Source organism: Streptomyces sp. YS-3 (genome assembly GCF_045257485.1).
Lineage (GTDB): Bacteria > Actinomycetota > Actinomycetes > Streptomycetales > Streptomycetaceae > Streptomyces.
This window is the reverse complement of record NZ_JBJHPC010000003.1, coordinates 1-54,790: the sequence shown is the minus strand read 5'-3', so window position 1 is coordinate 54,790 and position 54,790 is coordinate 1. Positions and strand designations below refer to the sequence as shown.

Sequence of the window (54,790 nt, the reverse complement as noted above, 5' to 3'; positions counted from 1 at the left end):
GGAGCCGGGGCGGGTGGTGGAGCTGGGGTGCCGGCCGCCACGGCCCTCGCCCAGGACCTGCCAGCCGCCGCGTGTCAGCGTGATGTACGCGCCGCAGCGCAGCCCGTGCAGGGTGCAGGCGTCCCGCAGGCCCCACATCCAGGCGCCGTCCTCCTCGGTCCAACGCTCGTCGCCGTCACGGCAGTAGAGCAGCACGGCCGTGCGCACCGGGGTCCGGCGGCGCAGGTCGTGCGGGATCACCCGGCGCAGATGCGCGAGGAGCGCGTTGCGGAACTCCCAGCCGTCCGCGGGGCCCGGGCGGCGCACGAACGAGGCGCTGGCCGCCAGCCGTTCCTCGTGGTCCAGGACCGCGATCACGGCCGTCGACGGGGTCGGGTCGTGCCGGGTGTGCAGGCCGACGACCACCTCGCGGGGGTTGCCCAGCAGCGGGATGCCCGCCGCGGCCCACTCGGCGGGCTCCAGCATCCTGGCGAGGCGGTTCCCGGAGGCCGCCGACGTGAGGGACGACGCACCTGCCGAGGCTGTGGACGGAGCGAATCCGAAGGTCACGGTCCTCCCTTCCGGATACGCGCCCACGCTGCGGGCAGGGTCGGGTGAGGGCGCGGCACGGCACGGCCCGAGCCGCCGGGTCCACCGATGAGGCGCGGCTCCAATTCTCGCTGGCTCACGGGCACGCGGCAACGAGCAAATGGAGCCGCTGACTGGAATCGGAGGGTATGACGCTCATATCCCTGCCCCGTCATCCCACCGGTCACTCCCCAAGACCTCCGCTGGTCATCCCTGAACGGCGAGGACCAGCGGAAACACCCCCTGCGCACCTGCCCGGCGCAGCAGCCTGGCCGCCACCGCCAGCGTCCAGCCGGTGTCCGCGCGGTCGTCGACGAGCAGCACCGGGCCGCCCGCCTCCCGCACCGCCGCGGCCACCTCGTCCGGCACCGTGAACGCGTGGTGCAGGGCGCGCACCCGCTGGGCGCTGTTGGACGCGGGGACCCGGGACCCGGCGGCCCCCTCCCCGTACTCCACGCGCCCCAGGAGCGGCATCCGGCCGATCTCCGCGATCCGGGCGCCCAGCGACTCGACGAGCCGGGGCCGGGTCAGCGAGGCGACCGTGACCACGCCGGCGGGCCGGGGCGGTGCGTCGGGGCCGCCGGAGGCCCAGCCGCCGGGGCCCTTGGCCCAGTCCGTCAGGACCGTCACCACCGCGTCGACCACATCGTCGGGGACCGGTCCGTCGGGGCTCTGGGGGGCGAGCATGGGGCGCAGCCGGTTGCCCCAGCCGATGTCGGAGAGGCGGCCCAGCGCCCGGCCCGGGAAGGCCTGTTCGCCCGCGGGGATGCGGCCCTTGAGGTCCACGCCGACCGCCGCGAGGCCGGTGGGCCACATCTTGCGGGGCTCGATCTCGACGCCCGGCCGGGTGAGCTCGCCCCTTGCCGCTTCCAGTGCCGTACCGGAGACGCCGGCCGTGAAGCGGGCGCCCGCGCAGTTGTCGCAGCGCCCGCACGGGGCCGCCTCCTCGTCGTCGAGCTGGCGGCGCAGGAACTCCATCCGGCAGCCCGTCGCCGAGGCGTAGTCCCGCATCGCCTGCTGTTCGGCCTCCCGCTGGCGGGCCACCCATGCGTACCGCTCCGCGTCGTACACCCATGGCTCGCCCGTGGAGGTCCAGCCGCCCTTGACGCGGTGGACCGCGCCGTCCACGTCGAGGACCTTGAGCATCGTCTCCAGACGGGTGCGCCGCAGCTCGACCAGCGGCTCCAGGGCGGGCAGCGACAGGGGGCGGTCCGCCCGCGCCAGCACGTCCAGGGTGCGGCGGACCTGCTCCTCGGGCGGGAAGGCGACCGAGGCGAAGTACTTCCAGATCGCCTCGTCCTCCTTGCCGGGCAGCAGCAGTACCTCCGCGTGCTCCACACCGCGGCCCGCGCGGCCCACCTGCTGGTAGTAGGCGATGGGGGAGGAGGGCGAGCCCAGGTGGACCACGAAGCCGAGGTCCGGCTTGTCGAAGCCCATCCCGAGCGCGGAGGTGGCGACCAGCGCCTTGACCCGGTTGGCCAGCAGATCGTCCTCGGCCTGCTGGCGGTCCGCGTTCTCCGTGCGGCCCGTGTAGGAGGTGACCGTATGGCCGCACTGGCGCAGATACGCGGTGACCTCCTCGGCGGCGGCCACCGTCAGCGTGTAGATGATCCCGGAGCCCGGCAGCTCGTCCAGGTGGTCGGCGAGCCAGGCCAGCCGGTGCGCCGCGTCCGGCAGCGCCAGCACGTTCAGACTCAGGCTCTCGCGGTCCAGGGGGCCGCGCAGCACCAGCGCGTCGGTGTCCGCGCCCGTCCCCAGCTGCTCCGCCACGTCGGCCGTCACGCGCGCGTTGGCCGTCGCCGTCGTCGCCAGGACCGGGACGCCCGGGGGCAGCTCCGCGAGCATGGTGCGCAGCCTGCGGTAGTCCGGGCGGAAGTCGTGGCCCCAGTCCGAGATGCAGTGCGCCTCGTCGACCACGAGAAGGCCGGTCGCGGCCGAGAGCTTGGGCAGCACCTCGTCGCGGAAGTCCGGGTTGTTGAGGCGCTCCGGGCTCACCAGCAGGACGTCGACCTCGCCGGCGGCCACCTCGGCCTGGACGGTCTCCCACTCCTCGGTGTTCGAGGAGTTGATCGTGCGGGCGCGGATGCCCGCGCGGGCGGCGGCCTCCACCTGGTTGCGCATCAGCGCCAGCAGCGGGGAGACGATCACGGTGGGGCCGCTGCCGCGCTCGCGCAGCAGCGAGGTCGCCACGAAGTACACCGCGGACTTGCCCCAGCCGGTGCGCTGGACGACCAGCGCCCGGCGCCCCTCGGCGACGAGCGCCTCGATGGCGCGCCACTGGTCCTCGCGCAGCCGGGCCGCTCCCGTGGGGTCGCCGACGAGGCGGGCCAGGACGGCGTCGGCCCGGGTGCGCAGATCCGTGGTGCTCGTGTCGTTCATGCCCCCATACAACAGGACACCTCTGACATCCGGCCCGCCCCGGGGGCGCGCGCGGACTCGCGCCGCGCCCCGGGAGGAGGCCGCTACGGCATGGTGTGGTCCGAGCGCAGCCCGTCGAGCACGATGTCGATGTAGCGCCGCCAGTCGCCGCTGCGGCGGTGCACGATCGAGGTGAGGCCGCAGGTCAGGGCGAGGATGTCGGCGCCCGCGATGTCGGTGCGGATGGAGCCGGCCGCCTGGCCCTTGCCGACCAGGTCCACGAGCTCGGCCTCCAGATCGGCGCGCATGGTGCTGGGCGGCCCCTCGGAGCCGAGCGTGCCGCCGATGACGCTGGCGAAACCCCGGTCGCGCGCCTCCACCTCGCCGACCCGGGTGAGCAGCATCTGGAGCGCCTCAAGAGGCTCGGCCGACTCGCGGCACACCGTGCGGTAGTACGTGAGGATCTCGCCGAAGCGCTGCTGGGAGGCCGCCACGACCATGGCTTCCTTGGTGGGGAAGTGGCGGTAGAGCGTGCCCACGCCGACCTCGGCATGCCGGGCCACCTCGTCCATGGACACGTTGGCGCCGCGTTCCGCAAAGAGCTCGCGCGCCGCGTTCAGGACCCGGGCCCGGTTGCGCTCCGCGTCAGCCCGGAGCCGGCGGCCACCGCTCTCACTGACCGGCGTTGACGTTGGCATACGGAACCTCCCTCCGTTTGACTCTACTATGCACTGCCTCCACCCACTGAACCAGCCCCGACTTCACGCCAGTTGGGGTATGCGGTTCGCAGTTGCCCAGTCGGTTCCGCAGGGCGCCCCCGGGTGTTGACAATGGCCTGGTAGCTGCCGTGAGACGGAAGGACGAACACGATGTCGTTGCCCCTGGGGCGTACGAGTGCGCCGGAGGTGTCGGCGTCGGTGGAGGCATTCCTGACGGAGCCGCACATCGGCGTACTGACCACCATCCGGCCCGACGGGTCCCCGCACGTGGCACCCGTGCGGTTCACCTGGGACGCGGAGGCGGGGCTCGCCCGGGTGATGACGGTGTCCACCTCCCGCAAGGCCCGCAACCTGATCGCCGCCCCGGGCTCGCGGGTCGCCATCTGCCAGGTCGCCGGGTTCAGTTGGGTCACGCTGGAGGGCACGGCCGAGGTCCGCGACGAGCCCGCGCGGGTCACCGAGGGCGCGCGCCGCTACACCCGGCGCTACCGCTCGGGCCCGCCCAACCCGCCGGGCCGGGTGGTGGTCGAGATCCGCGTCGACCGGGTGATGAGCCTGAACGTCTAGAGAACGCGGGAGAGCGCGGCGGTACGGGGAGTGTCCTCCCCGTACCGCCGCGCTCTCGTTCGGCGGGGCTCAGCCCTTGCGGGGCGGGGTGCCGGTCACCCAGATCATGCGCAGCGACAGCAGGCTCAGCCGCCAGCCGTCCGGAGTGCGCCGGGCCTCGGCGCTCACCAGGCTTCCGTTGGCGAATATCGGGTCGCGCTCGGCGTCCTCCGGATGGTCGGAGGGGTGGTGCACATGGGTGGAGACGATGTTGGCGCGCAGGGAGGCCCGGTCGCCGTCGATCTCGACCACGGCGGGCGAGTTGATGTGCTGGGTGCGGGCGAAGGCCGCCAGAGCGGTGCTGTGGTACTCGGCGAGGCCGGCGATCCCCTCGTGCCGGCTCATCGGGAACTCGACGACGGCGTCCTCGGTGAACAGCCCCCGGGCCCAGGCGTCGTCGAGCTTGTCGTCGTCCAGATTGATCAGGTAGCGGTCGAGCAGTCCCGCGACATCGGCGGTGGATTGGCTTGAGGTCATGGTTGAGGATGACGCCGGAACAGGCCTCTGACCAAGACTCCTTGTAGCGGAGTTGACGTACTTGTCAAAGGCCTGTACTAGCAGCTATTTACGCTCACCGGGGCCCTCGGGATACTGGAGAAACGCCAGTCGGAAGAGGGTAGATGGATAACTTTGACGCGGACGTAATTATCGCGGGAGCCGGCCCCACAGGACTCATGCTCGCAGGCGAACTGCGCCTGAACGGCGTGTCCGTGATTGTCGTCGATCGCCTTGCCGAGCCGATACAGCAGTCGCGTGCGCTGGGATTCTCCGCCCGGACCATCGAGGAATTCGGCCAGCGCGGACTGCTGGAGCGATTCGGTGGTGTGGACGTCATTCCGGTCGGTCATTTCGGCGGAGTGTCCATCGATTACCGGTTGGTCGAGGGCGGCTCCTACGGGGCCCGGGGCATCCCCCAGTCGCGTACCGAGGGCGTGCTGGCCGGCTGGGCCGGGCAGCTGGGCGCCGAGGTCCGCCGCGGGGTCGAGGTCACCGGCCTGAAGGACGGCGCCGACGGGGTCACCGTCGAGGTCAGCACGCCCGGCGGCCCGGCCACGCTGCGCGGCCGTTACCTGGTGGGCGCGGACGGCGCCCGCAGCGCGGTGCGCAAGCTCGCGGGCATCGACTTCCCCGGCACCGACCCGGCCATCGAGCTCCGGTTCGCCGACATCAGCGGGGTGCCGCTGCGCCCGCGCTTCAGCGGCGAGCGGGTGCCCGGCGGCATGGTCATGGTGCTGCCGCTCGGCCCGGAGCGCTGCCGGATCGTCTACTTCGACCGGAGCGAGCCGCTCCGCAAGAGCCCGGACCCGATCACCTTCGACGAGGTGGCCGAGGCGTTCAAGCGCCTGTCCGGCGAGGACATCAGCGGCGCCACGGTGCACTGGGTCTCCACCACCACCGATGTGAGCCGCCAGGCCGCCGAGTACCGCAAGGGCCGGGTCTTCCTGGCCGGCGACGCCGCGCACATCCATCTGCCGATCGGCGCCCAGGGAATGAGCGCCGGCGTGCAGGACGCGGTGAACCTCGGCTGGAAGCTCGCCCTGGACATCAAGGGCCAGGCTCCCGAGGGCCTGCTCGACACGTACCACTCCGAGCGCCACCCGGTCGGCGCCCGGGTGCTCACCAACACCCTCGCCCAGCGGATCCTGTACCTGGGCGGCGACGAGATCACCCCGCTGCTCGACGTCTTCACCGAGCTCACCGAGTTCGAGGACGTCCAGAAGACGCTGATCGGGATGGTCACCGGACTCGACATCCGCCACGACGTGGGCGAGGGCGACCATCCGCTCCTCGGCCGCCGTCTCAAGGACGAGGAACTGGTGGTCAACGGCGAGAAGACCACCAACTTCGAGCTGCTGGCGGCCGGCCGGGCCGTTCTGTTCGACCTCACCGACGACTCCCACCTGCGGTCGCTCGCCGCGGGCTGGGCCGACCGTGTCACCACGGTCACCGCCGAGCAGCACGACTGCGACGCCGGTCTGGACGCCTTCCTGGTGCGCCCCGACGGTTACGTCGCCTGGGTCTCCCCCTCCGCTTCGCGCACGGAGGGGCTCGTCGAAGCCCTCAACCGATGGTTCGGCCGGCCCAACTGAGCAGGGTCCGAAGCCCCGTTCTCTCATACCCGTACCTCGAAGGAAGCGAAGAACATGCCCAAGATCTCCAGCGATGACAAGAACCTCACCGTCCTCAACCTCTTCTCCACGGACGCCCCGGAGAAGCAGGAGGGTCTGCTCGGCGCGATGCGCGAGATCGTCGACTCGGCGGCCTACCCGGGCTGGATGTCCTCCACCGTGCACGCCGGTGTGGACAAGCCGGGCACGGCCAACTTCATCCAGTGGCGCAGCCGCGCCGACCTGGAGGACCGCTACGACGGCGAGGAGTTCAAGCACCGCACGCTCCCGCTCTTCGGCGAGCTGACCACCTCGATCCGGCTGCTCCAGAACGAGATCGCGTACTCCCAGACCAAGTCGGGCGGGGACGTCGAGATCTCCCCGGAGCGCTCCGACTACACCGTGATCGCGGTCTTCGGTGTCGAGGAGAAGAACCAGGACGCCCTGGTGGACGCGCTCGGCCCGTCGATGAAGTTCCTCGGTGAGGTTCCCGGCTACGTCTCCCACACGGTCCTCAAGGGCATCGCCGCCCGCGGTCTCGAGGGCTCCTTCGTGGTCTCCTACTCGCAGTGGGAGAGCAAGGAGGCGTTCGACGCCTACCAGGCCGTCGCGCAGGACGACAAGCCCGCCGCCCGTCTGGACGCCGAGAAGCGCACCGGTTCGCTCCTGACGTCGGTGGACTCCAACACCTACCGGGTCGTCCACACCCGCGCCGCCGGCCAGTAACACCGGGCGCGAAAACGCACCACCGCACCTCACGAAACGCCCGGCTCCCTTTCTGGAGCCGGGCGTTCCGGCATTTCCGGCCCCGTTGTCCGGACAAGACGCTCCGGTCCGCGACCTGACGGCACCTGACGCCGACGTGACAATTACGCACCGCACCGCTGCTCTTCGTTGCGTGTTCTCTGACATGGCTGCGGTGTATTTGCGGAACCTGACCGAACCGGACGTAGACCTGAACCGGGGCGCCTTGAACGGCGAGCGGGATCAGAAGACCCTTGAATACATGATCCGGGGCGTGGTTCGCCACCGCTGATCCTCTCGCTCAACTCCCGTTCATGGCCCTTCGATCCGGGCGCGTCCGACGTCGTACGCGCAGGGAGCCGGGCCAGTGCCGGATCAACCGCAACCGCTGAGGAGCGAAAACGTATGCACAGCACGCTGATCGTCGCCCGCATGGAACCCGGTTCGAGCACCGACGTCGCCAAGCTGTTCGCCGAGTTCGACGCGACGGACATGCCGCACCGGATGGGAACGCGGCGCCGCCAGCTGTTCTCCTACCGGGGCCTCTACTTCCACCTCCAGGACTTCGACGCGGACAACGGCGGTCAGCTGATCGAGGCCGCGAAGAACGACCCGCGGTTCGTCGGGATCAGCGAGGACCTCAAGCCGTTCATCCAGGCGTACGACCCGGCCACCTGGCGCTCGCCCGCCGACGCCATGGCCGCGCGCTTCTACAACTGGGAGGCGGGCGCGTGACAACGCCTCGCAGGGTCGTCATCACGGGGATGGAGGTGCTCGCCCCGGGTGGAATCGGCACCAAGAACTTCTGGAGCCTCCTCAGCGAGGGCCGCACGGCGACGCGTGGGATCACCTTCTTCGACCCCACGCCGTTCCGCTCCCGGGTGGCGGCCGAGATCGACTTCGATCCGTACGAGCACGGTCTGAGCCCGCAGGAGGTCCGGCGCATGGACCGCGCCGGGCAGTTCGCCGTGGTCGCCTCGCGCGGCGCGGTCGCCGACAGCGGTCTGGAGCTGGCCGGCCTCGACCCGTACCGGATCGGTGTCACCGTCGGCAGCGCGGTCGGCGCGACCATGGGCCTCGACGAGGAGTACCGGGTCGTCAGCGACGGCGGCCGGCTCGACCTGGTGGACCACGAGTACGCCGTACCGCACCTCTACAACCACCTGGTGCCGAGCTCCTTCGCGGCCGAGGTGGCCTGGGCGGTCGGCGCCGAGGGCCCCAGCACCGTGGTCTCCACCGGGTGCACCTCCGGCATCGACTCGGTCGGCTACGCCGTCGAGCTGATCCGCGAGGGCTCCGCCGACGTCATGATCGCCGGTTCCTCGGACGCGCCGATCTCGCCGATCACCATGGCGTGCTTCGACGCGATCAAGGCGACGACCAACCGCCACGACGAGCCGGAGACGGCCTCGCGCCCCTTCGACAACTCGCGCAACGGCTTCGTCCTCGGCGAGGGCACCGCCTTCTTCGTCCTGGAGGAGCTGGAGAGCGCCCAGCGGCGCGGCGCCCACATCTACGCGGAGATCGCCGGCTACGCCACGCGCTCCAACGCGTACCACATGACCGGACTGCGCCCCGACGGCGCGGAGATGGCCGAGGCGATCCGCGTGGCGCTCGACGAGGCGCGGATGAACGGCGACCAGATCGACTACGTCAACGCCCACGGCTCCGGCACCAAGCAGAACGACCGCCACGAGACGGCGGCCGTCAAGCGCAGCCTCGGGGACCACGCGTACCGGATCCCGATGAGCTCCATCAAGTCGATGGTGGGCCACTCGCTGGGCGCGATCGGCTCGATCGAGATCGCCGCCTCGGCGCTCGCCATGGAGTACAACGTCGTACCGCCCACGGCGAACCTGCACACGCCCGACCCGGAGTGCGACCTGGACTACGTCCCGCTCACGGCCCGCGACCAGCGGACCGACGCGGTGCTCTCGGTCGGCAGCGGCTTCGGTGGATTCCAGAGCGCCGTGGTGCTCGCCCGTCCCGAGAGGAACCTCGCATGACGTCGTCCGTGGTGGTCACCGGCCTGGGGGTGGCGTCCCCCAACGGGCTCGGCATCCAGGACTACTGGGCGGCGACCGTCGGTGGCAAGAGCGGCATCGGCCGCATCACCCGCTTCGACCCGTCGTCCTACCCGGCCAAGCTGGCCGGCGAGGTCCCCGGTTTCGTCGCCGAGGACCTGCTGCCGAGCCGGCTGCTGCCGCAGACCGACCGGGTGACCCGGCTCGCGCTGGTCGCGACCGACTGGGCGCTCGCCGACGCGGGCATCACCCCCTCCGAACTGCCCGAGTTCGACATGGGCGTGGTGACCGCGAGCGCGGCCGGCGGCTTCGAGTTCGGCCAGGGCGAACTCCAGGCCCTGTGGTCCAAGGGCAGCCAGTACGTCTCGGCGTACCAGTCCTTCGCCTGGTTCTACGCGGTCAACAGCGGCCAGATCTCCATCCGCAACGGGATGAAGGGCCCCAGCGGCGTGGTCGTCAGCGACCAGGCCGGCGGCCTCGACGCCGTGGCCCAGGCCCGCCGCCAGATCCGCAAGGGCACCGCGCTGATCGTCTCGGGCGCCGTCGACGCCTCGGTCTGCCCGTGGGGCTGGGTGGCGCAGCTGGCCAGCGACCGGCTCTCCACCAGCGAGGAGCCGAACCGCGCCTATCTGCCCTTCGACCGTGAGGCCGCCGGGTTCGTGGCCGGTGAGGGCGGCGCGATCCTGATCATGGAGGACGCCGAGGCGGCCCGCGCCCGCGGTGCCCGGATCTACGGCGAGGTCGCGGGCTACGGCTCGACCATCGACCCCAAGGCCGGCTCCGGCCGTCCGCCGGGGCTGCGCAAGGCCATCGAACTCGCCCTGGCCGACGCGGGGGTCGCCCCGGGGGACGTGGACGTGGTCTTCGCCGACGCCGCCGCCGTCCCCGAGCTCGACCGCCAGGAGGCCGAGGCGATCAACGCGGTCTTCGGCAGCCGGGGGGTCCCGGTCACCGCGCCCAAGACGATGACCGGACGGCTCTACTCGGGCGCGGCACCGCTGGACCTGGCCGCCGCGTTCCTCGCCATCCAGGACGGTCTGATCCCGCCGACCGTGCACATCGACCCGGCCGCCGAGTACGACCTGGACCTGGTGCTGGGGGAGCCGCGCACCGCCGAGGTGCGCACCGCGCTCGTCCTGGCCCGTGGTTACGGGGGCTTCAACTCCGCCGTGGTCGTCCGCGCGTAGCGCCCCGCGGGAAGCGTGGTCATCCGACTGCGGACCGTCTGTGGCTGGTCGCGCAGTGCCCCGCGCCCCAGGGGGGCGCGGTACCGCCACAGACACCTGGCAACGCCGTACACCTAAGAAAGGGAAAAACCCATGGCCACCACGTTCACCCTCGACGACCTCAAGCGCATCCTCCTTGAGGCAGCGGGCGCCGACGAGGGCGTCGACCTGGACGGCGACATCCTGGACACCGAGTTCGAGGTCCTGGGCTACGAGTCGCTCGCCCTGCTGGAGACGGGCGGCCGGATCGAGCGTGAGTACGGCATATCGCTGGACGACGACGCGCTGACCGACGCCACCACCCCGCGCGCCCTCATCGAGGTCGTCAACACCCAGCTCTCCTCCGCGTCCGCCGCCTGAGCCACTGACAAGGAAGAACGACATGACCGAGAACACCGCACGGGTCGCACTGGTGTCGGGTGCCACGAGCGGCATCGGGCTCTCCGTGGCCCGGCTGCTCGCCTCCCAGGGGCACCGCGTCTTCATCGGCGCGCGCAACGCCGACAACGTGGCCGAGACCGTCAAGCAGCTCCAGGGCGAGGGCTTCGAGGCCGACGGCTCGGCGCTGGACGTCACCGACGCCGAGAGCGTCAAGGCCTTCGTGCAGTCGGCCGTCGACCGCTTCGGCACCGTCGACGTGCTGGTCAACAACGCCGGCCGCTCGGGTGGCGGGGTGACCGCCGACATCGAGGACGAGCTGTGGGACGCCGTCATCGACACCAACCTGAACAGCGTCTTCCGGATGACCCGGGAGGTTCTGAACACCGGCGGCATGCGCCACAAGGACCGCGGCCGGATCATCAACATCGCCTCCACGGCCGGCAAGCAGGGCGTCGTGCTCGGCGCCCCGTACTCCGCCTCCAAGCACGGCGTGGTCGGCTTCACCAAGGCGCTCGGCAACGAGCTCGCGCCCACCGGCATCACGGTCAACGCCGTCTGCCCGGGTTACGTCGAGACGCCCATGGCCCAGCGCGTGCGCCAGGGCTACGCCGCCGCCTACTCCACCTCCGAGGACGCGATCCTGGAGAAGTTCCAGGCCAAGATCCCGCTCGGCCGCTACTCCACCCCGGACGAGGTCGCGGGCCTGGTCGGCTACCTCGCCTCCGACACCGCCGCCTCCATCACCGCGCAGGCGCTCAACGTCTGCGGCGGTCTCGGCAACTTCTGATCCGGCCAAGCACCCGAACGAGGAGCGGTTATGACGACCCGTGAGGTCGAGCACGAGATCACCATCGACGCCCCCGCAGCCGCGGTGTACCGGCTGCTGGCGGAGGTGACGAACTGGCCGCGGATCTTCCCGCCCACGATCTACGTGGACCAGGTCGGCGAGAACGGCAACCACGAGCGCATCCGGATCTGGGCCACCGCCAACGGCGAGGCCAAGAACTGGACCTCGCACCGCGAGCTGGACCCCGAGGCCCTGCGGATCACCTTCCGCCAGGAGGTCACCACGCCTCCGGTCGCGGCGATGGGCGGCACCTGGATCATCGAGACCCTGGGGGAGAACTCCTCGCGGGTCCGGCTGCTCCACGACTACCGGGCCATCGACGACGACCCCGAGGGCCTGGCCTGGATCGACGAGGCCGTCGACAAGAACAGCCGCTCGGAGCTGGCCGCGCTCAAGCAGAACGTCGAACTGGCCCACGCGACCGAGGAGGTGACGTTCTCGTTCACCGACACCGTCATCGTCCAGGGCTCGCCCAAGGACCTGTTCGACTTCATCAACGAGGCCGACCTGTGGTCCGAGCGGCTGCCGCACGTGGCCGTGGTCCGGCTGACCGAGGACACCCCCGGGCTCCAGACCCTGGAGATGGACACCCGCGCCAAGGACGGCTCGGTGCACACCACCAAGTCGTACCGGGTGACCTTCCCGAACTACAAGATCGCGTACAAGCAGGTCACGCTGCCCGCGCTGATGACCCTGCACACCGGGATCTGGACGTTCGAGGAGACCCCCGAGGGCACGGCCGCCTCCTCGCAGCACACCGTCACGCTCAACACGGACAACATCGCGAAGATCCTCGGACCCGAGGCCACCGTCGCGGACGCCCGTGAGTACGTGCACACCGCGCTGTCCACCAACAGCACGGCCACGCTCAACCACGCCAAGACGTACGCCGAGTCGAAGGGCTGAACCGGAGATGACCACCACGGACCGCCTCGACACCCAGGTCATCGTCGTCGGCGCCGGCCCCGTCGGGCTGCTGCTCGCCGGCGAGCTGCGCCTCGGCGGCGCCGAGGTGGTCGTCCTGGAACAGCGGGCCGCTCCCACCACGGAGTCGAGGGCCTCCACGCTGCACGCCCGCACCATGGAGCTCCTCGACAGCCGCGGCCTGCTCGACGTCTTCGGGACGCCGCCGAACGAGCCGCGCGGCCACTTCGGCGGCATCCCGATGGACCTCACCCTGCCCAGCCCCTTCCCCGGGCAGTGGAAGATGCCCCAGACCCGGAGCGAGGCCCTGCTCCAGGAGTGGGCGCTCTCGCTGGGCGTGGACCTGCGGCGCGGCCACGAGCTGCGCGAGGTCCACGACCGGGGCGGGTTCGTGGAGGCGACCGCGGCCGGGCCCGAGGGCACGGTCGTGGTGCGCGGTGGCTTCCTCGTCGGGTGCGACGGCGAGGACTCCACCGTGCGCCGCCTCACCGGGGCCGAGTTCCCCGGCAACGACGCCGGCCGCGAGCTGCTGCGCGCGGACGTCGCCGGGATCGCCATCCCCAACCGCCGCTTCGAGCGGCTCCCCGCCGGACTCGCCATCGCGGCGACCCGGGACGGGGTGACCCGGGTGATGGTGCACGAGTTCGGCTCCCACGCCGAACCGCGCACCGCGGACCCGGAGTTCGGCGAGATCGCGGCCGTCTGGAAGCGTGTCACCGGCGAGGACATCAGCGGCGGAACCCCGCTGTGGGCGAACTCGTTCGGCGACGCCAACCGCCAGCTCACCCGCTACCGCCACGGCAGGATCCTGTTCGCCGGGGACGCGGCCCACCGCCAGATGCCCATCGGCGGCCAGGCCCTCAACCTGGGCCTCCAGGACGCCTTCAACCTGGGCTGGAAGCTGGCGCTGCACCTGGGCGGCGGTGCCCCCGAGGACCTGCTCGACACGTACCACACCGAACGCCACGAGGTCGGCCGGCGCGTCCTGTCCAACATCAGGGCGCAGGCGATGCTGCTGCTCGGCGGCCCCGAGGTCGAGCCCCTGCGCTCGGTGCTCACCGAACTCCTCACCCACGACGACGTCCGGGCGCACCTCGCCGGGATGATCAGCGGCCTCGACATCCGCTACGACGTCGGCGGCCCCGGGCACCCGCTGCTCGGCGCCCGGCTGCCGGACACGGGCCTGACCACCGGCGAGGGCCCGGTGAACACGGCCCAGTTGCTGCGCACCGCACGCGGTGTGCTCCTCGATCTGTCCGGCGGCGGTGCGGCGCTGCCGGACACCTCCGGCTGGGCCGACCGGGTCACCGTGCTGCCGGCCGCGCCGGAGAAGGACGGCGCCCTCCAGGGCGTGGGCGCCGTCCTGGTGCGCCCCGACGGCCATGTGGCCTGGGCGGGCGGGCCGGACACCGACGGCGCCGGGCTGAGGGAGGCCCTGGAGCGCTGGTTCGGCCCCTCGCGCTGACTCTCCCCGTACCACCCCCGCCCCCGCGTACGACCGCACGACCGCAGGACAGGGAACCACCGGGCACGTCCAGGAAAGGGAACACTATGGAGGGGACAGCCGTGGACACCGATGTCATCATCGTCGGCGCGGGTCCGACCGGTCTCATGCTCGCCGGCGAGCTGCGCCTGGGCGGGGCCCGGGTCGTCGTCGTCGAACGGCTGGCGAAGCCGACCGGGCAGTCCCGTGGCCTCGGCTTCACGGCCCGCGCCATGGAGATCTTCGACCAGCGCGGGCTGCTGCCCCGGTTCGGCCAGGGCGAGACGCTGGAGATCAGCCCCATGGGGCACTTCGGCGGTGTGCAGTTCGACTACACCGTCCTGGAGGGCGGGCACTTCGGGGCGCGCGGCATCCCGCAGTACCGGACCGAGGCGGTCCTGGAGGAGTGGGCGCGGGAGCTGGGCGTCGACATCCGGCGGGGCTGGGAGTTCCTGGAGCTGACCGACGGCTTCCTGGACGGCGACGACGTCGAGATCACCGTCCAGACGCCGAACGCGGTACGCAAGCTGCGCGCCTCCTACCTGGTGGGCGCCGACGGCGGCAAGAGCGTGGTGCGCGAGGCCGCGGGCTTCGACTTCCCGGGCACCTCCGCGACCCGGGCGATGTTCCTCGCCGACGTCACCGGCTGCGAGCTGCGCCCGCGCTTCCTGGGGGAGCGGCTCAACAACGGCATGGTGATGGCGGCCCCGCTCGCCCCGGGCGTGGACCGGATCATCGTCTGCCCCGACAACGCGCCCGCCCGCGCCAGCGGCGAGTCGGTCTCCTTCGAGGAGGTCGCCGCCGCCTGGCAGTCGATCACCGGTGAGGACATCTCGCACGGCGGCGCCGAGTGGGTCAGCTTCTTCAGCGACGCCACCCGCCAGGCCTCCGAGTACCGGCGCGGCCGGGTCCTGCTGGTCGGCGACGCCGCCCACATCCACCTCCCGGCCGGCGGCCAGGGACTGAGCACCGGCGTCCAGGACGCGGCCAACCTCGGCTGGAAGCTCGCGGCGGAGATCGCCGGGACCGCGCCGGAGGGGCTGCTCGACACCTACCACGGCGAGCGCCACCCCGTGGGGGCGCGGCTGCTGATGAACACCCGCGCGCAGGGGATGGTCTTCCTCGGCGGCCCCGAGGCGGACCCGCTGCGGCAGCTGTTCGGCGAGCTGATCCAGTACGACGACGTCAAGCGGCACCTGGCGGGCATCGTCAGCGGTCTGGACATCCGGTACGAGCTGGGCGACGGGCACCCGCTGATGGGGCGGCGCATCCCGCCGCGCACGCTGGTCCTGGCGGACGGCGAGACCAGCACCGCGGCGCTGCTGCACCGGGCGCACGGGGTGCTGCTCGACCTGGGCGACTCCTCGGCCGTACGGGGCGCCGCCGCCGCGTGGCAGGGGCGGGTCGATGTCGTCACGGCCTCGGCCAAGCCGGTGGACGGCGGTACGGACCCGCTCGCGGGCGCGGGTGCCGTGCTCGTACGGCCCGATGGATATGTCGCCTGGGCCGGGGACGACGTTCCGGCCCTGGAGGCCGCCCTCGGGCAGTGGTTCGGTCCGGCGGGTTCGTGACGCGGGAGAGCTCGGTTCTGAAGGCGGTCCCGCGTCCGCGGGCCGTCGGCGGCTGGTCGCGCAGTTCCCCGCGCCCCTTCGGGGGCGCGGGGCCGCGGCGAAAAGAACCTCAACGCAAACGGGGGCATTGATGGAAAGCACGCTCGCACCGGCGGCCGTCTCCCAGGGCGTTCGCAGGATCACCCTGGACGCGGGCGGTGTCACCCTGTCCGCGTTGCTGTGCGAGCCGGAAGGCCCTCCCCGCGCCACCGTCGTCGCCGTCCACGGCGGCGGCATGAACGCCGGGTACTTCGACGGCCAGGCCCACCCCGAGCTGTCGCTGCTCACCCTCGGCGCCCGGCTCGGCTACACGGTCCTGGCCGTCGACCGGCCCGGCTACGGGCACTCCGCCGCGCAACTGCCCGACGGCCTCACCGTCGCCGAACAGACCGACGTACTGCGCGCCGGGATCGACCACTTCACCGCCGAGTACCCGACCGGCGCGGGCATCCTGCTCGTCGCCCACTCCTTCGGCGGCAAGCTGGCGCTCTCGGCCGCCGCCCACTGCACCGGCGACGGCCTCCTCGGCCTCGACATCTCCGGCTGCGGCCACCGCTACGCCGTCACCCCGGGCGTGATCCGCAAGGGCCTCAAGCACATCGCCCGGCACTGGGGGCCGCTGCGGCTGTACCCGCCGAACACCTTCCGCAGCAGCGGCGCCCTGGTGGCGCCGATGCCGGAGCGCGAGGCGGGCGAACTGCCGCGCTGGCCCGAGCGGTTCGCGGCCCTGGCGCCGCGCGTCCGCATCCCCGTCCGGCTCACCTTCGCCGAGCACGAGGGCTGGTGGCTCCACGGCGAGCAGGACCTCGCCGACCTCGCCGCCCAGCTCACCTCCGCACCCCGCATCGTCGTCGACCGCCAGCCGGACGCCGGCCACAACATCAGCCTCGGCTGGGCGGCCCGCTCCTACCACCTGCGCACGCTTGCGTTCCTGGAGGACTGCATCACCAGGGCGGGACGCGATGCCTGAGCATCCGAGCCTATGACCAGCACCTTCGCCCATCCCTTCCGCTCCCTGGCGGTACGTAACTTCCGGCTCTTCGCGGCCGGGCAGGTCGTCTCCGTCGCCGGCACCTGGATGATGGTCGTGGCCCAGGACTGGATCGTCCTGGGCCTGGCCGACAACTCCGGCACCGCCCTCGGCGTCGTCACCGCGCTCCAGTTCACTCCGCTGCTGCTGCTCACCCTGTACGGCGGGCGCCTCGCCGACCGCTACGACAAGCGGCTGCTGCTCACCTGCGCCAATCTGGCGTCCGGTGTGCTGGCGCTGGTCCTGGCGCTGCTGGCGTTCGCGGACGCCGTGCAGCTGTGGCACATCTGGCTGTGCGCGCTGGGCCTGGGCGTCGTCAACGCCGTCGAGGTGCCGACCCGGATGGCGTTCGTCAGCGAACTGGTCGGGCCCGAACTGCTGCCCAACGCCTCGGCGTTGAGCGCCGCGTACTTCAACACCGCACGGGTGGTCGGACCCGCCCTCGCGGGGCTGCTCATCACCGGCTTCGGCACGGGCTGGGTGATGCTGTTCAACTCCGTCAGCTATCTGGCGACCGTCGTCGGGCTGCGGATGATGCGGCCCGGCGAGCTCCTGCTCGGCACCCGGCCGGACACCCGGCCCCGGGTGGTCGACGGGCTCCGTTACGTCGCCGGGCGCCCGGACCTGAAGCTGCCGCTCCTCCTCGTCGGGGTGATCTCGCTCTTCGGGCTCAACTTCCAGCTCACCCTGCCGCTGTACGCCAAGACCGTCTTCCACGCCGACGCGGCCTCCTTCGGGCTGCTCACCACCGGGTTCGCGGCGGGCTCGCTGATCGCCGCCTTCGCCACCACCGCGCGCCGCAGCCGCCCCTCCAGCCGCCTGGTGGTGGGCGCGGCACTGGTCTTCGCGGTCCTGGAGACGGTGGCGGGCTGGGCGCCGGACTTCGCCGCGGCGATCGTGCTGCTGTCGCTCACCGGCGGCGCCACCATCTTCTTCGTCCAGGCCGTCAACCACCGCGTCCAGCTCGGCAGCGACCCGCGCTACCGGGGCCGGGTGATGGCGCTCTACACCCTGATCCTCCAGGGCTCCACCCCCCTCGGTTCGCTGCTCATCGGCTGGCTCGCCGAGCACCTGGGAGCCCGCTCCGGCTTCTACGTGGGCGGCCTGGTCTCGCTCGCGGCGGCGCTCACCGCGCTGGTGTACGACCGCCGCGCCGCCCGCGTCGGGCCCGTCGCCCCCCTGGAGGCGCCCGGGGGCGACGGACACGGCGGCCCCGTCCACGAGGCGGTGGGCCGGTGAACGCGACCCGTACGCCGCTGCGGGCGGCCCCCTCGGCGGGACGGCTGCACCTGCTGGTCTTCCGGCCGCCCGCCGAGGAGGTGGCGTCGCTGTGCCCGCTGATGAAGGCGCTGGACGCGATGGAGGAGGCACGCGCCGCGTCCTATGTGTCGGTGCGCGACCGGATCCAGTACGTCACCGCGCACGCCACCCTGCGCGGCCTGCTCGCCGCGTACACCGGTCTGGAGCCCGGCCGGATCGTGCTGGGCCGGGGCGAGGACCCGTACGGCAAGCCGCGGCTGATCGATCCGCCCGTGCCGCTCCACTTCAACCTCTCGCACAGCCACGGCCTGATCGCCATCGGGGTCGCGGCGGCCCCGGTGGGCGTGGACGTCCAGCGCGTCCCGTCGCCCGAGGCCGTCGAGATGGTGCTGCCCCGGCTGCACCCGCAGGAGCGCGAGGAGCTGCGCGCGCTCCCCGCGGCCGAGCGAACCGTGGCGTTCGCCCGGCTGTGGACCCGTAAGGAGGCCTATCTCAAGGGCCTGGGCACCGGACTCACCCGCTCACCCGCGGCGGACTACCTGGGCGACCGCAACGCCCCGGACCGCCCGCACGGCTGGACGGTGCGCAATGTGCCCGTACAGCCCGGATACGCCGCCGCGGCGGCACTGCGCCACCACCCGACGTGACCGTGAAGGCAGTCGATTCCGCACCAAGGATCCGCAACCTAACAGGGGGAACACCACATTATGTCGACCACGCCGACCACACCGTCCTCTGCCGAGGTCACCGACCGGCTGGACGAGCTCAGCGAGCGCAAGGAGCAGGCCGTCCGCGGCCCCAGCGACAGGGCGACCGAGGCGCAGCACGCCAAGGGCAAGCTGACCGCGCGCGAGCGGATCGAACTCCTCCTGGACAAGGGCAGCTTCACCGAGGTCGAGCAGTTGCGCAGGCACCGGGCCACCGGCTTCGGCCTGGAGGCCAAGAAGCCGTACACGGACGGTGTCATCACCGGCTGGGGCACGGTCGAGGGCCGTACCGTCTTCGTCTACGCCCACGACTTCCGTATCTTCGGCGGAGCGCTGGGCGAGGCCCACGCCTCCAAGATCCACAAGCTGATGGACATGGCCATCGCCGCCGGGGCGCCGCTGGTGTCCCTGAACGACGGCGCCGGCGCCCGTATCCAGGAGGGCGTCTCGGCGCTGGCCGGGTACGGCGGCATCTTCCAGCGCAACACCCGCGCCAGCGGCGTGATCCCGCAGATCTCCGTGATGCTGGGCCCGTGCGCGGGCGGCGCCGCGTACTCGCCCGCCCTGACGGACTTCGTCTTCATGGTCCGTGAGACCTCGCAGATGTTCATCACCGGCCCGGACGTGGTGCAGGCGGTGACCGGCGAGGAGATCAGCCAGAACGGGCTCGGCGGCGCCGATGTGCACGCCGGGGTCTCGGGCGTGGCCCACTTCGCCTACGACGACGAGGAGACCTGCCTCGCCGAGGTCCGCTATCTGCTGTCGCTGCTGCCGTCCAACAACCGGGAGATGCCGCCGCCGGCCCAGACCTCGGACCCGGCGGACCGCGAGGCCACGGCCCTGCTCGACCTGGTACCGGCCGACGGCAACCGCTCCTACGACGTGCGCTCGGTGATCGAGGAGCTCGTCGACGAGGGCGAGTACATGGAGATCCACGCCAACTGGGCGCCGAACCTGGTCGTCGCGCTGGCCCGGCTCGACGGCCATGTCGTCGGTATCGTCGCCAACCAGCCCTCCGCGATGGCGGGCGTCCTGGACATCAAGGCGAGCGAGAAGGGCGCGCGGTTCGTCCAGTTCTGCGACTCCTTCAGCATCCCGCTGATCACCCTGGTCGACGTCCCCGGCTTCCTGCCGGGCGTGGACCAGGAGCACGACGGCATCATCCGGCGCGGCGCGAAGCTGCTCTACGCGTACTGCAACGCGACCGTGCCCCGGATCTCGGTGGTGCTGCGCAAGGCGTACGGCGGTGCCTACATCGTGATGGACTCGCGCTCGATCGGCGCGGACCTGGCGTTCGCCTGGCCGACCAACGAGATCGCGGTGATGGGCGCCGAGGGCGCGGCGAACGTGGTCTTCCGCCGGGAGATCGCCGCGGCCGAGGACCCCGACGCGATGCGCGCGCAGAAGATCGAGGAGTACAAGAGCGAGCTGGTGCACCCCTACTTCGCGGCGGAGCGCGGTCTGGTCGACGACGTCATCGACCCGCGCGAGACCCGCTCGGTGCTGTGCCGTTCGGTCGCGATGCTGATCGCCAAGGACGCCGAACTGCCCCGCCGCAAGCACGGCAACCCGCCCCAGTAGGCCCGACTTCCGTAGACAAGGGACCGACATGAGCGAGATGACCCAGATCACCGAGCCCGCCGAGAACACCGAGACCGCCGGGAGCGCCGCCGGGACCGCGGGGATGACCCTGGAGCACTGCCGTGAGCTGCTGAGAGTGGAGCGCGGTAATCCGGATCCGGAGGAACTCGCGGCGCTGGCCGCGCTGTTCTTCGCGCACTTCTCCGCGATGGAGGCGCGGGCCGAGGCGGCCCGGGTGATGATCCCCAGGCAGCGCCGCTCGGCGAGCTGGCGCCGCACCGACCGGGCGACGGGCTTCGACGGCCCGCGCACCTGGCGGGCCGGCGGCCCGGTGCTCGCCTGACCACATGACTGACGGGCCGTCAAATACGGTCCGGAGACGCGCATTCCGCGTAGCGAGCGGTACCCAGCGCCCCGGGTGGGGCCGTCCGGACCAGGGCGGCCCCACCCGGGGCGCGCCGCTGTTCGGGCCGTCGGACTTTACTTGACACACACTCTCCCCGACGACCATTCTGTGCGGTGAATGGGGGTCTTCGTCATGCAGGTGTTGGCGTACTGCAAGCTACAGCCCGATCACAGGGAGCGCTGGGAGGCGCGGGGCGCGCCCGGCTGAGGCGCAGTACCGGCCTATTCAAGCCACCGGCGGTCGTGACGCCACTTGGACACCTGTTAGTTAACTTCTTGTCAGCAGACCCACCCCAATTCCGTAAACCTCCAGGCCGTTGTGGCAAACATCATGTCATGACTGCGTCAACGATAGAGGTGCGCCAAGATGGCCGGATTATGCGAGTCGCGGCGCGTTACCCTTGGTTGAATCAACGGACCTACCAGTGTTCCGCTCCCGCATGGCGAGGACTGGTTGACGAGGGCTCCCCGTCGTGATCACGTAGAGAAACGAAGAGGGCGCCCTGTCCGGTCTCGCTCAATAACCGACACAGTTTATTTGTTATTTGCTCGAACCTCTTTGAATTCCGTAGCAGCGGTCTGTAGGTTCGTCGTTGTTCGTCGGTGAGATCCGGATCGGATCTCAAAGTGGACTCACTCAGATGGGGGAGGGACATGACTCGCGGGGGAGGCATGACTCAGAGTTCGGCAGAGGCAGTGCTGGAGCCTCATATACCTGTCCAGCGTGGTCCAGGGGGACCACACCTGATCGAAGAGGGCGTGTCGGAAGCGGTACGCAGGGTGGCGGGCCTCTCCCGGGGCCGGCGGATCCTCGTGGTCGACAGCGACGTCGACGGCGCGGAGTCCCTGGTGTGCAGGCTGCGCAGGCACGGCCACGAAGCCATCGGCGTGAAGAGCGGAAGCACCGCCCTGCAGGCGTACGAGGACGTCGACCTCGTCCTGCTGGACCTGGAGCTCCCGGACCTCGACGGCCTGGAGGTCTGCCGGGCCATCCGCTCGGTCAGCGGCATCCCGGTCATCATCGTGACGGCCCGCGGCTCCGAGCTCGACTGCGTCCTCGGCCTCCAGGCCGGCGCGGACGACTATGTGGTCAAGCCCTACGGCTTCCGGGAATTAATGGCACGGATCGAAGCCGTCATGCGCCGAGCGAGGTTCCAGCCGCCCGTTGCCAGAGAGATCTTGCACGGGCGGTTGCGCATTGACGTGAGCTCCCGCGAGGTGAGCCTGGACGGCCGTGAGGTGGGTCTGACCCGCAAGGAATTCGATCTGCTCTGCCTGCTCGCCTCGCATCCGGACACGGTCATTCCGCGCAAGCGCCTGCTTCAGCAGGTATGGGGTGATTCATGGTCGCGTCGCACTGTCGACACTCATGTCAGCAGTCTACGCGGGAAGCTCGGCGACAGTGGTTGGATCATTACCGTGCGCGGGGTCGGTTTCAAGCTGGGCAACGGGTAATTTCCGCCTTTCGCTCCGCCCGCACCACAGGAAAAACAAGTTGAACAACCGTCATATATCCGGGGAATTGTTTCGGACGGTGACCGTGAAAGGCCACCGCGGGTGAGACGGGTTTACGGCCGGGGCCTCCGGGGCGATGTGATTGCCCCCGAGGCCCCGTTTCATTACCACTGATCCGCCGGAATATCCATGGTGTGCAACATCGCCCTCGCACACCCGAGTGCACCCGGCACACACGAAAGGCCCCCGCGGTCCGGCTCGGCCGGTGCGGGGGCCTTTCGTCTGTACTGCCGCCTGTTTCCTACGGGTTGAGGACCCAGGCGGAGTTGTGCTGCGTGAACCCGATGTGCGGGTAGTACTCCACGGCCGCCGGCGCCGACAGCAGGATCACCTTCGCCCGCGGGGCCTCCTGCCGGGTGGCGTCGATCAGCGCCCGGCCGATGCCCGAGCGCTGGTAGTCGCCGCTCACCGCGATGTCCGAGAGGTAGGTCGCGTAGCTGAAGTCGGAGATGCTGCGCGCGATGCCGATGAGCCTGCCCTCCGCGCGCGCCACGACCACGAGATTGGCGTTGCGCACCATGGCGGCGAACCGCTCCACGTCCTCGATCGGACGGCGCTCACCGAGCCCGGAGGAGCGGTAGACCTCCAGGACCTCCTCCAGGTCCAGGTCCGCACCCTCCACACGCTCAATCTTCCAGGTCACGAAGTTGCTCCAATCGATCGAGAATCACGCCGTGGTTGACGAGGAAACGCTCCGGGCGGAGCTGGCCGATGTCCATGCCCTCCTGGCGCAGCGTGTCCCCGAAGTGCTCGCCGGTGGCGATCGTACGGTTCGCGGCTGCCTGGACGGCGCGGTAGGCCTTCTCCCGCTCGACCCCGTCGGCCAGCAGGTCGGCGAGGACCGCCGAGCTGTAGACGAGGCCGTCGGTGCGGTCGATGCCCTCGCGCATCCGCTCCGGGAACACCTTGAGGTCGCGGACCAGCCGGGTCGCCATGGTGGCCTGGAAGTGCCCGACCGACAGCGCGTCGGGCAGGATCACCCGCTCCACCGACTGGTGCGCCAGATCGCGCTCGTGCCACAGCGCCACGTTCTCCAGCGCGGTGGCCGCGTATCCGCGCAGCAGCCGCGCCAGACCGTTCAGCCGCTCGCTGGTGGTCGGGTTCCGCTTGTGCGGCATGGCGCTGGAGCCCTGGTACGCGGAGGTGCGCTGCTCCTCCACCTCCCGGACCTCGGTGCGCTGGAGCAGCCGCAGCTCCAGGGCGATCTGCTCGATGCTCGCGCCCAGCAGGGCGACGGCCTGGAGCAGCTGGGCGTGCCGGTCGCGGGCGACGACCTGGCTCGGCGCCGGCTCGACCCCCAGCCCGAGCTCCTCGCAGACGTACGCCTCCACCGAGGGGTCGATCAGCGCGTACGTGCCGACCGAGCCGGAGATGGTGCCCACCGCCACGGCCTTGCGGGCCGCCTTGAGGCGGGTGAGCGAGCGGTCCACGGAGAACGCGAACTGCGCCAGCTTGTGGCCGAAGGAGGTCGGCTCGGCGTGCACACCGTGGGTGCGGCCGACGATGACCGTCTCCCAGTGCTCCAGGGCCCGTTCGACCAGGACCTTGCGCAGCTCCACACCGGCCGCGAGGACCAGGTCGGTGGCGCGGGCGAGGTTGTGTCCGAGGGAGGTGTCGACGAGGTCGTAGCTCGTCATGCCGAGGTGGACCCAGCGGGCCGACTCGTCGGGGATGCCCTCGCAGTAGGCGGCGAGGAACGAGAGCACTTCGTGGTCCCGTTCCCGCTCGATCTCCTGCACCCGCTCGGGCGTCGGGACCGCGGCCCGCCGCATGTCCTCGACGGCGTCCTCGGGCACCCGGCCCAGGCGCACCTGGGCCTCGGAGGCGAGGATCTCCACCCGGACCCAGGTCGCGTAACGCGCCCGGTCCGAGAAGATGTCCGCCATCGCGGGCAGGGTATAGCGGGGAATCATGTGGGCCAGCACCCCCAGGGTGAGCTTGTCGACAGGTGGTTCGCAGGGGCCATCAGTAGGCCTCGAAGTATTCGCGCTGTTCCCACTCGGTGACCTGGCCCTCGGCGGGCCGCTCCTGGGCGCGCCAGGCCTCGAAGCGGGAGACCTCGCTCGCCTTGAGCTTGGCCAGGGTGGCGGCGAGCGGCTTGCCCAGCAGCTCGGCGCCCTGACCCGCCCGGAAGGCCTCCAGGGCCTCGTCGAGGGACTGCGGCAGCGTCTCGTGCGCACCCTCGGCGCCGGCCGGGCGCGGGGCCGTGCCCGGGGTGGCGGTGAGCCCGTCGAAGCCCGCGGAGAGCTGGGCCGCGATGGCGAGGTAGGGGTTGGCGGTGGGTTCGCCGGTCCGGTTCTCGACGTGGGTCGCGGAGCCGCCGCCGACCACGCGGAGCATCACGCTGCGGTCCTCGTAGCTCCAGCCGATCCGGGTCGGCGAGAGCGAGAACTCCGAGCTGAGGCGGCGGTAGCCGTTGACGGTGGGCACCGAGAGCAGACACAGGTCGCGGGCGCGGGCCAGCAGGCCGTCGATGTACGCCCTGCCCCGGTCCGAGATGCCGCCGCCCTCGGCCGCGAAGATGTTGCGGCCGGCCGCGTCCATCACCGACTGGTGCAGGTGCCAGCCGCTCGGGTCGAAGCTGTCGACGCGCGGCAGCGACATGAAGGTGGCGTGGTAGCCCTGGCGCGCCGCGGTCTGCTTGACCATGGTGCGGAACAGCAGCATCGCGTCGGCGGTGTCCATCGCGTGCATCGGGTTGAACGTCGTCTCGATCTGACCCGGACCCGACTCGTGCTCGATCGACCGCAGCGGCAGGCCGAGTTCGAGGAGCTTGAGGGCTAGCGGGCTGGTGAAGTGGGCGACCGAGTCGTAGTGGGAGTCCAGGTTGAACTGGTAGCCCGAGTTCACCGCCTCGACCTGGGGGGCCGCGCCCTGGAGGCCGAAGCCGTTGCCCGCGTTCCCGGGAGGGCCGGGCAGCCGCTTGGTGAGGTACCACTCGACCTCCAGGCCCAGCACCGGGGTGAGGTCGCGGGCCGCGTAGCGGGCGACGACCTGGCGCAGCACGTTGCGTGCGGAGAGCGGGTGCGGGGAGCCGTCGCGCAGGTACTCGTCGCCGAGCACCCAGGCGGTGCGCGGCCCCTCGTGCGGCAGGATCTGGAAGGTCAGCGGGTCCGGCACCAGCACGAAGCTGCCCGCGCCGGCGATCTCGTCGACGCCCACGCCCGGGTCGGAGAGGTAGTCGAGCGCCGCCGCGTGACCGGTGTCGAAGATGAAGGGCCCGGAGCTGAAGTCCATGCCGTTGCGCAGGACCGAGCGGAACGCGTCGACCGTCAGCGTCTTGGAGCGGGCCAGACCGTGCGGGTCGCCGAAGGCCAGGCGGACGAGGTCGACCTCGTTCAGGGAGGCCTCGATCTGCTCGGCGGCGGCGGCCTGTTCGTCGGTCCAGAGGCCGAACTCGGTGACGAACGCGGGGCGACCGACGCCGCCCGACTCGGAGAAGGGGCTGGACCACGACCGGGAGAACATGGGTTACAGGATCCTTTCGGTTACTCGGTCCGGTGCGGCCGGCAGGGGACCGAGGTCCGCCTCTAGACGGCGTGCCGCTGACAGGACCAGATCGTCCGCCCCGAACGGGCCCACGAGTTGGAGTCCCACCGGGAGTCCGGCGCGGGTGAGCCCGGCCGGGAGGGAAACGGCCGGCTGGCCAGTCATATTGAAGGGATACGTGGCGGGTGTCCACGCCAGCCAGAGCAGGTCCTCTGGACGGCTCGCCCACTGGGGGCCGATCGCGTACGGATCGAACGGCTCGATGGGCACGGTGGCCATGGCGAGCAGGTCGTACCGGCCGAAGATCTCGTGCAGGGTGGTGCGCAGCGCCAGGCGCACCTCCTCGGCCCGCATCACGGTCGCGCCGCTGAGCGTGCGCCCGTGCCGGACGATCGCGAGGCGGCCCGGGTCGCACCACTCCTCGTCGGCGGGTGAGGTGGCGGCGGCGTCGCTGGCGGCGAGGATGTCGACGAGCGCCGGATACGGGTCGCGGAAGGGCACCTCGATCCGCTCGACGCGGTGGCCCTGGGCCTGAAGCGCGGGCAGGGCCTGCTCGGTGACCCGGCGGACCTCCGCGGAGGTGCCCGGGAACTCGATCCAGCCGATCCGCAGCGAGCGGCGCTGGCCCGGCAGGTCGACCGTGCCGATCAGCGAGTCCGGGTCGCCCGGATGCCCGCCGGTGATCACCGAGGCGAGCTCGACGACGTCCGGCACGGTCCGCGCGATCGGCCCCTGGTGGGAGAGCCGGTCGGCGCAGGCGGGCACATAGGGCACCTTGGCGAACGAGGGCTTGTAGCCGACGACCCCGCAGAACGCGGCGGGAATCCGGATGGAGCCCGCGCCGTCGGTGCCCAGCGCCCCCGAGCCCAGGCCCGCGGCCACCGCGGCGGCGGCCCCGCCGCTGGAGCCGCCGGCGGTCAGTTCGGGGTCCCAGGGGTTGCGGGTGGGCGGCGCCACCCGGCTCACCGTGGAGGCGCTCCAGCCGTACTCCGACGTCGTGGTCTTGCCCACGACGATCGCCCCGGCGGCCCGCAGCCGCGCCACCGAGGGCGCGTCGGCCCGGGGCCGCCGGTTCGCCAGGAGGGAGCCGCGGGCGGTGGGCAGGTCCCCGGTCTGGATGAGGTCCTTCACCGAGACGGTGATCCCGAGCAGCGGCTGCCGCTCGAAGGCCGCCCGGCCGAGCTCCCGGATCCGGGCGTCGGCCAGCTCGGCCTCCCGTACGGCCTCGTCGCCCGCGACCGAGACGAACGCCCCGAGCTCGATGTCGGTCTTCTGGATCGCGGTGAGGACCGACTGGACGTGCTCGGCCGCGGTGAGCTCGCCCCGGGCGAGCAGCTCGCGTATGTCACCGATGGAGGTCAACGGATCTCCCTGTAGGGGCAGGTGGGACGCCGGTCACGACACCGGGTGCGGCTGCCTGGCGTTCGCCGCCGCGGCCTGGACCGACGAGAGGTGCCATGCGGAGTCGAAGGCGGTGACCTCGATGTCCTCGCCCGCGGCCACCAGCGCGGCGGCGGCGCTCATGGCGCTGGCGATGAAGGCGGAGGTCCGGTGGGCGGCGAGCAGATCGCTCTCGTCGAACGGCCGGCCCTCGCAGCGCAGCAGGCGCAGGTCCATGAAGCCGTTGAACTTCCGGCCCAGCACCTCGACCGCCTGCGGGCTGCGGATGCTGAAGCGCACCTTCGCCGCGACATGGCCGTGGTGGTGCTGGTCGGAGTAGAAGGCGACGTCCGGGATGGTCGGCGGGATGAAGTGGTCGCGCTCCACCACGGCCGGCACCTTGGGCAGGTTGCCCGCGATGAAGTGCCAGGAGTTGTACTGCATCCGCGACGACATCGCCCAGGCGGTGTCGGCGAGCTGGGGCACCGAGTCCTCGAAGTAGCGCTTGGCCGCGGGGGCCGGCACCACACAGCAGAAGAAGTCGGTGATGTCCCACTTGGTGATCTCGGCGTAGCTCTGCTCGCGCAGGGCGCGCATCAGCTCGGGCAGCGAGCGCATGCCGCGGCTCATCGCGAAGTCGGCCTCGAAGACGTCGGTGGCACCGGCCACCGTCTCGTACACCAGGGCTTCGAGTCCGGTGCCGAAGTCGCCGTGCGGCCGGGCCAGCCAGCCGGGGGAGGCGGTCAGGCTCGCGCTCAGCTCCTCGAAGGTGGCGCCGGTGACCGGGAGCCGCTCGCGCAGCCGCTCGGCGAGCTCCGCCTCGCGCTGCCGCGACGCCTCGCCGTACGGACCCGCCAGGCGCTCGATCTTGTGCATCAGCGCGCCGTGGATCTCGCGGTAGAGCTGGGCGTTGGGCAGGACGTGCCCGACGCGCCGCTCGCGCAGCGCCATGGCCAGCTTGTTGAGCGCCTCGACCCGGTGCGTGGGGGCGGCCGGGACCGGCTCGCCGCCGGGCACCGCGTTGTAGTTGCGGCGGGTGCGCTCCAGCAGATACGCGAGGTGGTCCAGGGAGAGCTGGGTGCCGTTGGCCTCCTCGATACGGCCGGCGCCCGCCGACCGTACGAGCAGGGTGAGGCAGACGACCAGCATCGCGTCGTGGTCGGACCAGCGCTCCATCTCGACGCCGAGCAGACTGCTGAACGTCTCGCTGGGGTGGCCCGCCCACAGGGTCTTGCCGATGAGGTTGTTGCCCTCGCGGAAGTTGGTGTAGAGCTTCCCCTCCTGGTGGAGGACGAAGGGGGCGGTGCGCAGCGCCGACTCCCGTACGGTCTCCAGGAGTTCGTCGCGGGCCGGGGTGCCGAGCGCGGCCAGCCACTGGCGGCAGTCGACGACCTGGTCGGCGTAGCGGGCGGCGGCGCGGTTGACCTCGCTCTCGTAGTCGAGCAGGTCCTGCGCCGACCACGGCACGCTCATCACGCCGTCGACCAGGTTCTCCTCGTCGGCCAGCGAGCCCTGGGAGGGGACGCGCACGACGATGCGGCCGGTCGTGGTCAGGCCCAGCTCGCCCAGGAACGCGGTGCGCTCCTTGGAGTCGCGGACCGGGGCGGGCAGGTCCTCCTCGCGCCAGGAGATGCCGCAGAGCACCTTGAGCGCCGCCTCGTCCGCGGTGCGCAGCGCGCGCAGCTGGACGTCGGCGGGGACATGCCCGTCCAGGGTGAGCAGCGTGTTCACCGAGGTCCGCAGGTCACCGGCCTCGACGGCCTTCTCCCAGGCGTTCTTCAGCAGGGTGGGGAAGCCGGCCTCCTCGTCCTTGACGCGGTCCGGCTTCGGCGTGGCACCGGCCACCGCGCCCAGTCGGCTGGGCCGGCGGCTCTGGCGCTTCTTGGCGTTGATGGCCCGGCGCGACGTGCCGTTGCGTTCGGCGAAACTTGTCATGACACACCCTCAGCGGTAAGCCCGATGTGATTCCACATCTCGTCGGACGTCGGGGTCCAGTCCTCGTCCACGTAGATGCAGTCGACGGGGCACTCCAGGACGCACTTGGGGCAGCCCGAGCAGAGTTCGGGGATGATGACGACATCGAGCCCGTTGTCGAAGATGGCGTTGAACTCGGGCGGGCAGGCACGCAGGCAGGTGTCGCAGGTGATGCACTCGGCCCGCTCGATGCGGCGCGGCGGCTTCTTCCAGGTCTCGCTGCGCTTGCGCTCGGCGATCACCTTGTTGCGCCCGGATACCGAGCCTTCCACCTCGTCGAGTGAGTCGTCCGACGTATTCGTGGGCATGTGGCCCCCCTCTTGTCCTGTTTCGCTCGTGACCACGTAAGAGAGCATCAATAGCGCGCCGCACCTCGGCGACGTCGGCCAGAATTACACGGAGGCCCGCTCCATGGGAACGGCGGGCGAGCGGTGTGCAGGCGCGGATCAAAACGTGTGGTGGATTCCTGCTGGAGGGAATCTTGAATCGCGCGGACTCTTGATAATCCCCGGTGGCGCGGAGGGATGCAATATGCTCGACCCGGCACCCCGCAGGCGCGGGTGGGACGGCCCGAAGACTCCCGGACCAACCCCGCTGACCTGCGGAGACCGGGGGGTTGAGGCTAGGGCGGCGGTCCGTGGACCGGAGCCGCGGTGGGCGCGTCGTACGAAGGTATACGCGAAGCGCGCCCGTGCAACCGCGGAACTTTCGCAGTCGAACACCTTGCGCGCACACCCTCGCTGCGCAACTGGGCGGGCCACCGCTTACTGGTGTCACCGCACCGTTTTGCGGGCGCGGTGTCCGCTATCCATTCGCGTGCGTATTTCCGCCTCGACGGTCCGGCGGCGAGGAAAGGGAAATCCTTGATCGATAGGCCGCATAAAGTGATCGACGCCACCCGGTAAGAGGTGCTCCAGTATCCGGTCGGAAAACGGGGGAGGATTTCCCCGAGACGTCAATTGTTCAACGAGGGGCTGTGCGGGCCGCGCCCCGCCCGAGCGGCTCCGGGCGCACGCGGACGGCGCGCCACCGGGTCCTTCACCCGGTGACGCGCCGTGGTCGTGCCTGACGCCGTCTCAAAGGCCGCTGGGGTACGCCGGGTCGGCGCCGCCTCACCCGTCCAGGATGGTCAGATCCGTCCGGCTCAGCCGGTCGGGGGCGGCCCGCATGTCGATCCCGGTGATCCGCTCGTCCACGATCGTGAAGCCGAAGACCACCCGGGGCAGACCGCGCGGCGCCCACACCGCGCCCACGGCCCCGTCCACCAGCGCCAGCCGGGCGTAACGGGCCCGGCCCGAGAACGTCCTGGCCACCGAGGCCGCGCCCCGCACCTCCGCGCCCGGCGCGCCCGCCGCCACCGCCTCCGCGTCGGCGTGCAGCACCACGTCCGGGTCGAGCATCGCGATCAGCGTGTCGAAGTCACCGCCGCGCGAGGCGGCGAGGAAGGAGTCCACGATCCGCCGCAGCCGGTCCGAGCCGTCCTCGGGCAGCGGGTCGACGCTCTGCACCCGCACCCGCGCCCGGCCCGCGAGTTCGCGGGCGGCCTCGGCCCCGCGGGCGCCGACGATGGGCGCGATCTCCTCGTAGGGCAGACCGAACAGGTCGTGCAGGACGAACGCCATCCGCTCGGCCGGATCCAGCGTCTCCAGGACCACCAGCAGCGCCAGGCCCACCGAGTCCGCCAGCAACTCCTGGTGGACCGGACCCATCCGGGCCAGATCCGCCACCAGCGCGTCCGGCACCGGGGCCGTCAGATCGTCCGGCGCCCGGCGCGCGGCCGGCACCCGGGGCAGCAGCACGTTCGGACAGAGCGTCCTGCGCGAGCGCAGCCGGTCGAGGGAGACGTTGGCGACCACCGTCATCAGCCAGGCGGGCAGACCCCGGACCCCCTCGTCCGTGGCGTCGTCGCCGCTGTCGATGATCTGTAACCACGCTTCCTCGACGGCTTCGTCGGCCTCGTTCAGCGAGCCCAGCATCCGGTACGCCACGGCTCGCAGATGCGGGCGGCTCTCCTCGAAACGCCGCGCCAGCCATTCGCCGTCGTCCATCGGTCACATTCCTTCGTCGCGCTCCGTCAGTGAGTGACGAACGCGTCACGGTCACACCCTCTGGCCACGTTCCGTCATAGCAGTGACGAACAAAACCCAGCTCATGTGACAGGAAGAGGTACCCCGATCGAGTCGAGGCGATCGGGTCGTACAGGGGAGGCCCCTCGAACAGACCGAGTTCGACCGAGCCCTGAGCGCCCCACGGCCGCGCGGGACTCCCGACCCTTAGCGAGCAGTCATGACGACGCATCCTCCATCACCGAGGCAGTCCATCGAGGAGCCGCCGCCCCCGTCCACGTCTTCGTTCGCCCACAAGTACGCGAGGGCCGTCGCCGGCCGCCGCTCCAAGTGGGCCGTCCTCGTGCTGTGGGTGCTGCTCATCGTCGTGGGCGGGTCCCTCGCGGCCAAGCTCGGTGACGTCCAGAACAACGAGGCCCAGACCTGGTTGCCGAAGAACGCGCAGGCGACGAAGGCGGTGAAGATCGCCGAGGACTACTTCCAGGACAAGGGCCGTCTCGGCGCGGTCGTCGTCTACGCGCGCGAAGACGGCCTGACCGGCGCCGACTTGGCCAAGGTCAACGCCGACCGCGCCCGGTTCGTCACGGACAGGATCGCCGCTGCGGAGATCCCGCCGGTCACGGTCGCCTCCGACAACAAGGCCGCGTTCCTCAGCGTCCCCATCAAGTCGGACAAGGCCGACAACAGCGTCCTCGGCGACGGCGTGAAGGATCTGCGCAAGGCGGCGCAGAAGAGCGCGCCGGACGGCCTCGACGTGCGGATCACGGGCCCGGCCGGCAGCATCGCCGACTTCATCGATGTCTACTCCGGTATGGACGGCGCCCTGATGGGTGCCACGCTCGGACTCGTCGCGATCTTCCTGCTGTTCACGTACCGCAGCCCCGTCCTCTGGCTGATCCCGCTGCTCTCGGTGGGCCTGGCCAGCCAGGTCGCCAGCGCCGTCGTCTACCTCCTCGCCAAGCACGCGGGGCTCACGGTCAACGGCCAGAGCGCCTATGTGCTGATCGTCCTGGTCCTGGGCGTCGGCACCGACTACGCGCTGCTGCTGATCGCCCGGTACCGCGAGGAGCTGCACCGCCACGAGGACCGGCACGAGGCGATGGTGTACGCGCTGCGCCGCTGCCTGCCCGCGATCACCGCCTCCGCGGCGACCGTCGGCATCGCCACCCTCTGCCTGGTGTTCGGCTCCATGAACTCCACCCGGGGCCTCGGCCCGGTCGTCGCCCTCGGCGTGGTCATCGTCTACTTCGCGATGACCACGCTGCTGCCCGCGTTCCTGGTGATCCTGGGCCGCTGGGTGTTCTGGCCGTTCACCCCGCGCTACTCGGCGCAGTACGTGGACGCGAGCGTCGAGAAGGAGCACGGCTTCTGGGGGCGGATCTCCGGCTTCGTCGGCCGCCGGCCGCGCCCGATCTGGATCGGTACGGTCCTGGTCCTCGGTGCGCTGGCGTTCGGCGCGATGTCGCTTTCCACCGGCCAGACCCAGGCCGAGCAGTTCACCAAGAAGGTCGACTCGGTGGCCGGCCAGGAGCTGCTGTCCGAGCACTTCCCGGCCGGCTCCTCGGCCCCCGCCGACGTGTACGTCAAGGACGCGGGCGCGGCCACCGCGCTCTCCACGGTCCAGGGCGTGCCCGGCGTCACCAAGGCGACCACCGTGGCGTCCAGGAACGGCTGGACGCACATCGAGTCCGTCCTGAAGAACGCGCCGGACACCGAGGCCGCCCGCCAGACCGTCGACCGGATGCGCACCGCGCTGGACCACGCCTCCGGCGAGGCGCGGGACGCGGTGGTCGGCGGGCAGACGGCGATCGCGCTGGACACCTCCGACGCCCAGGGCAAGGAGGAGAAGGTACTGATCCCGCTCATCCTCGCGGTGGTCCTGATCATGCTGATCGTCCTGCTGCGGGCCCTGGTGGCACCGCTGATGCTGCTGCTGTCGGTGGTGCTCTCGTACACCGCGGCCGTGGGCTCGGCGGCGCTGCTGTTCCACGCCGTGGGGTATCCGCGGATCGACCGGGGGCTGCTGCTGTTCGGCTTCCTGTTCCTGGTCGCTCTCGGTGTCGACTACACCATCTTCCTGATGACCCGGGCCCGTGAGGAGGTCGGCAAGCGCGGCCACCGCGAAGGCGTCCTCACCAGCCTCACCGTCACCGGTGGTGTGATCACCTCGGCGGGCCTCGTCCTCGCCGCCACCTTCAGCGTCCTGGCGGCCATCCCGACGGTGGCCTCGCTCCAGCAGGGCCTGCTCGTGGCGGTCGGCATCCTGCTGGACACGTTCATCGTCCGCAGCCTGCTGATCCCGGCGCTCGCGCTGGAGCTCGGGCCGAAGTTCTGGCGCCCGGGCCACCCCGAGCGCGACGAGGCGGACCTTCCGGTCGGGCCGCGCGCCGAATCGGCGCGGCTGGGCTGACCTCCGTACGGACGGGAGCGCACCGGCTCGTCCCCACGGTCCTCGATCGCGGGCGCACCTCTTCCCACCCGGGAGGCGGTGCGCCCGTGGTGTGTCCGGGACCGGTCCGGGCCGGTCCGGAACCGGGACGTCACACTTTCGCGGGCCGGATCGTCAGTGTGGCGACACTTCAACGAAGGAGGAGCCATGACGTCGCCCATCCTGGTGACCGGCGGCACGGGCACGCTGGGACGACTGGTCGTCTCGCGGCTGCGGGACGCCGGCGCCGACGTCCGGGTGCTCAGCAGGAAGAGCCGCCCGGCCGAGACCGGTGTCACCCACGTGACCGGCGATCTCGCCAAGGACCAGGGCATCGGTCCCGCCGTCGAGGGCGTGGGCACGCTCGTGCACTGCGCCAGTGACAAGAAGGGCGACGCCGAGGCCACCCGCAACCTGGTCCGCGCGGCCGAGGCGGCCGGGGTCGCGCACCTCGTCTACATCTCCATCGTCGGCGTCGAGGACGTCTCCTTCGGCTACTTCAAGTCGAAGCTGGAGTCGGAGCGGGTGGTGACCGGCTCCAAGGTGCCGTGGACGCTGCTGCGCGTCACCCAGTTCTACGACTTCATCCTCAACGGAGCCCAGAAGGCGAAGAAGCTGCCCCTGGTCCCGGTCCCCGCGGGCTTCAAGGTACAGCCGATCGACCCCGAGGAGGTGGCGTCCCGGCTCGCCGAGCTGGCCGTGGACAAGGCGGCCGGGCGGGTGCCCGATCTGGTGGGGCCGCAGGCCACCGACGCGGTCGCGATGATCCGCGCGTATCTCAAGGCCGTCCACCGCGGCTCTCCGGTGGTCCCGGTGTGGATGCCGGGCCTGGGCAGGATCCGGGCCGGCGGGCTGCTGCCGAAGGGCCCGCGGGAGGGGTACGACACGGCCCGGGTGACCTGGGAGGAGTTCCTGGCCGCCAGGCTCGGCTGACCGGGCCCGGCGGGGAGCAGGGGGCCGGCCGCCCCCGGGGACGGACAATTTCATAGGGAATGACCGAACTGGATACCGAACATCCAAGATATGAACTTGATGTGACTTGTCCCATAGGCTGGGCCTCGCAGTGCGTGACGACGGGCCCGGTGGAGGAATGTGACCCATGGACGAGACCGAACGGCTGGCGGAGCGCTTCGAGGCGCACCGCCCCCATCTGCGGGCGGTCGCCTACCGGATGCTGGGCTCGCTGAACGAGGCCGAGGACGCCGTGCAGGAGTCCTGGTTCCGGCTCAGCCGCTCGGATGTGAGCACGGTGGAGAACCTGGGCGGCTGGCTGACCACGGTCGTCGCGCGCGTCTGCCTGGACATGCTGCGCTCGCGCGAGTCGCGGCGCGAGGACCTGCTGGGCGAGCGGCCACCGCCCGTCCACCACGGCGCGCACGAGAGCGCGGACCCCGAACAGGCAGCGGTCCTGGTCGACTCGGTCGGCCCGGCGCTGCTGGTGGTGCTCGACACGCTCTCCCCGGCCGAGCGGCTCGCCTTCGTCCTGCACGACATGTTCGCCGTCCCCTTCGACGACATCGCCCCCGTGGTGGGACGCTCCACCATCGCCACCCGGCAGCTCGCCAGCCGGGCACGCCGCCGGGTGCAGAACGCCGAGGCCGCGCCCACCGCCGACCGGGGCCGCCAGCGGCAGATCGTCGACGCCTTCCTCGCCGCCTCGCGCGGCGGCCGGTTCGACGAACTGCTCGCCCTGCTCGACCCGGAGGTCGTCGTCCGGGTCGACGGCGCCGCCCTGGCGATGGGCGCGAGCGGTGCCCTGGGTGCCCAGGCGGTCGCCAAGACGTTCTCCGGCCGGGCCCAGGTCGCCCAGCTCGCGCTGGTGGACGGGGCCCCGGGCATGGTCTGGGCGCCGAACGGCAGTGTGAAGGTGGTGTTCGACTTCATCGTCGTGGACGGCCGGATCGCCGCGATCGACATGCTCGCGGACCCCGGACACCTGGACGAAATGGACGTCAAGATCCTGGCGGAGTAGCCGGCGGCCACCCGGACGCGGGCGCGGAACGGGCCCCGAAACCGGGAACGCTCCCCGTTTCCCCTCGGGAAATCCCCGGTTCTCATGGGAAGCACCCCCCGAAACCCCGCTCCACCCGGCACGCTCCATGCAACACCAAGAGGCGCAGCCCGGCCATCCGGCCGTGCTGCGCCTCTGTCATTCCTTGAGCGGACTCCGAGCGCGGGCGGATCAGCCGCGCCGGACCGCCATCCGCTGCCGCGCCGCCTCGGCGAGCGCCGTGAACGGGCTGTCGTCGTCGGACTCCTCGGCGTGCCACTGCACACCGACCGCGAACGGGTGGCCGTCGACCTCGATCGCCTCCACCGTCCCGTCCTCGGACCAGGCGGTCACCGTCAGACCCTCTCCCACCCGGTCGATGACCTGGTGGTGGTGGCAGGGCACGACGTCCTTCTTCAGGAACTCGGCGAGGTGGCTGCCGGGTTCGAGCCGCACCTTCTGCTGCCCGTACTCCTTCCCCCCGGGGGAGTGGTTGTCGTGGCCGACGATCTCCGGAAGGTGCTGGTGGAGGGTGCCGCCGCGCAGGATGTTGATGAGCTGCTCACCGCGGCAGATGCCGAGGGTGGGCAGGTCGTCCGCCAACGCGGCCTCGATCAGGGCGAGTTCGGCCCGGTCCCGGGTGGTGTCGTTCCAGCCGGTCTTCTCGTGCTTGTCCTGCCCGTACAGCGCCGGGTCCGCGTCGGGACCCGCGAGCAGCAGCAGACCGTCGAGGCCGCCGATGGTCTGCTCCACACCCGGCTGCGGAGCCAGCAGCACCGGTATGCAGCCGGCGTCGGCGACCTTCTGGACGAACGTCTGCGGAACGAACGTCGCGTCCATCTCGAAGATCGCGAACTTGATCTGGGTCACGACGGCCGTGATGCCGATGACGGGCCGGCGTGTGCGGTCCAGCGAGTTCAGGGTCTCGTTGACGGCGGAATGCACAGTGCACCTCACAAAGGGTCAGATCTTGAGTACGGGGCGGAACTCCGCCTCGTGGTGGGTGATCCACTCGGCGTACGTGTAGGCGGGGCGGCCGGTGACGAGTTCGACGGTGGGCAGGACCTCCGCCTCCTTGCCCAGCAACTCCACACGCCGGTCGAGGATCTGATCGGCCACGTACCCGGAGAGGTAGTTGACCATCGCCGCGCGGACGCGTTCGCGCGGCACCTCCTGGAAGCGGGTGGGGATGCCGAGCGCGGCGCCGAGCAGGCGCACCCGTTCCTCCTGGCTGAGCGACTGGGGCCCGGTGATCGAGTGGATCGTGCCGGATTCCGCCGCGAGCAGGGACTTCACCGCGACCGCCGCGATGTCGCGCTCATGGATCGGCGCCATCGCGGAACTTCCGTACACACCGTGCACCACTCCGTCTTTGGCGATCTGGGGTATCCAGAGGAGATCGTTGGACATGAACGCGCTCGGCCGCAGGAACGTCCATGACATTCCCGACTCGACGACTGCCTTCTCGCACGCGATGTGCGGCTCTTCGGCAGCATAGGTGACCGCCTCGGAAGACAGCATGACCACATGTTGCACCCCAGCAGCCGCGATGGCGTCGACCGCTCCCTGGAGCTCGCCGAACACCGGCCACAGATAGAGGCGTTCAACTCCCCGCAGCGCCTTGCCCAGCGTCTCGGGCCGGCCCAGATCGGCCGCCAGTACCTCCACGTCGCCCGGCAGGGCGCACTTGGCGGGATCGCGGGCGATGGCCCGTACCTGCTCCCCCGATTTCAGCAGCTCGTCGACGATGTTTCTGCCGACGTTCCCGGTCGCGCCGGTTACCAAGATCATGTCTTCTCCCGTGGTCAAGGGGGGACGTCCGATGGATGTCTTGCATCTTGCGAAGGCAACTCATACGGGCACGGATAATCCGGCCACAGGTGATCCGGCACGGGTAATGCGGACACACGTATTCCGGGCAGGGGAAAGCGCGCGGCCGGGCGGTGGGTGGGGCGCTGCGGTGTGCCGCGCGGCGGAGACTCGTGAATAAGTGACCGACCGGTAAGTAGGCCGGTTTTGGAAAAACGTTTCTGCAGGGCAGCGTCGGCCATGAGGCGGCAGTGCCTCATGGCCGACGGTGGAGCGGGGAGGTGTGGTTACCCGGTCTTGCTCTCGGAGAGGTTGATCCGCCAGGAGACCCCGAACCGGTCGTTGACCCAGGCGAACTTGGCGCTGAACCCATAGGTGCCGACCGGCATGATCACCTCACCCTTCTCGGAGAGGCCCTCGAAGACCCGGTCGAACTCCTCGTCCGAGTCGCACTGCACGTACACCGCCATCGCGGGTGAGAACGAGTAACTGTCCCAAGGGGCGTGGTCGGAGCCCCGGGCGCCGTCCGGCGGAATGTTGATGCACATGAACTGCTGCCCGGCCAGGGTGAAGACCGCGTGCTGCAGGGTTCCCTCCACCCAGCCCGGCTCACCGGCCCGGGCGCGAATGGTGTTGATCACCTCTGAGCCGTCGAAGAGGGACGTGTAGAACGTCACCGCCTCCTCGGCATCCTGCGGGAACGCCAGAAAAACCGTGAGCTTCTGCGTGACTGCGGAGGACATCGCTCTCCTTATTAAGTCTGGTGTTCTGCGTGGAGCACCCTTGCAACATCCAATTCTTCGAGTCAAGAGGGCAACCGCGGAAAGTCGATGTCGAGCGGCCTTTTTGATCTTGATCGCGTACCGGCTATCCGGAACAAGGCACTTCGGTCTGTTGAATACCTCATTCCTATTCCGCTTTTCCGTTCTCTTCCGATGGGCGGAAAAGGATCACCGGGGGTTCTGGGGCATATTTCAATAAGGATTGCCCAAGTGGCGGAAGTGGTGCCCGCGGAGATCATGGAAAACAGCAGGACCCATTCCCCTTGACGCCCCTGATCGTCGAGTTGCAGACTTCTTCGGCGGCCCGAAAGGTCTTTTGTGGGAGCCGCTGAGCATGATCACATTCAACGCTCCGTTTTCGATCTCGACAGGCCGATTGAGCGGCGTCGTGGGGCGTTGCGAGTGGATTCCCGAGCCGCTGAATTCGATCTCGCATATCTCATCCAGGAGGACGAAAAATGGGAACTGGCGTGATCATTGCCGGTGCCGGACCCGTCGGGCTGATGCTGGCCGGCGAACTGCGGCTGAACGGCGTCGACGTCGTCGTCTACGAGCAGAGAGCCACTCCGAGCGGGGAGTCGCGCGGAGTCGGGTTCACCCGGCGTGCCGCGGAGGTCTTCCACCAGCGCGGACTGCTGGCCCGCTTCGGTGACATCGAGATCGGCAACGAGGGCCACTTCGGCGGTGTGCGCATCGACTTCACCGCCCTGGAGGACAACCACTTCGGCATCCGCGGAGTGCCCCAGTACCGCATCGAGGAGATCCTGGAGGCGTGGGCCATCGACCTCGGCGCGGAGGTGCGCCGCGGATACGAGGTGGTCGACTACCGGGAAGGGCCGGACGACATCACGGTGGTGGTGGACGGGCCGGACGGCCGCGCCGAGCACACCGCCCGGTACCTGGTGGGCTGCGACGGCGGGCGCTCCCGTATCCGCAAGCTGGCCGGCATCGACTTCCCCGGGCGCGAGGCCACCCGCGGGATGTACGTGGCGGATGTCGTGGACCGTCCCGACATCAAGCCGCGGGTGATCGGCGAGCGGGTCGACGGCGGCATGGTGATGGCCATCCGCCTGGAGGAGGGCGTGACCCGGATCATCATCCACCCGGCGAAGCTCACCCCCCGCGACAACACCAAGCTGACGTTTACCGAGATCGCGGACTCCTGGCAGGAGCTCACCGGGCAGTCGCTGCACGGGGCCGAGACGAAGTGGGTCAGCGCGTTCACCAACGCCACCCGCCAGGCCGCGGAGTACCGGCGCGGCCGGGTGCTGCTCTCCGGCGACTCCACCCACATCCACATCCCGGCCGGCGCCCAGGGGCTGAGCGTCGGTGTCCAGGACGCGGTGAACCTCGGCTGGAAGCTGGCCGCCACCGTCAACGGCTGGGCGCCCGAGGGGTTGCTCGACACCTACCACGCCGAACGGCACCCGGTGGGCGAGAAGCTGCTGCGCAACACCCTCGCCCAGGCCTCCCTCTATCTCACCGGTGACGAGATGGAACCGATGCGCCAGGTGATGCGCGAGCTGGTGCAGTCGCCCGACGCGGCGCGGCGCCTGGCCGGGCACGTCAGCGGCCTCGGTATCCGGTACGACATGGGCGGCGCCGTGGGCCACCCGCTGCTCGGGCTGCGGATGCCCGACCGCGAGGTCAAGCTCGGGGACGGCTCCACCACCCGGGTCTCGGAGCTGCTGCACCGGGCGCGCGGTGTGCTGGTCGTCGCGGACGGCAGCGCCGAGCCGGCCCGCCTCGCCGAGGGCTGGTCCGACCGGATCGACATCGTCACCGGGGCGAGCTGGTCGGACCGGGTGGACATCGTCCCGGACGGCTGGGTCCCGGCGGACACGGCCGAGGGCACGACCCCGGACGCCGTCCTCATCCGTCCCGACGGACACGTGGCGTGGGTCGCCCCGGACGGCGGCGAGCTGCTCGACGCGCTCGCGCGCTGGTTCGGCTCGCCGCGCTGAGCCGGCGCCCGCGCCCGTCCCGCCGACCCGCCGACCTGCAGGAGGTTCTGTGATCGAATTCGTGGAGGCAGACGAGACCACTCCTTATACACAGCAACTGAAGGAGCGCACTGGCCAGGTCGTGCTGGTCAACACGTTCACCGTGCCGAAGGGCAGGACCGAGGAGTTCCTGGCGCTCTGGCGCGAGGACGCCGCATACTTCACGCGGCAGCCCGGCTTCGTCTCCACGCAGATGCACCGGGGCATCGCCGGCAGCCGCATCCTGGTGAACGTCGCGGTCTGGCAGTCCGCCGCCCATCTGGCGGCGGCACACGACAACCTTGAGGTCCGTCCCGGCGGTTCGGGGTACCCGCGGGGCTGCACGGTCTCGCCCCATCTGTACGAGAAGGTCGCGGTCGACGGCATCTGCGGCGACTGACGCTTCGCAGGCCCGGGGCCCGTCACACCGATGTGACGGGATCCGGGTCTGTTCTCGGCCAGAAAACCAGCCAACTTCGCGCCACGTCGTGGGAGTTGGTCCACCGCCCCGAGGCGGGAGAGCGGGCGGCGGCCGACCCCGGGGCGGGGGAGCGTCCGGGGCGCATCACGAGTGCGAAGCCGATCAACACCCCCGAATGTGCGATCCCGGCCCCTCTTCTGACGCTCCCTGACGTCCGGTCCCCCTCAGTGGACCGATTCCCCCGACTGTTCACCTCCGACGGTACAGAAGGTTGTCCGCACTTGACGGAACCTGAACTTCCGCTCTGCTCGACCGCCGTTTGCGACCCGTACAGCAGTGCGGTCCGTGCCGCTCCGAGGGCCCTTCAAGCTGCCCGGCACACGCCTTACGCGCGCGTGAACGGCCTTGTGCCACAAGGAAATCCGGGCCTCGGCAACCGGCTCCGGGGTGGTTGACAAGGCCTGCCCGGTCGCCTTTCATTTCGCACACCGGAAGTGGATTCCGGTTCCGATTCATTGCGAGGGGGCGCAAAGTGAGTCTGGCCGAGCAATCAATTGATGATCAGTTACTGAAGATCCACGCGGCGGACCTCGACGAGGTCGTGACCTCCATGGTCTGGATCGAGTCGCATCCCGCCGGTGAAGTACGCATCGACTCCCTGGTCTTCGAGGACTCGCCCCGTCTCGGCGGCGCGGACGAGGACCATGTGCGCGTGCTCGCCGAAGCCGGCGACTCGCTGCCGCCGATCACCGTCCACCGCCCGTCGATGCGCGTCATCGACGGCACCCACCGGGTTCGCGCCGCGCTCCTCAACGGCCGGACCACCATCCAGGCCCGGATGGTCGACTGCGACGAGGGCGCCGCATACGTCCTGGCGGTCAAGGCCAACGTCACCCACGGTCTGCCGCTGTCGCGCTCGGACCGCTCGGTCGCCGCCGCGCGGATCATCATGACCCACCCGCAGTGGTCGGACCGGGCCGTCGCCGCCGCCGTGGGCCTCTCCGACAAGACGATCTCCCGGATCAGGTCCCGCTCCTCGGCGGACGCTCCGCAGTCGAACGCGCGCCTGGGACGGGACGGCCGGTTGCGCCCGCTGGACAGCGGATACCGCCGCCAGCAGGCCGCCGCGATGATCCACGAGCGGCCCGACGCGGGGCTGCGCGAGGTGGCCCGGGCGACCGGCCTCTCGCCCGCCACCGTGCGGGACGTACGGCAGCGCATCGACCGGGGCGAGGACCCCGTGCCGGGCCGCTACCGTACGGCGGCGGGCCAGAGCCCGGCGCCCGGCACGCCCGTGGTGCCCCGGCAGACGCAGCGGGCGGTGAGCGCCCGCAGCGAGCGGCGGGAGATCACCGTCGACCGGCAGAAACTGCTCGCCAAGCTGAGCGAGGACCCCTCGCTGCGGCTCAACGAGGCCGGCCGGCGCACCCTGCGCTGGCTCCACCACTACACGGTGGACGGCGAGGGCATGGAGACCCTCGGCCGCGGTCTGCCCGGCCACTGGGCACCCGAGGTCGCCGACCTCGCACGCAGCTGCGCCGCCGCCTGGCAGACCCTTGCCGAGCAGCTCCAGCAGCGGGCCGAGTGAGCCGGCCGGGCACCGGCCGTGGCGGCGCCGAAGCGCGCTGAACACCGCGCACACGTGCGGAGCGACGAGGAGGAGTGCCGGCGCGGGCCCGACGCCCGCGCCGGCACTCCGCCCGTTGGCCGCGTGCAACTGCGGCACACCCGCAACCGTCCGTCGGCGGGCGGATCATCGATACGTTCGAACAGCTGCCCAACCAGCCGTCCCTGCCGTCAGGTTGGAAAGGCTTCAACGCGCTGACGTACCCAGGAGGCTGTCCATGTCCCCTTACGCAGATACCCGCGACAACGGCCCCCGGACGGGGGTCTGGTTCATCGGAGCCCGCGGCTCCGTCGCCACCACGGCGGTCGCCGGCTGCGCCGCCGTCGCCGCCGGGCTCCAGCCCGCCACCGGCATGGTCACCGAGAGCCCCGACTTCACCGGCACCGGCCTTCCCGAGCTGTCGTCCTTCGTCTTCGGCGGCCACGACGTGGCCAGCAGCCCGCTGCCCAAGCGTGCCGAGGAACTGGCCGCCGGGGGAGTGCTCCCGCACACCCTGCCCGCCGCCGTGCGCGCCGAACTCGCCGCCGCCGACGAGGAGATACGCATGGGCGGCCCGCTGCCCGGCGACACCCGCGGCGACGAGGAGCTGATCGCCGCGTTCACGGCCGACCTCACCGACTTCGCCCGCCGCACGGGAGTCGCCCGTACCGTCGTCGTCAACGTCTCCTCCACCGAGCCCGCGCCCGCCGGCGGCGACACCCGGCTGCCCGCCTCCTCGCTCTACGCGGCGGCGGCGCTGCGCGCCGGGTGCGCGTACGTCAACTTCACCCCCTCGACCGGTCTGCGCCACCCGGCCCTGGAGGCCGCGGCCGAGGAGGCCCGCGTCCCGTACGCGGGCCGCGACGGCAAGACCGGCCAGACCCTGCTCCGCGCGGTGCTCGCGCCGATGTTCCGCCAGCGCGCCCTGGCCGTACGGGCGTGGTCCGGCAGCAATCTGCTCGGCGGCGGGGACGGGGCCTCGCTGGCCGACCCGGCCGCAGCCGCCGCCAAGAACGCGGGCAAGAACCGCGTCCTGGAGGACACCCTCGGCATGCTGCCCGAGGGTGAGGTGCACATCGACGACGTGCCCGCGCTCGGGGACTGGAAGACCGCCTGGGACCACATCGTCTTCGAGGGCTTCCTCGGCTCGCGGATGGTCCTCCAGACCATCTGGCAGGGCTGCGACTCGGCGCTCGCCGCGCCGCTCGTCCTGGACCTGGCCCGCCTCACCGCCCGCGCCCACGAAGCCGGACTCACCGGCCCCCGCCCCGAGCTGGGCTTCTACTTCAAGGACCCGGACGGCGGCTCCTCGGCGCTCGCCGAGCAGTACGGCGTGCTGCTGGAGTTCGCCGAGCGGCTGCGGGAGGTCCGGTGAAGCAGGGCTTGCGCGCCTGGGCCGAACTGCTGCGTGTCTCCGCGCTGTTCACCGTTCCCGGCGACGCCCTCGCGGGGGCGGCGTCCGCCGGGCTGCGCCCCAACGGGCGCACCGTGCTCGCGATCGGCTCCTCGCTGTGCCTGTACGAGGCGGGCATGGCCCTGAACGACTGGGCGGACCGCGCCGAGGACGCCGTCGAGCGCCCGCACCGCCCGATCCCGTCCGGCCGGGTGAAGCCCGCCGCGGCCCTGGTGGCGGCGGTCGGCCTCACCGGCGCGGGCCTGGCGCTCGCCCACCGCGCGGGGCGTCCGGCCGGTCTGGTGGCCACCGCGCTCGCGGGCACGGTGTGGGCGTACGACCTGCGTCTGAAGCACACCGCGGCGGGCCCGGCGGCGATGGCCGCGGCCCGCTCCCTCGACCTCCTCCTGGGCGCGACGGCCACCGGCGGCACGGTGGCGAGGCCGTCCCTGCTCCCGGCCGCGGCGCTGGGCGCGCACACCTACGCGGTCACCACCGTCTCCCGCCACGAGACCCAAGGGGGTGCGGTGTCCGCGCCGCTGGCGGCCCTGGCCGGAGCACTGGCCCTGGGGGCGCTCACGGCCCGGCCCGCGCCGTCGCCGTGGACCCGCCCCGCACCGGCCGACCTGGCGCGGGCGGCCCTGGCCGCGACCTACGCCGCCACCGCCGCCAAGCCCCTCTTCCACGCCGTCCTCAACCCCTCGCCCCCGCTCACCCAGCGAGCGGTCGGCGGCGGGATCAAGGCGATGATCCCGCTCCAGGCGGCCCTCGCGGCGCGGGCCGGCTCGGTGCGTACCGCCGCCGCCCTGGCCGGTCTCGTCCCCGTGGCCCGCACGCTCGCACGAAAGGTCAGCCCCACATGAGCATCCGCCTCGGCTACGGCACCAACGGCCTCACCGACCTGCGCCTCGACGACGCCCTCGCCCTGCTCGCCGACCTCGGCTACGAGGGCGTGGGACTGACCCTCGACCACATGCACCTCGACCCGCTCGCGCCCGGACTCGGGGAGCGCACGGCGGCGGTGGCCCGGCGCCTGGGCGAACTCGGCCTCGACGTGACCGTGGAGACCGGCGCCCGGTACGTCCTGGACCCGAGGCGCAAGCACGGCCCGTCCCTGCTCGACCCGGACCCGCGGGCCCGGGCCCGCCGCACCGAGCTGCTGGTCACGGCCGTCCGCGTCGCCGCCGACCTCGGCGCGCACGCCGTGCACTGCTTCAGCGGCATCACCCCCGCGGGCCTCGACGACGACACCGCCTGGAAGCTTCTGGGGGAGGCCCTGGAGCCGGTCCTCGACGCGGCCTCGCAGAGCGGTGTGCCGCTCGCGATCGAACCCGAGCCCGGCCATCTCCTCGCCACCCTCGCGGACTTCCACCGGCTGCGCGCACAGCTCGGCGACCCGGAACCGCTCGGGCTCACCCTCGACATCGGGCACTGCCAGTGCCTGGAGCCGCTGCCGCCCGCCGAGTGCGTCCGGGCCGCCGCGCCCTGGCTGCGGCACGTCCAGATCGAGGACATGCGGCGCGGGGTCCACGAGCACCTGCCGTTCGGGGACGGCGAGATCGACTTCCCGCCCGTCCTGGCGGCGCTGGACGCCACCGGATACCGCGGCCTGACCGTCGTCGAGCTGCCCCGCCACTCCCACGCGGGCCCCGAACAGGCCCGCCGGTCCATGGAGTTCCTGCGTCCGCTCGGCACGGGCGCCGCCTCGCCCCTGAAGGGAGTACAGCCGTGATACCTCGTGCGGAACTCGACGCCCGCTTGGGCGGCGCCGCCCGTGCCTGGCTCGACGAGGCGCTCGCCGAGGCGGCGCACACCGCCGAGCGCCCGTCCGCCGGATTCGGCACCGCCCCCTGGGAGCTGCGGTTCGCCTCGGCCGGGCGCCACCTCGGCGCCGACGCCGTGGACGCGGCACGCGTCCTGCTGCTGCGCACCGCCCGGGTGGACGCGGCCACCGCGACCCGGCTCTACCGGCAGGGCAGCGCCGCCGAGCGCCGCGCGCTCCTGCTGGCGCTCCCGGAGCTCGGCATCGACCCGGCCGCCGGGGTGCCGCTCGTCGAGGACGCCCTGCGCGCCAACGACACCCGGCTGGTGGCGGCGGCCGTCGGCCCCTACGCGGCGGCCCACCTGGACCCGCACGCCTGGCGGCACGCCGTACTGAAGTGCCTGTTCACCGCCGTGCCCGTGGACGCCGTCGCCGCCCTGGGGGAGCGCGCCCACGGCGACACGGAACTCGCCCGGATGCTCGGCGACTACGCCGAGGAGCGGGCCGCCGCCGGCCGCCCCGTCCCCGACGACCTGAACCGCGTACTGGCCCTCACCGGGGCCGAGGAGTCCTGACCATGCGTATCTTCGACCCGCACATCCATATGACGTCCCGCACCACCGACGACTACGAGGCGATGTACGCGGCGGGCGTGCGCGCGGTCGTCGAGCCCGCCTTCTGGCTGGGCCAGCCCCGTACCTCGCCCGCGAGCTTCTTCGACTACTTCGACGCGCTGCTCGGCTGGGAGCCGTTCCGGGCCGCGCAGTACGGCATCGCCCACCACTGCACGATCGCCCTCAACCCCAAGGAGGCCAACGACCCGCGCTGTACGCCCGTCCTCGACGAGCTGCCGCGTTATCTGGTCAAGGACGGGGTGGTCGCCGTCGGCGAGATCGGCTACGACTCGATGACGCCCGCCGAGGACCACGCCCTCGCCGTACAGCTCCAGCTCGCCGCCGAGCACGGCCTGCCCGCGATGGTGCACACCCCGCACCGCGACAAGCTCACCGGTCTGCGCCGCACCGTCGACGTCGTACGCGAGTCGGCGCTCGCCCCGGACCGGGTGCTGCTCGACCACCTCAACGAGACGACCGTGCGCGAGGCCAAGGACAGCGGCGCCTGGCTCGGCTTCTCCGTCTACCCCGACACCAAGATGGACGAGGACCGGATGGTCGCGATCCTCGACGAGTACGGCCCGGAGAAGGTGCTCGTCAACTCGGCCGCCGACTGGGGCAGGAGCGATCCCCTCAAGACCCGCAAGGTGGCCGACACCATGCTGAAGGCCGGGTTCGACGAGGACGCGGTGGACCTGGTGCTGTGGCGCAACCCGGTCGCCTTCTACGGGCTGAGCGGCCGTCTCGACCTCTCGGTGGCCGCCCCGGCGACCCTGCACGAGGGCAACTCCATCCTGCGCGGCGGCGAGTAACCCATGCGACTGCGCCACCCCGACGGCTCCACGGTCCACCTCGCGTACTGCACCAACGTCCACCCCGCCGAGACCCTCGACGGCGTCCTCGCCCAACTGCGCGACCACTGCGAGCCGGTGCGCCGCCGCCTGGGCACCGACCGGCTCGGCATCGGTCTGTGGCTGGCCCGGGGCGCGGCCGGAGAGCTGAGCGCCGACCCGGCCGCGCTGCGCCGTCTGCGCCGCGAACTCGACGGACGCGGCCTTGAGGTCGTCACCCTCAACGGCTTCCCGTACGAGGGGTTCGGCGCCGAGGAGGTCAAGTACCGCGTCTACCGGCCGGACTGGACGGATCCGGAACGCCTCGCGTACACGACCGACCTCGCGCGCCTGCTCGCCGCACTGCTCCCCGACGACGTCACCGAGGGCACCATCTCCACCCTCCCGCTCGCCTGGCGCACCGGCTTCGACGGCGCCGCGGCCGAGACGGCGCACACCGCGCTGCGCACGCTGGCCGTGCGCCTCGACGCGCTGGAGGAGGAGACCGGGAAGTCCGTCCGGATCGGTCTGGAGCCCGAGCCCGGCTGCACCGTCGAGACCACCGCCGACGCCATCGCCCCGCTCACCGCGATCGGCTCGCCCAGGATCGGCGTCTGCGTCGACACCTGCCATCTGGCCACCTCGTTCGAGGATCCGGCCCGGGCGCTCGACGCGCTGCGCACCGCCGGGATCACGGTCCCCAAGGCCCAGCTGTCGGCCGCGCTGCACGCCGAGGAGCCGTCCAGGCCGGAAGTGCGCGCCGCGCTGGCCGAGTTCGCCGAACCCCGCTTCCTGCACCAGACCCGCACCAGGAACGGCGGGGCGCTCCTCGGCACCGACGACCTCGGCACGGCCCTGACGGGCGGGGCCCTGCCGGACGGCGCCCCCTGGCGCGCCCACTTCCACGTACCGCTGCACGCGCGCCCCGCGGCGCCGCTGACCTCCACCCTGCCCGTACTGCGCGAGACCCTGGCCGTCCTGGTCGGCGGCCCCATCGCGCGCACCCGGCACCTGGAGGTCGAGACGTACACCTGGCAGGCGCTGCCCGCCGAGCTGCGCCCGCGCGACCGGGACCGGCTCGCCGAGGGCATCGCCGCCGAACTGGCGCTCGCCCGGGACCTGTTGACCGACCTCGGCCTCAAGGAACTGCCATGACCGACGCCCCTGCGCCCACCCCGCTCCTCGTCCTGGACGTCGTCGGCCTCACCCCCAAGCTGCTGGAGCACATGCCCCGCCTCAAGGCGCTCGGCCGCTCCGGCTCCCGGGCCCGGCTCGGCACGGTGCTCCCGGCCGTGACCTGCGCGGCCCAGTCGACCTTCCTCACCGGGACGCTCCCCGCCGAGCACGGCATCGTCGGCAACGGCTGGTACTTCCGCGACCTCGGCGAGGTCCTGCTCTGGCGGCAGCACAACGGCCTGGTCGAGGGCGACAAGGTGTGGGACGCGGCGCGACGCGCCCACCCCGGCTACACGGTCGCCAACATCTGCTGGTGGTACGCGATGGGCGCGGACACCGACATCACGGTCACCCCGCGCCCGGTCTACTACGCCGACGGCCGCAAGGAGCCCGACTGCTACACCCGGCCCCCGGCGCTCCACGACGAACTCCACGACAAGTTCGGCACGTTCCCCCTCTTCCACTTCTGGGGACCCGGCGCCGACCTCGTCTCCTCCCAGTGGATCATCGACGCGACCCGGCACATCCTGGCGACGCGCGCCCCGGACCTCGCGCTGTGCTATCTGCCGCACCTGGACTACGACCTCCAGCGGTACGGGCCCGACGACCCGCGCTCCTACCGCGCCGCCGCCGAGCTCGACGCGGCCATGGCGCCCCTGCTCGACGACGCCGAGGCGGCCGGCCGCACGGTGGTGGCGCTCTCGGAGTACGGCATCACCCGCGTCAGCCGGCCCGTGGACATCAACCGCGCCCTGCGCCGTGCCGGACTCCTGGAGGTGCACACCCAGGACGGGATGGAGTACCTGGACCCGATGGCCTCCCGTGCCTTCGCGGTGGCCGACCACCAGCTCGCGCACATCTACGTCCGCAGGCCCGAGGACCTCGAAGCCGTCCGCGAGGCTCTCGCGGACGTCGCGGGGATCGAGCGGCTCCTCGACGACGAGGGCAAGAAGAGCCACGGTCTCGACCACCCGCGCTCGGGCGAACTGGTCGCGATCGCCGAGCCGGACGCCTGGTTCACGTACTACTACTGGCTCGACGACGACCGCGCCCCGGACTTCGCCCAGCTCGTCGAGATCCACCGCAAGCCCGGATACGACCCGGTCGAGCTGTTCATGGATCCGCTCGACCCGTATGTGAAGGTCAAGGCCGCGAAGGCGCTGGCCCGCAAGAAGCTCGGGATGCGCTACCGGATGGCGGTCGTACCGCTGGACCCCTCACCGGTGCGCGGCAGCCACGGGCGGCTGCCCGACGACCCGCGGGACGGGCCGCTGCTGCTGTGCTCGGCTCCGGACGCGGTGGGCGACGAGGTGGCGGCCACCGAGGTGAAGGGGCTGCTGCTGAGGCTGGCGGGGCTGGCGTAGGTCGTGCTCCCGTAACGGAGGAAGCTCCTGGCGGAAACGATCCGCCAGGAGCTTCTTCGTGGGACGACCGCTGTCACGGGACGACCGCCGTCACGGGACGGGGGTCCGTCAGACCGGGCGCGCCTCGACGATGGAGACGCCCGCGGCGGTCTGCACCACCCGGTCGAGCTGGAAGCCGGTGGCGCGCAGGATCTCCGAGTACTGGCGGGCGGTGCGCTCCTTGCCGCCGACGAGGATCATCAGCCACAGGTCGACGAGCTTGGCGGGGTGCGGCGCGTTGCCCTCCGGAGGAACGAATTCCATGACGAGCAGCCGGCCGTCGGGGCTGATTGCCTCACGCGCGTTCTTGAGGATCTCCAGTGCCTTCGGCTCCGGCCATTCATGCAGAATGTGCTTCAGCAGATAGGCGTCCGCACCGGCCGGCAGCGGACCGAAGAGATCGCCCTTGTCGATCTCGACCCGGTCGACCACGCCCTCTTCCGAGAGAAACGTGTGGGCGCCCAGCTCGTCCGCCCGGGAATCGAAGAGGATGCCCTTCGACTGGGGTGTCTTCTTGAGGATCGCCGAGAGCAGACCGCCACGGCCGCCGAAGACGTCGACGAGCGTCTTGTACTTGGAGAAGTCGTACGCGGCGAGAATGGGCTCGGTCTCCATATTCGAGAGCGTGCCCATGCCGTTGAGGAAGATCTCCGCGAATTCCGGGTTCTGGCCCAGGTACTCGTACGCGTGCATCCCGCGGTTCTTCTCCAGGCTCGGCTGGCCCGTGCGCACGGTGTGGATGAGCGCACCCCAGTCCTCCCAGCTCGCGGGGTGACCTGTCAACAGGGCCATGTCGCGCATCGACATCGGCGTGCCGGTGCGCAGCGCGTCGGCCATCGGCGTCAGCTTGAACCGGCCGTCGCTCTGCTCGCTGAATATGCGGTAGCCGGCGAGGGCGCGCAGCAGGCGGTGGACCGCGTCCGGGTCGGCCTCGATCCGCCGGGCGATCTCCTCCGAGGACAGCGGGCCGTCGGCGAGCTGGTCGGCGATCTTGAGCTCGGCCGCCACGTAGATCGCCTGGGACACCCAGGCGCCCTGGGCCAGTTCGAGGACGGCGATCGGCGCAGGCACCATCAGCTGGGCGAGGCGCTGCACCCGCGCGCGCACCCCTTCGACGATGCGGACGACTCGGGCGGGCGGAATTGGGGGCATGCGTATCCTCCGTGGGCGGTTGCGCAGCGGTATCAAAGTCTCAATTGCCGGGATACCGGAAACTACGGCGTCAGCTATGGCGTCAACTATGGGCGTCGCCCGGCAGACTCTAGAGCCGAGCACGGCGGCGAACAACCACTCAACGCGCGAGAAACAGGCCCGAGTTGGCCGAAATGCCGACACGAGTTCGGCACCAGTGAATTCCGAGTGCGAATCAAGTGTGCAACTGCGGATGCATCGCAGTCGGACAGGCTTACAACTTACCTGTGAATACAGGACGGTTGAGGTAGAAGCGTCTATCGTGGCGCCCGTTGAGTCGGCTCCCAATGACGGGGGCACGCCATGATGAGGGAGAGACATGTCGAGAATACGCAGGTCTTGGAGTGGGGCCTTCGTGGCAGCGGCGGCCGTGGGCACGCTGGCCGTCACGCTGATCCCGGGCCCGGCACAGGCCTCGCCGTCCTCGCCGAAGGATGCCAAGGCCGCTGCCGCCAACATTGAGGTCATCGCGAGCAAGCTCAACAACCCCCGCGGCCTCTCCGTCCAGGCGGACGGGACGATCCTGATCGCCGAGTCGGGCGTGGGCAAGCCGGGCTGCGCGCCGGGCACCAAGTGCGTCGGACTGACCGGTTCTGTCTACCGTGTCAAGGGCACCCAGCAGGGCCGCGTCGTCACCGGCCTGGCGTCCTCCGCGGTGGCCCCGACCAACCCGTACGAGCCGATCTCGGCCGCCGGTCCCAACGACGTCGAGGCCAACGGATCGGGTTACCTCGTCCTCAGCGGCTTCGGCGGCGGCACGGACGACCGCGCCAAGCTCGGCGCGGACGCGGCCAAGCTCGGCACGCTGCAGACGGGCAGCGGCTGGGTCGTCGGCGACCCGGTCAAGCACGAGACGCTGCTCGACCCCGACTGGGTGCTGGGTCACCCGGCGGGCGGCGAGGAGGCGTCGATCCACAGCAACGCCTGGCGCTTCGCCCGCAACGGCCGCGGCTTCCTGGTCACGGACGCCGGTGCCAACGACCTGGTCGGCGTCGGCTTCGGCGGTCGCACCACGACCGAGGCGATCTTCCCGGACAACGAGCTCCCCGCCCCGGGCGGCGCCGGCGCGGCCCCGTCGGCCAAGGAGAAGAAGGTCCTGGAGTCGCTCGCCCCGCAGACCAAGACCGTCGCCGCCGACGGCACGGTCAAGGTCCAGTCGGTGCCCAGCGGCATCGTCAAGGGCGCGGACGGCGCGTTCTACATCGCCGACATGGGCGGTCTGCGCCCGGGCGGCTCGCGCATCTGGCGGCTGGTGCCGGGTCACCGCGCCGAGGTCTTCGCCAGCGGTCTGACCGCGGTCACCGACCTCGCGGCCGACAAGAACGGCAACCTGATCGCGCTGACGCTGACCGGCGGCTTCCAGCAGCAGGGCCCGCCGCTGCCGGGCAAGCTGAACCGGATCGACATCAAGACCAAGGCCGTCACCGAGATCCCGACCGACGGCAAGCTGGCGATGTCCACCGGTCTGGCCGTGGGTCCGAACAACGAGATCTACGTGACCAACAACTCGGTCGGCACCGAGGGTCAGCTGATCAAGGTCACGGAGTAATCCGGACGCGGTCCCGGTCCCGGCGCTGATCCGGTCCCGGGCCCGGTTCCGGCCCCGACCCGGTCCTGGTCCTGACGCCGGGGCCGGTGGTTCCGGTCGGTGTGCGACGAGCGGCCCCGCAAGGCTCCTGACGCCTTGCGGGGCCGCTTCGATGTCCGTGTGGCGAGGTCGTCGGAGGGCCGAGCGGGGCCCGCTCGACGGCCGCGCGAAAAATTCTTCTCCTTCCGCGGTCACACTCCTGAGGCGGGACCCGTCAGTTCTGTGACGCGGGATTCCGACCGATGGAATCGAGCCGGCGTCACCGCTGAGCGATCGGCTGAAAGCGATCGCTGAGATCTCTGAAGGAGAGCAGTCATGGAAGCACGGATGCAGAACCCGGCGATGGTCCTCCCCGACGCGATGCAGGCCATCCAGAGCCTGTACAAGGCCACCTACGCGGGCGGCGTCCCGGCGGGTCTGCTGGCGCTCAGCCACCTGCGCGCGAGCCAGATCAACGGCTGCAGCCCCTGTGTGGAGTCGGCGTCCGGCCAGGCGCGCAAGGCGGGCGAGAGCGACGAGAAGATCTTCTCCGTCGGCGCGTGGCGCGAGACCCCCTTCTACACCGACTCCGAGCGCGCCGCGCTGGCGCTCACCGAGCACGTCACGCGCCTGAACGACCGCGAGGACCCGGTCCCGGACGCGGTGTGGAACGAGGCCGCCAAGCACTTCAACGAGCAGGAGCTGGCCTCGCTCGTGCTGCACATCGCCGTCAGCAACCTGTTCAACCGGCTCAACGCCACGACGAAGCAGCAGGCCGGCCAGAAGTGGTAGACGCGGTCTAGCGAGGTGTGCGGCACGGCCCCGCCGGACCCGGCGCCCCGTCCGGAAGCGGAACCGGACCCGGACCGGGTCGCGGCTGCGGAGCTGGACAGAGCGGGCGGTGGGACCGTCGCGCGACGAGACGCGACGGTCCCACCGCCCCTCAGTTTGAAGGTTTTTTCGATGGCCTGTTCTCGCCTGTGGACAACGTTATCCACAGGGCTGGTGAGGGGTGGCCCGGCGCGGGACCGTCGGGGCATGAACAAGCACCGCGAATCGCACGGATCCCACGGTCTGCCCGAAGACGACCCGCAGCTCACCCTGCGCAACCCGGCCGAACTGGCCGACGCCCTGCCCTATTTGATGGGCTTCCATCCGACGGACTCGATCGTGATGGTCGCCCTCCACGGTCGCCGGGGCCGCTTCGGCGGGCGGCTCCGGCTCGGCATTCCCCGTGCGCCGGGTGAATGGCCGCATGTCGCCGCGCAGTTGGCCGAGTGCCTGGTGGCGGGGAGCGAGCGGCGCGGGCCGCGCCCGGACGGGATCATCGTGTTCCTCTGCCAGGACCCGGACCCGGCCGGGGACACGACCGCCGGTCACGTGATGGAGAGGCTCCGTCCGCTGGCGCAGTTGCTGCGGACGGCGTGCGGCGCCCTGGACGTCCCGGTCCTGGAGGCGCTGTGCATCTCGGACGGCAGGTACTGGTCGTACTGCTGCCCGGACGCGCGCTGCTGCCCGCCGGAGGGGAACGTACTGGCTCTGCCCGGTACGTCTGTGCTGGCGGCAGCCGCGACCTTCGCGGGCCTCCAGGTCCGGGGCTCCCTGCGGGAGATGGAGGCACGCCTCACCCCGTGGCGGCGCCCCGCGGCGGCCGACCAGGAGCGGGCGCTCGCGGCGGCCGAGGCGGCGCTCGTGCCCCGCGTCCTGGACGAGGAGGAGCGGCTGCGGGTCGGCCGGGAGACCCTCGACCTCGCGGGCCGGGTGATGCGCCGCCTCGCCGGCGCGCCCCCGGCCGCGGGCCGTACGGACGGGGACGCGCTGGACGACGGCCTGATCACCCACGACGAGGCGGCGGCCCTGCTCCTCGGCCTCCAGGACCGCACCACCCGGGACCGCGCGGCCGAGTGGATGGAGGGCCCGGACGCGGTCCCCGCCCTGCGCCTGTGGCGCGCGCTGTCCCGCCGCTGCGTGGGCCGTTACGGGGAGCACGCGGCGGTCCCGCTGACGCTGGCGGGCTGGGTGGCGTGGTCGACGGGCGACGAGCCGGCCGCCCGGGTCGCCCTGGGCCTGGCCCTGCGGGCGGACCCGGACTACCAGTTCGCTCAACTGCTGCACCAGGCCTGCAACCAGGGCCTGGATCCGGAGGCCCTGCGCAGGTGCCTGCGGGAGGAGAGGCGGGAGCGGGAGGGCGCGGCGGCGGACACGGTGTGGGGACCCGGCGTCACGGAGCCGGACCCGGTGTGCGGGCCCGGTACGCCGACGCCAAGTCCGGGACGAGCACCGGGCGTTGAGGTCGCCCGAGCCTGCGGGCCCGACATCGCGGCGCCGATCTCCACGCTCGACATGGGCGCGGCCATGCCCGCGCGCCGGCTCAAGCTGCGCCGCAAGGCTCCGGGCAAGGCCCCGGTGAACCGGAAGGACGGGGTGCCCGCCCCGAACCGGAAGGACGGGATGCCCACCCCGGCCCTTCCCGATGGCAACGGTTCCACGACGGCCGGGTCCGCCCGGCGAGGGACCCGACGGAGCGACCGGACGGTGCGGCGGGACGGGACGGACCAATGACACCGGGCCGACGCCACGCCGTGTCGCTCCGTGACCCGCGCACGGTCGGCCGCGTTCACGTGGGGGGCGCCGCGCGAGGGCGGTCGGCCCGATGCACGCACGCGGCCGGAGCGCTCGGAAGGCAAGGTATGACGTTCAATGTCCCTCCCCGGGCCGGTGGTCCTTCCTGGTCCGGTGGTACTTCCTGGGCTGGTGTCTCTTCCTGGGCCGGTGGTCTTCCCCGGGCCGGCGTTCCTCCCCGGGCCGGGGACCCTCCCCCGGCCGACGCCC

48 protein-coding genes are annotated in these 54,790 nt (G+C 71.4%); 33 read left to right on the top strand and 15 right to left on the bottom strand.

The annotated features are described in order from the left end of the window. From ACJA3G_RS00730 to ACJA3G_RS00720, 3 genes are all read right to left on the bottom strand, one after another. Nucleotides 1–549, bottom strand: a 549-nt coding sequence (locus ACJA3G_RS00730) for a hypothetical protein (protein ID WP_406550858.1), incomplete at its 3' end; no start/stop codon positions are given. Nucleotides 550–774: 225 nt separating this feature from the next. Beyond that, nucleotides 775–2,946 carry a RecQ family ATP-dependent DNA helicase gene (locus ACJA3G_RS00725; RefSeq protein WP_406550857.1) on the bottom strand — a complete coding sequence of 724 codons (2,172 nt, stop codon included), beginning with the start codon at nucleotides 2,944–2,946 and terminating at the stop codon, nucleotides 775–777. 83 nt (nucleotides 2,947–3,029) lie between these two features. Beyond that, nucleotides 3,030–3,623, bottom strand: coding sequence for a TetR/AcrR family transcriptional regulator (locus ACJA3G_RS00720; RefSeq protein ID WP_406550856.1), 594 nt, complete (start codon nucleotides 3,621–3,623; stop codon nucleotides 3,030–3,032). A 171-nt stretch (nucleotides 3,624–3,794) separates the two neighbouring features. Between ACJA3G_RS00720 and ACJA3G_RS00715 the strand changes: the two genes are divergently transcribed. After that, on the top strand, nucleotides 3,795–4,211 hold the full coding sequence (locus ACJA3G_RS00715; RefSeq protein WP_406550855.1) for a pyridoxamine 5'-phosphate oxidase family protein: 417 nt from the start codon (nucleotides 3,795–3,797) through the stop codon (nucleotides 4,209–4,211). Nucleotides 4,212–4,280: 69 nt separating this feature from the next. Here ACJA3G_RS00715 and ACJA3G_RS00710 read toward each other — a convergent pair whose 3' ends face one another. Continuing rightward, nucleotides 4,281–4,727, bottom strand: coding sequence for a nuclear transport factor 2 family protein (locus ACJA3G_RS00710; RefSeq protein ID WP_406550854.1), 447 nt, complete (start codon nucleotides 4,725–4,727; stop codon nucleotides 4,281–4,283). A gap of 143 nt (nucleotides 4,728–4,870) precedes the next feature. Here ACJA3G_RS00710 and ACJA3G_RS00705 point away from each other — a divergent pair, with 143 nt between their 5' ends. The 16 genes from ACJA3G_RS00705 to ACJA3G_RS00630 all read left to right on the top strand — a co-directional run bounded on the left by ACJA3G_RS00705 (nucleotide 4,871) and on the right by ACJA3G_RS00630 (nucleotide 22,035). Further along, on the top strand, nucleotides 4,871–6,340 hold the full coding sequence (locus tag ACJA3G_RS00705) for an FAD-dependent monooxygenase (protein ID WP_406550853.1): 1,470 nt from the start codon (nucleotides 4,871–4,873) through the stop codon (nucleotides 6,338–6,340). A gap of 54 nt (nucleotides 6,341–6,394) precedes the next feature. Beyond that, nucleotides 6,395–7,084 (top strand): antibiotic biosynthesis monooxygenase family protein, encoded by a 690-nt coding sequence (locus tag ACJA3G_RS00700; RefSeq protein WP_406550852.1) that lies wholly within the window; start codon nucleotides 6,395–6,397, stop codon nucleotides 7,082–7,084. Nucleotides 7,085–7,507: 423 nt separating this feature from the next. Beyond that, nucleotides 7,508–7,837, top strand: a complete 330-nt coding sequence (locus ACJA3G_RS00695; RefSeq protein WP_361383184.1) for a TcmI family type II polyketide cyclase — start codon at nucleotides 7,508–7,510, stop codon at nucleotides 7,835–7,837. After that, complete coding sequence (locus ACJA3G_RS00690) at nucleotides 7,834–9,108, top strand: beta-ketoacyl-[acyl-carrier-protein] synthase family protein (RefSeq protein WP_406550851.1); 1,275 nt, start codon at nucleotides 7,834–7,836, stop codon at nucleotides 9,106–9,108. The genes ACJA3G_RS00695 and ACJA3G_RS00690 overlap by 4 nt, the downstream gene beginning before the upstream one ends. Further along, the gene (locus tag ACJA3G_RS00685) at nucleotides 9,105–10,313 is read left to right on the top strand and encodes a ketosynthase chain-length factor (RefSeq protein ID WP_406550850.1); all 1,209 of its coding nucleotides are present in this window, start codon (nucleotides 9,105–9,107) and stop codon (nucleotides 10,311–10,313) included. The genes ACJA3G_RS00690 and ACJA3G_RS00685 overlap by 4 nt, the downstream gene beginning before the upstream one ends. A 132-nt stretch (nucleotides 10,314–10,445) precedes the next feature. After that, a complete protein-coding gene (locus ACJA3G_RS00680) occupies nucleotides 10,446–10,712 on the top strand; it encodes an acyl carrier protein (protein WP_389896960.1) in 267 nt (88 codons plus the stop codon). Between the two features lie 22 nt (nucleotides 10,713–10,734). After that, nucleotides 10,735–11,520 (top strand): 3-oxoacyl-ACP reductase FabG, encoded by a 786-nt coding sequence (gene fabG / locus ACJA3G_RS00675; protein ID WP_406550849.1) that lies wholly within the window; start codon nucleotides 10,735–10,737, stop codon nucleotides 11,518–11,520. 30 nt (nucleotides 11,521–11,550) lie between these two features. Then, complete coding sequence (locus ACJA3G_RS00670) at nucleotides 11,551–12,486, top strand: aromatase/cyclase (protein ID WP_406550848.1); 936 nt, start codon at nucleotides 11,551–11,553, stop codon at nucleotides 12,484–12,486. Nucleotides 12,487–12,493: 7 nt separating this feature from the next. Next, nucleotides 12,494–13,969, top strand: coding sequence for an FAD-dependent monooxygenase (locus tag ACJA3G_RS00665; protein ID WP_406550847.1), 1,476 nt, complete (start codon nucleotides 12,494–12,496; stop codon nucleotides 13,967–13,969). A gap of 86 nt (nucleotides 13,970–14,055) precedes the next feature. Beyond that, nucleotides 14,056–15,558 carry an FAD-dependent monooxygenase gene (locus tag ACJA3G_RS00660; RefSeq protein WP_406550846.1) on the top strand — a complete coding sequence of 501 codons (1,503 nt, stop codon included), beginning with the start codon at nucleotides 14,056–14,058 and terminating at the stop codon, nucleotides 15,556–15,558. 130 nt (nucleotides 15,559–15,688) lie between these two features. After that, a complete protein-coding gene (locus ACJA3G_RS00655; RefSeq protein WP_406550845.1) occupies nucleotides 15,689–16,567 on the top strand; it encodes an alpha/beta hydrolase in 879 nt (292 codons plus the stop codon). Nucleotides 16,568–16,579: 12 nt separating this feature from the next. Continuing rightward, on the top strand, nucleotides 16,580–17,866 hold the full coding sequence (locus ACJA3G_RS00650) for an MFS transporter (RefSeq protein WP_406550844.1): 1,287 nt from the start codon (nucleotides 16,580–16,582) through the stop codon (nucleotides 17,864–17,866). Next, a complete protein-coding gene (locus ACJA3G_RS00645; protein ID WP_406550843.1) occupies nucleotides 17,863–18,534 on the top strand; it encodes a 4'-phosphopantetheinyl transferase family protein in 672 nt (223 codons plus the stop codon). Before ACJA3G_RS00650 ends, ACJA3G_RS00645 begins: the two co-directional genes overlap by 4 nt. Before the next feature lie 60 nt (nucleotides 18,535–18,594). Further along, the gene (locus tag ACJA3G_RS00640) at nucleotides 18,595–20,175 is read left to right on the top strand and encodes an acyl-CoA carboxylase subunit beta (protein ID WP_406550842.1); all 1,581 of its coding nucleotides are present in this window, start codon (nucleotides 18,595–18,597) and stop codon (nucleotides 20,173–20,175) included. Between the two features lie 28 nt (nucleotides 20,176–20,203). Then, the gene (locus tag ACJA3G_RS00635) at nucleotides 20,204–20,518 is read left to right on the top strand and encodes an acyl-CoA carboxylase epsilon subunit (protein WP_406550841.1); all 315 of its coding nucleotides are present in this window, start codon (nucleotides 20,204–20,206) and stop codon (nucleotides 20,516–20,518) included. 734 nt (nucleotides 20,519–21,252) lie between these two features. Next, nucleotides 21,253–22,035 (top strand): response regulator transcription factor, encoded by a 783-nt coding sequence (locus ACJA3G_RS00630; protein ID WP_406550840.1) that lies wholly within the window; start codon nucleotides 21,253–21,255, stop codon nucleotides 22,033–22,035. A 301-nt stretch (nucleotides 22,036–22,336) separates the two neighbouring features. Here the strand turns inward: ACJA3G_RS00630 and ACJA3G_RS00625 are convergent, their stop codons facing one another. The 7 genes from ACJA3G_RS00625 to ACJA3G_RS00595 all read right to left on the bottom strand — a co-directional run bounded on the left by ACJA3G_RS00625 (nucleotide 22,337) and on the right by ACJA3G_RS00595 (nucleotide 30,986). Then, nucleotides 22,337–22,738 (bottom strand): GNAT family N-acetyltransferase, encoded by a 402-nt coding sequence (locus ACJA3G_RS00625; RefSeq protein ID WP_406550839.1) that lies wholly within the window; start codon nucleotides 22,736–22,738, stop codon nucleotides 22,337–22,339. Continuing rightward, nucleotides 22,722–24,008 (bottom strand): adenylosuccinate lyase, encoded by a 1,287-nt coding sequence (gene purB / locus ACJA3G_RS00620; protein WP_406550838.1) that lies wholly within the window; start codon nucleotides 24,006–24,008, stop codon nucleotides 22,722–22,724. The genes ACJA3G_RS00625 and purB overlap by 17 nt, the downstream gene beginning before the upstream one ends. 52 nt (nucleotides 24,009–24,060) lie before the next feature. Beyond that, nucleotides 24,061–25,563 carry a glutamine synthetase family protein gene (locus tag ACJA3G_RS00615; protein WP_406550837.1) on the bottom strand — a complete coding sequence of 501 codons (1,503 nt, stop codon included), beginning with the start codon at nucleotides 25,561–25,563 and terminating at the stop codon, nucleotides 24,061–24,063. A 3-nt stretch (nucleotides 25,564–25,566) separates the two neighbouring features. Continuing rightward, nucleotides 25,567–26,946: an amidase gene (locus ACJA3G_RS00610; RefSeq protein WP_406550836.1), complete on the bottom strand. Its 1,380-nt coding sequence runs from the start codon at nucleotides 26,944–26,946 to the stop codon at nucleotides 25,567–25,569. 33 nt (nucleotides 26,947–26,979) lie between these two features. Then, a complete protein-coding gene (locus tag ACJA3G_RS00605) occupies nucleotides 26,980–28,899 on the bottom strand; it encodes a hypothetical protein (RefSeq protein ID WP_406550835.1) in 1,920 nt (639 codons plus the stop codon). Beyond that, nucleotides 28,896–29,246, bottom strand: a complete 351-nt coding sequence (locus ACJA3G_RS00600) for a 4Fe-4S dicluster-binding protein (protein WP_406550834.1) — start codon at nucleotides 29,244–29,246, stop codon at nucleotides 28,896–28,898. The genes ACJA3G_RS00605 and ACJA3G_RS00600 overlap by 4 nt, the downstream gene beginning before the upstream one ends. 804 nt (nucleotides 29,247–30,050) lie before the next feature. Next, nucleotides 30,051–30,986, bottom strand: coding sequence for a sigma-70 family RNA polymerase sigma factor (locus ACJA3G_RS00595; RefSeq protein ID WP_406550833.1), 936 nt, complete (start codon nucleotides 30,984–30,986; stop codon nucleotides 30,051–30,053). Between the two features lie 238 nt (nucleotides 30,987–31,224). Here ACJA3G_RS00595 and ACJA3G_RS00590 point away from each other — a divergent pair, with 238 nt between their 5' ends. The 3 genes from ACJA3G_RS00590 (at nucleotide 31,225) to ACJA3G_RS00580 (ending at nucleotide 35,404) form a co-directional block, all read left to right on the top strand. Beyond that, the gene (locus tag ACJA3G_RS00590) at nucleotides 31,225–33,414 is read left to right on the top strand and encodes an MMPL family transporter (RefSeq protein ID WP_406550832.1); all 2,190 of its coding nucleotides are present in this window, start codon (nucleotides 31,225–31,227) and stop codon (nucleotides 33,412–33,414) included. Nucleotides 33,415–33,600: 186 nt separating this feature from the next. Beyond that, a complete protein-coding gene (locus tag ACJA3G_RS00585) occupies nucleotides 33,601–34,365 on the top strand; it encodes an SDR family oxidoreductase (RefSeq protein WP_406550831.1) in 765 nt (254 codons plus the stop codon). A 166-nt stretch (nucleotides 34,366–34,531) separates the two neighbouring features. Further along, on the top strand, nucleotides 34,532–35,404 hold the full coding sequence (locus ACJA3G_RS00580; protein ID WP_406550830.1) for a sigma-70 family RNA polymerase sigma factor: 873 nt from the start codon (nucleotides 34,532–34,534) through the stop codon (nucleotides 35,402–35,404). 210 nt (nucleotides 35,405–35,614) lie between these two features. Here ACJA3G_RS00580 and ACJA3G_RS00575 read toward each other — a convergent pair whose 3' ends face one another. The 3 genes from ACJA3G_RS00575 to ACJA3G_RS00565 form a co-directional block, all read right to left on the bottom strand. After that, nucleotides 35,615–36,367 carry a gamma-glutamyl-gamma-aminobutyrate hydrolase family protein gene (locus ACJA3G_RS00575; protein WP_406550829.1) on the bottom strand — a complete coding sequence of 251 codons (753 nt, stop codon included), beginning with the start codon at nucleotides 36,365–36,367 and terminating at the stop codon, nucleotides 35,615–35,617. 18 nt (nucleotides 36,368–36,385) lie between these two features. Further along, nucleotides 36,386–37,213, bottom strand: a complete 828-nt coding sequence (locus ACJA3G_RS00570; RefSeq protein ID WP_406550828.1) for an NAD(P)H-binding protein — start codon at nucleotides 37,211–37,213, stop codon at nucleotides 36,386–36,388. A gap of 305 nt (nucleotides 37,214–37,518) precedes the next feature. Continuing rightward, nucleotides 37,519–37,974 carry a VOC family protein gene (locus tag ACJA3G_RS00565; protein WP_406550827.1) on the bottom strand — a complete coding sequence of 152 codons (456 nt, stop codon included), beginning with the start codon at nucleotides 37,972–37,974 and terminating at the stop codon, nucleotides 37,519–37,521. A 497-nt stretch (nucleotides 37,975–38,471) separates the two neighbouring features. On the opposite strand from ACJA3G_RS00565, the gene ACJA3G_RS00560 reads away from it, so the two are divergent. The 10 genes from ACJA3G_RS00560 (at nucleotide 38,472) to ACJA3G_RS00515 (ending at nucleotide 49,161) form a co-directional block, all read left to right on the top strand. Beyond that, the gene (locus ACJA3G_RS00560; protein WP_406550826.1) at nucleotides 38,472–39,977 is read left to right on the top strand and encodes an FAD-dependent monooxygenase; all 1,506 of its coding nucleotides are present in this window, start codon (nucleotides 38,472–38,474) and stop codon (nucleotides 39,975–39,977) included. Nucleotides 39,978–40,026: 49 nt separating this feature from the next. Beyond that, nucleotides 40,027–40,395, top strand: coding sequence for an antibiotic biosynthesis monooxygenase family protein (locus tag ACJA3G_RS00555; protein ID WP_406550825.1), 369 nt, complete (start codon nucleotides 40,027–40,029; stop codon nucleotides 40,393–40,395). A gap of 553 nt (nucleotides 40,396–40,948) precedes the next feature. Continuing rightward, complete coding sequence (locus ACJA3G_RS00550) at nucleotides 40,949–42,004, top strand: ParB/RepB/Spo0J family partition protein (protein WP_406550824.1); 1,056 nt, start codon at nucleotides 40,949–40,951, stop codon at nucleotides 42,002–42,004. Nucleotides 42,005–42,260: 256 nt separating this feature from the next. Further along, nucleotides 42,261–43,397, top strand: a complete 1,137-nt coding sequence (locus ACJA3G_RS00545) for an inositol-3-phosphate synthase (protein ID WP_406550823.1) — start codon at nucleotides 42,261–42,263, stop codon at nucleotides 43,395–43,397. Further along, a complete protein-coding gene (locus tag ACJA3G_RS00540) occupies nucleotides 43,394–44,278 on the top strand; it encodes an SCO3242 family prenyltransferase (RefSeq protein WP_406550822.1) in 885 nt (294 codons plus the stop codon). The genes ACJA3G_RS00545 and ACJA3G_RS00540 overlap by 4 nt, the downstream gene beginning before the upstream one ends. Then, nucleotides 44,275–45,147, top strand: a complete 873-nt coding sequence (locus ACJA3G_RS00535) for a sugar phosphate isomerase/epimerase family protein (RefSeq protein ID WP_406550821.1) — start codon at nucleotides 44,275–44,277, stop codon at nucleotides 45,145–45,147. Before ACJA3G_RS00540 ends, ACJA3G_RS00535 begins: the two co-directional genes overlap by 4 nt. Then, on the top strand, nucleotides 45,144–45,752 hold the full coding sequence (locus ACJA3G_RS00530) for an EboA domain-containing protein (RefSeq protein WP_406550820.1): 609 nt from the start codon (nucleotides 45,144–45,146) through the stop codon (nucleotides 45,750–45,752). Before ACJA3G_RS00535 ends, ACJA3G_RS00530 begins: the two co-directional genes overlap by 4 nt. A 2-nt stretch (nucleotides 45,753–45,754) precedes the next feature. After that, on the top strand, nucleotides 45,755–46,603 hold the full coding sequence (locus tag ACJA3G_RS00525; RefSeq protein ID WP_406550819.1) for a TatD family hydrolase: 849 nt from the start codon (nucleotides 45,755–45,757) through the stop codon (nucleotides 46,601–46,603). Nucleotides 46,604–46,606: 3 nt separating this feature from the next. Beyond that, nucleotides 46,607–47,776 carry a metabolite traffic protein EboE gene (gene eboE, locus ACJA3G_RS00520; protein WP_406550818.1) on the top strand — a complete coding sequence of 390 codons (1,170 nt, stop codon included), beginning with the start codon at nucleotides 46,607–46,609 and terminating at the stop codon, nucleotides 47,774–47,776. Beyond that, the gene (locus tag ACJA3G_RS00515; protein WP_406550817.1) at nucleotides 47,773–49,161 is read left to right on the top strand and encodes a nucleotide pyrophosphatase/phosphodiesterase family protein; all 1,389 of its coding nucleotides are present in this window, start codon (nucleotides 47,773–47,775) and stop codon (nucleotides 49,159–49,161) included. Before eboE ends, ACJA3G_RS00515 begins: the two co-directional genes overlap by 4 nt. Nucleotides 49,162–49,269: 108 nt before the next feature. On the opposite strand, the gene ACJA3G_RS00510 is transcribed toward ACJA3G_RS00515, so the two are convergent. Then, entirely contained in the window at nucleotides 49,270–50,352 is a 1,083-nt protein-coding gene (locus ACJA3G_RS00510) for a methyltransferase (RefSeq protein ID WP_406550816.1), read from the bottom strand. A 394-nt stretch (nucleotides 50,353–50,746) separates the two neighbouring features. Between ACJA3G_RS00510 and ACJA3G_RS00505 the strand changes: the two genes are divergently transcribed. The 3 genes from ACJA3G_RS00505 (at nucleotide 50,747) to ACJA3G_RS00495 (ending at nucleotide 54,520) form a co-directional block, all read left to right on the top strand. Further along, nucleotides 50,747–51,940, top strand: coding sequence for a ScyD/ScyE family protein (locus ACJA3G_RS00505; protein WP_406550815.1), 1,194 nt, complete (start codon nucleotides 50,747–50,749; stop codon nucleotides 51,938–51,940). A gap of 354 nt (nucleotides 51,941–52,294) precedes the next feature. Then, complete coding sequence (locus tag ACJA3G_RS00500; RefSeq protein WP_358837865.1) at nucleotides 52,295–52,750, top strand: carboxymuconolactone decarboxylase family protein; 456 nt, start codon at nucleotides 52,295–52,297, stop codon at nucleotides 52,748–52,750. A 246-nt stretch (nucleotides 52,751–52,996) separates the two neighbouring features. Beyond that, nucleotides 52,997–54,520, top strand: a complete 1,524-nt coding sequence (locus ACJA3G_RS00495) for a DUF4192 domain-containing protein (RefSeq protein WP_406550814.1) — start codon at nucleotides 52,997–52,999, stop codon at nucleotides 54,518–54,520. Nucleotides 54,521–54,790 lie beyond the last annotated feature (270 nt).

What these genes read in the sequence shown, in the direction of transcription:
- ACJA3G_RS00535 (WP_406550821.1), top strand. Translation starts at nt 44,275, where the DNA reads ATGAGCATCCGCCTCGGCTACGGCACCAACGGCCTCACCGACCTGCGC.
- ACJA3G_RS00500 (WP_358837865.1), top strand. Translation starts at nt 52,295, where the DNA reads ATGGAAGCACGGATGCAGAACCCGGCGATGGTCCTCCCCGACGCGATG.
- ACJA3G_RS00670 (WP_406550848.1), top strand. Translation starts at nt 11,551, where the DNA reads ATGACGACCCGTGAGGTCGAGCACGAGATCACCATCGACGCCCCCGCA.
- ACJA3G_RS00640 (WP_406550842.1), top strand. Translation starts at nt 18,595, where the DNA reads ATGTCGACCACGCCGACCACACCGTCCTCTGCCGAGGTCACCGACCGG.
- ACJA3G_RS00580 (WP_406550830.1), top strand. Translation starts at nt 34,532, where the DNA reads ATGGACGAGACCGAACGGCTGGCGGAGCGCTTCGAGGCGCACCGCCCC.
- ACJA3G_RS00510 (WP_406550816.1), bottom strand. Translation starts at nt 50,352, where the DNA reads ATGCCCCCAATTCCGCCCGCCCGAGTCGTCCGCATCGTCGAAGGGGTG.
- ACJA3G_RS00595 (WP_406550833.1), bottom strand. Translation starts at nt 30,986, where the DNA reads ATGGACGACGGCGAATGGCTGGCGCGGCGTTTCGAGGAGAGCCGCCCG.
- ACJA3G_RS00725 (WP_406550857.1), bottom strand. Translation starts at nt 2,946, where the DNA reads ATGAACGACACGAGCACCACGGATCTGCGCACCCGGGCCGACGCCGTC.
- ACJA3G_RS00695 (WP_361383184.1), top strand. Translation starts at nt 7,508, where the DNA reads ATGCACAGCACGCTGATCGTCGCCCGCATGGAACCCGGTTCGAGCACC.
- ACJA3G_RS00705 (WP_406550853.1), top strand. Translation starts at nt 4,871, where the DNA reads ATGGATAACTTTGACGCGGACGTAATTATCGCGGGAGCCGGCCCCACA.
- ACJA3G_RS00495 (WP_406550814.1), top strand. Translation starts at nt 52,997, where the DNA reads ATGAACAAGCACCGCGAATCGCACGGATCCCACGGTCTGCCCGAAGAC.
- ACJA3G_RS00680 (WP_389896960.1), top strand. Translation starts at nt 10,446, where the DNA reads ATGGCCACCACGTTCACCCTCGACGACCTCAAGCGCATCCTCCTTGAG.
- eboE (WP_406550818.1), top strand. Translation starts at nt 46,607, where the DNA reads ATGCGACTGCGCCACCCCGACGGCTCCACGGTCCACCTCGCGTACTGC.
- ACJA3G_RS00655 (WP_406550845.1), top strand. Translation starts at nt 15,689, where the DNA reads ATGGAAAGCACGCTCGCACCGGCGGCCGTCTCCCAGGGCGTTCGCAGG.
- ACJA3G_RS00660 (WP_406550846.1), top strand. Translation starts at nt 14,056, where the DNA reads ATGGAGGGGACAGCCGTGGACACCGATGTCATCATCGTCGGCGCGGGT.
- ACJA3G_RS00710 (WP_406550854.1), bottom strand. Translation starts at nt 4,727, where the DNA reads ATGACCTCAAGCCAATCCACCGCCGATGTCGCGGGACTGCTCGACCGC.
- ACJA3G_RS00715 (WP_406550855.1), top strand. Translation starts at nt 3,795, where the DNA reads ATGTCGTTGCCCCTGGGGCGTACGAGTGCGCCGGAGGTGTCGGCGTCG.
- ACJA3G_RS00635 (WP_406550841.1), top strand. Translation starts at nt 20,204, where the DNA reads ATGAGCGAGATGACCCAGATCACCGAGCCCGCCGAGAACACCGAGACC.
- fabG (WP_406550849.1), top strand. Translation starts at nt 10,735, where the DNA reads ATGACCGAGAACACCGCACGGGTCGCACTGGTGTCGGGTGCCACGAGC.
- ACJA3G_RS00565 (WP_406550827.1), bottom strand. Translation starts at nt 37,974, where the DNA reads ATGTCCTCCGCAGTCACGCAGAAGCTCACGGTTTTTCTGGCGTTCCCG.
- ACJA3G_RS00570 (WP_406550828.1), bottom strand. Translation starts at nt 37,213, where the DNA reads ATGATCTTGGTAACCGGCGCGACCGGGAACGTCGGCAGAAACATCGTC.
- ACJA3G_RS00525 (WP_406550819.1), top strand. Translation starts at nt 45,755, where the DNA reads ATGCGTATCTTCGACCCGCACATCCATATGACGTCCCGCACCACCGAC.
- ACJA3G_RS00700 (WP_406550852.1), top strand. Translation starts at nt 6,395, where the DNA reads ATGCCCAAGATCTCCAGCGATGACAAGAACCTCACCGTCCTCAACCTC.
- purB (WP_406550838.1), bottom strand. Translation starts at nt 24,008, where the DNA reads ATGATTCCCCGCTATACCCTGCCCGCGATGGCGGACATCTTCTCGGAC.
- ACJA3G_RS00590 (WP_406550832.1), top strand. Translation starts at nt 31,225, where the DNA reads ATGACGACGCATCCTCCATCACCGAGGCAGTCCATCGAGGAGCCGCCG.
- ACJA3G_RS00605 (WP_406550835.1), bottom strand. Translation starts at nt 28,899, where the DNA reads ATGACAAGTTTCGCCGAACGCAACGGCACGTCGCGCCGGGCCATCAAC.
- ACJA3G_RS00615 (WP_406550837.1), bottom strand. Translation starts at nt 25,563, where the DNA reads ATGTTCTCCCGGTCGTGGTCCAGCCCCTTCTCCGAGTCGGGCGGCGTC.
- ACJA3G_RS00665 (WP_406550847.1), top strand. Translation starts at nt 12,494, where the DNA reads ATGACCACCACGGACCGCCTCGACACCCAGGTCATCGTCGTCGGCGCC.
- ACJA3G_RS00720 (WP_406550856.1), bottom strand. Translation starts at nt 3,623, where the DNA reads ATGCCAACGTCAACGCCGGTCAGTGAGAGCGGTGGCCGCCGGCTCCGG.
- ACJA3G_RS00630 (WP_406550840.1), top strand. Translation starts at nt 21,253, where the DNA reads ATGACTCAGAGTTCGGCAGAGGCAGTGCTGGAGCCTCATATACCTGTC.
- ACJA3G_RS00650 (WP_406550844.1), top strand. Translation starts at nt 16,580, where the DNA reads ATGACCAGCACCTTCGCCCATCCCTTCCGCTCCCTGGCGGTACGTAAC.
- ACJA3G_RS00600 (WP_406550834.1), bottom strand. Translation starts at nt 29,246, where the DNA reads ATGCCCACGAATACGTCGGACGACTCACTCGACGAGGTGGAAGGCTCG.
- ACJA3G_RS00515 (WP_406550817.1), top strand. Translation starts at nt 47,773, where the DNA reads ATGACCGACGCCCCTGCGCCCACCCCGCTCCTCGTCCTGGACGTCGTC.
- ACJA3G_RS00560 (WP_406550826.1), top strand. Translation starts at nt 38,472, where the DNA reads ATGGGAACTGGCGTGATCATTGCCGGTGCCGGACCCGTCGGGCTGATG.
- ACJA3G_RS00685 (WP_406550850.1), top strand. Translation starts at nt 9,105, where the DNA reads ATGACGTCGTCCGTGGTGGTCACCGGCCTGGGGGTGGCGTCCCCCAAC.
- ACJA3G_RS00585 (WP_406550831.1), top strand. Translation starts at nt 33,601, where the DNA reads ATGACGTCGCCCATCCTGGTGACCGGCGGCACGGGCACGCTGGGACGA.
- ACJA3G_RS00545 (WP_406550823.1), top strand. Translation starts at nt 42,261, where the DNA reads ATGTCCCCTTACGCAGATACCCGCGACAACGGCCCCCGGACGGGGGTC.